Annotated in this window: 35 protein-coding genes and 1 tRNA gene (1 of these 36 only partly in view); 24 read left to right on the plus strand and 12 right to left on the minus strand. The window is 59.2% G+C overall.

The window, feature by feature from the left end; all coding sequences use genetic code 11:
- The 10 genes from EC836_RS11420 to EC836_RS11465 form a co-directional block, all read left to right on the plus strand.
- Positions 1-7254, plus strand: the 3' portion of a protein-coding gene (locus EC836_RS11420; RefSeq protein WP_123333077.1) for a non-ribosomal peptide synthetase. It extends 4251 nt beyond the left edge of the window; the window shows 7254 of its 11505 coding nt (coding positions 4252-11505); the start codon falls outside the window, past its left edge; its stop codon occupies positions 7252-7254.
- Positions 7251-12671, plus strand: coding sequence for a non-ribosomal peptide synthetase (locus tag EC836_RS11425; protein ID WP_123333079.1), 5421 nt, complete (start codon positions 7251-7253; stop codon positions 12669-12671). Before EC836_RS11420 ends, EC836_RS11425 begins: the two co-directional genes overlap by 4 nt.
- Positions 12668-13735 (plus strand): NAD-dependent epimerase/dehydratase family protein, encoded by a 1068-nt coding sequence (locus tag EC836_RS11430; RefSeq protein WP_158612782.1) that lies wholly within the window; start codon positions 12668-12670, stop codon positions 13733-13735. The genes EC836_RS11425 and EC836_RS11430 overlap by 4 nt, the downstream gene beginning before the upstream one ends.
- The gene (locus EC836_RS11435; protein WP_123333083.1) at positions 13732-14859 is read left to right on the plus strand and encodes a Gfo/Idh/MocA family oxidoreductase; all 1128 of its coding nucleotides are present in this window, start codon (positions 13732-13734) and stop codon (positions 14857-14859) included. Before EC836_RS11430 ends, EC836_RS11435 begins: the two co-directional genes overlap by 4 nt.
- Positions 14852-15613, plus strand: a complete 762-nt coding sequence (locus EC836_RS11440) for a thioesterase II family protein (protein WP_123333085.1) — start codon at positions 14852-14854, stop codon at positions 15611-15613. The genes EC836_RS11435 and EC836_RS11440 overlap by 8 nt, the downstream gene beginning before the upstream one ends.
- Positions 15603-16874 (plus strand): MFS transporter, encoded by a 1272-nt coding sequence (locus EC836_RS11445; RefSeq protein WP_123333087.1) that lies wholly within the window; start codon positions 15603-15605, stop codon positions 16872-16874. The genes EC836_RS11440 and EC836_RS11445 overlap by 11 nt, the downstream gene beginning before the upstream one ends.
- A 77-nt stretch (positions 16875-16951) precedes the next feature.
- Positions 16952-18649, plus strand: a complete 1698-nt coding sequence (locus EC836_RS11450) for an ABC transporter ATP-binding protein (RefSeq protein ID WP_123333194.1) — start codon at positions 16952-16954, stop codon at positions 18647-18649.
- Positions 18642-20399, plus strand: a complete 1758-nt coding sequence (locus tag EC836_RS11455) for an ABC transporter ATP-binding protein (protein ID WP_233599243.1) — start codon at positions 18642-18644, stop codon at positions 20397-20399. Before EC836_RS11450 ends, EC836_RS11455 begins: the two co-directional genes overlap by 8 nt.
- A gap of 1542 nt (positions 20400-21941) precedes the next feature.
- A complete protein-coding gene (katG, locus tag EC836_RS11460; protein ID WP_123333089.1) occupies positions 21942-24152 on the plus strand; it encodes a catalase/peroxidase HPI in 2211 nt (736 codons plus the stop codon).
- A gap of 288 nt (positions 24153-24440) precedes the next feature.
- Complete coding sequence (locus tag EC836_RS11465) at positions 24441-24836, plus strand: hypothetical protein (protein WP_123333091.1); 396 nt, start codon at positions 24441-24443, stop codon at positions 24834-24836.
- Positions 24837-24944: 108 nt separating this feature from the next.
- Here EC836_RS11465 and EC836_RS11470 read toward each other — a convergent pair whose 3' ends face one another.
- Together EC836_RS11470 and deoD are read right to left on the minus strand one after the other, a co-directional pair.
- Positions 24945-26471, minus strand: a complete 1527-nt coding sequence (locus tag EC836_RS11470; RefSeq protein WP_123333093.1) for a cytosine permease — start codon at positions 26469-26471, stop codon at positions 24945-24947.
- Positions 26472-26493: 22 nt separating this feature from the next.
- Positions 26494-27204 carry a purine-nucleoside phosphorylase gene (deoD, locus tag EC836_RS11475; RefSeq protein WP_123333198.1) on the minus strand — a complete coding sequence of 237 codons (711 nt, stop codon included), beginning with the start codon at positions 27202-27204 and terminating at the stop codon, positions 26494-26496.
- A 251-nt stretch (positions 27205-27455) separates the two neighbouring features.
- Here deoD and EC836_RS11480 point away from each other — a divergent pair, with 251 nt between their 5' ends.
- Entirely contained in the window at positions 27456-28115 is a 660-nt protein-coding gene (locus EC836_RS11480; RefSeq protein ID WP_123333095.1) for a Crp/Fnr family transcriptional regulator, read from the plus strand.
- A 47-nt stretch (positions 28116-28162) separates the two neighbouring features.
- On the opposite strand, the gene EC836_RS11485 is transcribed toward EC836_RS11480, so the two are convergent.
- Positions 28163-29068, minus strand: coding sequence for a LysR family transcriptional regulator (locus EC836_RS11485; protein ID WP_123333097.1), 906 nt, complete (start codon positions 29066-29068; stop codon positions 28163-28165).
- Between the two features lie 191 nt (positions 29069-29259).
- Between EC836_RS11485 and EC836_RS11490 the strand changes: the two genes are divergently transcribed.
- Positions 29260-30441, plus strand: coding sequence for an MFS transporter (locus EC836_RS11490; RefSeq protein WP_158612783.1), 1182 nt, complete (start codon positions 29260-29262; stop codon positions 30439-30441).
- Positions 30442-30503: 62 nt separating this feature from the next.
- On the opposite strand, the gene EC836_RS11495 is transcribed toward EC836_RS11490, so the two are convergent.
- Both EC836_RS11495 and EC836_RS11500 read right to left on the minus strand, forming a co-directional pair.
- Positions 30504-30749: a DUF2543 family protein gene (locus tag EC836_RS11495; RefSeq protein WP_123333101.1), complete on the minus strand. Its 246-nt coding sequence runs from the start codon at positions 30747-30749 to the stop codon at positions 30504-30506.
- A gap of 111 nt (positions 30750-30860) precedes the next feature.
- On the minus strand, positions 30861-31343 hold the full coding sequence (locus tag EC836_RS11500) for a cold-shock protein (RefSeq protein WP_123333103.1): 483 nt from the start codon (positions 31341-31343) through the stop codon (positions 30861-30863).
- Between the two features lie 159 nt (positions 31344-31502).
- Here EC836_RS11500 and EC836_RS11505 point away from each other — a divergent pair, with 159 nt between their 5' ends.
- Positions 31503-32201, plus strand: coding sequence for an RluA family pseudouridine synthase (locus tag EC836_RS11505; RefSeq protein WP_123333105.1), 699 nt, complete (start codon positions 31503-31505; stop codon positions 32199-32201).
- Positions 32202-32210: 9 nt separating this feature from the next.
- Here the strand turns inward: EC836_RS11505 and EC836_RS11510 are convergent, their stop codons facing one another.
- Complete coding sequence (locus EC836_RS11510) at positions 32211-32747, minus strand: DUF2058 domain-containing protein (RefSeq protein WP_123333107.1); 537 nt, start codon at positions 32745-32747, stop codon at positions 32211-32213.
- Between the two features lie 210 nt (positions 32748-32957).
- Here EC836_RS11510 and EC836_RS11515 point away from each other — a divergent pair, with 210 nt between their 5' ends.
- Positions 32958-33770 (plus strand): GGDEF domain-containing protein, encoded by an 813-nt coding sequence (locus EC836_RS11515; protein ID WP_233599250.1) that lies wholly within the window; start codon positions 32958-32960, stop codon positions 33768-33770.
- A gap of 58 nt (positions 33771-33828) precedes the next feature.
- Here EC836_RS11515 and EC836_RS11520 read toward each other — a convergent pair whose 3' ends face one another.
- On the minus strand, positions 33829-34395 hold the full coding sequence (locus tag EC836_RS11520; protein WP_123333111.1) for a TetR/AcrR family transcriptional regulator: 567 nt from the start codon (positions 34393-34395) through the stop codon (positions 33829-33831).
- Positions 34396-34494: 99 nt separating this feature from the next.
- Here EC836_RS11520 and EC836_RS11525 point away from each other — a divergent pair, with 99 nt between their 5' ends.
- From EC836_RS11525 to EC836_RS11535, 3 genes are all read left to right on the plus strand, one after another.
- Positions 34495-35031 carry a dihydrofolate reductase family protein gene (locus EC836_RS11525; RefSeq protein ID WP_123333113.1) on the plus strand — a complete coding sequence of 179 codons (537 nt, stop codon included), beginning with the start codon at positions 34495-34497 and terminating at the stop codon, positions 35029-35031.
- A gap of 237 nt (positions 35032-35268) precedes the next feature.
- Complete coding sequence (locus tag EC836_RS11530; RefSeq protein ID WP_123333115.1) at positions 35269-35619, plus strand: type II toxin-antitoxin system RelE/ParE family toxin; 351 nt, start codon at positions 35269-35271, stop codon at positions 35617-35619.
- A 4-nt stretch (positions 35620-35623) separates the two neighbouring features.
- A complete protein-coding gene (locus EC836_RS11535) occupies positions 35624-35926 on the plus strand; it encodes a helix-turn-helix domain-containing protein (RefSeq protein WP_023210258.1) in 303 nt (100 codons plus the stop codon).
- A gap of 42 nt (positions 35927-35968) precedes the next feature.
- Here the strand turns inward: EC836_RS11535 and EC836_RS11540 are convergent.
- The 3 genes from EC836_RS11540 to EC836_RS11550 form a co-directional block, all read right to left on the minus strand.
- Positions 35969-36044 (minus strand) — tRNA-Asn (locus tag EC836_RS11540).
- A gap of 164 nt (positions 36045-36208) precedes the next feature.
- Positions 36209-37528: an FAD-binding oxidoreductase gene (locus EC836_RS11545; protein ID WP_123333117.1), complete on the minus strand. Its 1320-nt coding sequence runs from the start codon at positions 37526-37528 to the stop codon at positions 36209-36211.
- A 53-nt stretch (positions 37529-37581) separates the two neighbouring features.
- The gene (locus EC836_RS11550; protein ID WP_123333119.1) at positions 37582-38484 is read right to left on the minus strand and encodes a dihydrodipicolinate synthase family protein; all 903 of its coding nucleotides are present in this window, start codon (positions 38482-38484) and stop codon (positions 37582-37584) included.
- Positions 38485-39192: 708 nt separating this feature from the next.
- On the opposite strand from EC836_RS11550, the gene EC836_RS11555 reads away from it, so the two are divergent.
- From EC836_RS11555 to EC836_RS11575, 5 genes are all read left to right on the plus strand, one after another.
- Positions 39193-40524 (plus strand): MFS transporter, encoded by a 1332-nt coding sequence (locus tag EC836_RS11555; protein ID WP_123333121.1) that lies wholly within the window; start codon positions 39193-39195, stop codon positions 40522-40524.
- 1394 nt (positions 40525-41918) lie between these two features.
- Complete coding sequence (locus EC836_RS11560; RefSeq protein WP_123333123.1) at positions 41919-42842, plus strand: sugar ABC transporter substrate-binding protein; 924 nt, start codon at positions 41919-41921, stop codon at positions 42840-42842.
- 33 nt (positions 42843-42875) lie between these two features.
- Positions 42876-44360 (plus strand): sugar ABC transporter ATP-binding protein, encoded by a 1485-nt coding sequence (locus tag EC836_RS11565; protein WP_123333125.1) that lies wholly within the window; start codon positions 42876-42878, stop codon positions 44358-44360.
- 20 nt (positions 44361-44380) lie between these two features.
- A complete protein-coding gene (locus EC836_RS11570; RefSeq protein WP_123333127.1) occupies positions 44381-45412 on the plus strand; it encodes an ABC transporter permease in 1032 nt (343 codons plus the stop codon).
- 259 nt (positions 45413-45671) lie between these two features.
- Entirely contained in the window at positions 45672-46112 is a 441-nt protein-coding gene (locus EC836_RS11575) for a 6,7-dimethyl-8-ribityllumazine synthase (RefSeq protein ID WP_123333129.1), read from the plus strand.
- A gap of 112 nt (positions 46113-46224) precedes the next feature.
- On the opposite strand, the gene EC836_RS11580 is transcribed toward EC836_RS11575, so the two are convergent.
- Together EC836_RS11580 and EC836_RS11585 are read right to left on the minus strand one after the other, a co-directional pair.
- On the minus strand, positions 46225-47103 hold the full coding sequence (locus EC836_RS11580; RefSeq protein ID WP_123333131.1) for a helix-turn-helix transcriptional regulator: 879 nt from the start codon (positions 47101-47103) through the stop codon (positions 46225-46227).
- Between the two features lie 5 nt (positions 47104-47108).
- Positions 47109-47738 (minus strand): YbhB/YbcL family Raf kinase inhibitor-like protein, encoded by a 630-nt coding sequence (locus EC836_RS11585; protein ID WP_123333133.1) that lies wholly within the window; start codon positions 47736-47738, stop codon positions 47109-47111.
- A gap of 603 nt (positions 47739-48341) precedes the next feature.
- On the opposite strand from EC836_RS11585, the gene EC836_RS11590 reads away from it, so the two are divergent.
- Positions 48342-48848 (plus strand): ATP-binding protein, encoded by a 507-nt coding sequence (locus tag EC836_RS11590; protein ID WP_123333135.1) that lies wholly within the window; start codon positions 48342-48344, stop codon positions 48846-48848.
- Positions 48849-49184: 336 nt separating this feature from the next.
- The coding region (locus EC836_RS11595) for a type VI secretion system Vgr family protein (protein WP_148050369.1) at positions 49185-51127 on the plus strand (1943 nt) is incomplete at its 3' end.

The following is a 51127-nucleotide window of genomic DNA, read 5'->3' on the forward strand; positions in this document are numbered from 1 at the left end:
CACCATCTGCTGCGAATGCGCATCAACGCCGACGAGCAGGGAGTTATCGAGGCTTACCGCCCGGTGACCGTGGAAAGCTTCGACTGGCAGGCGCTGAACGATGAGGAGGCCGAAAATCAACGCCGGGCGCTGCGTGAAAAACTGTCTCACCGGGTGGCCGATCTCAGCCGGGAAAGCGGCTTCCATCTGGCGGCCAGCCACCGTAGCGAAGGCAGCCGCCTGCATATCAACATCGATATGGTGATTGCCGACGGCATGAGCGTGCAGATCCTGCTGGCCGAGCTGAGCCGTGCCATTAACCAGCCGCAGGCAGCGTGGCCCGCGCTGGAATACAGCTTCCCGCAGTATCTGCTGGAACAGCAGCAGAACGATCTCAGCGCCAGCCGCGACTACTGGCAGCAGCGCCTGGTGCAGGGGCTGCCGCAGGCACCCCAGCTACCTCAGCATAACCACGTCGGGCAGGGCGCACCGCGATTCAGCCACCGCGACTGGCAGCTGGACGCCGAACGCTGGAGCCGCCTGAAAGCGCTGGCGCGCGGGCAGGGCGTTACGCCGTCGATGCTGCTGGCGGGCTGCTACGCGGCCACGCTGCGCGGCTGGTCGGCGTCACCGGATTTCAGCCTCAACCTCACCGTGTTTAACCGCCGTGGCGATCACCCGCAGCTGCCGGAGCTGGTGGCGGACTTTACCACGCTGCTGCTGCTGGCCTGCGAAAGCCAGCCCGGCGACACGCTGCTGGCCGGTATCCGGCGGCTCAATCAGCGCTTTATGGCCGACTTCGATCGTGCCGACTACAGCGCGGTGGAGGTGATGCGCGACGGTGCACAGCTGCACGGCCGCCAGATGGATATGCCGGTGGTGTTCACCAGCAATCTGGGCCGCGATCTGATTGGCAGCAATACGCTCGGCGAATTGCATTACTGGATCTCGCAGACGCCGCAGGTGTGGATTGACTGCCAGGTGATGGAGCATCAGGGCGCGCTGCTGCTGTGCTGGGACAGCGTCGATTCGCTGTTCCCGCCGCAGATGGTTGAGCAGATGTTCAGCTTTATGTGCCGACTGATCGACGGCATCGCCAGCGACGAACGGCTGCTGCATGCCCCGGTGGCGCACCATGTTGATAGCGCCGTGCTGGTGCAGCGATGCCTGCCACAATCGTCTGCGAACCTCGCCGCGTTGCAGAAGTCCTCAGTATTACCGCATTCGTCGCAGTCTGTCAGTCAGGTCGGCTCCGTTTTATCAAGTCAGCTTCAGCCGACAGGGCAGCAGGATGCTTCTGCAAATCCTCAGCCCAATTCCTCGGCGCATCACACCGTACCGCCGTTCAGCCCGCGGCTGCTGCCTGCGCCGTTCTGGCACAGCGTGCAGCAGCAGCCGCATCAGCGGGCGCTGGTGGATGCCGACGGCGAGCTCAGCTATCGGCAGCTCGGCAATCAGGCCCGGGAACTGGCCTGGCGACTGCGTGAAGACGGCGTGCAGCCGGGGGATCGCGTGGCGATCCTGCTGCCTAAAGGCCGCCAGCAGATCGTCGCGTTACTGGCCTGCCACGCTGTGGGCGGCATCTATGTGCCGTTGGACGTGGCGCAGCCGCCAACCCGCCTGCAGCAGATTATCCAGCAGGCGCAGGTGCGGCGGGTGGTGGGTGCGGGTGTATCCACCGTTCAGGGCGATGGCATCTGGCTGGATATCACCCAATCCGGCGACGCGCTGCTGCCATTGAGCGAAATCACCTGCGGCAATCCGGCGGATGCCGCCTACATCATCTTTACCTCCGGTTCCACCGGGGTGCCGAAAGGGGTGATGGTCAGCCATCAGGCGGCGGCAAACACCGTGGATGAGATCAACCGCCGCTACGTCGGCGAGGGTGCGATGCGGATCTTCGCGCTGTCGGCGCTGAACTTCGATCTTTCGGTTTACGATATTTTTGGCGCGTTCTCCTGCGGCGGCACGCTGGTGATCCCGGCGGAAGGCGAAGAGAAAGACGCTCCGCGCTGGCTGAACCACCTGCATCAGCAGGAAGTGACCCACTGGAACAGCGTTCCTGCGCTGTTCGACATGCTGCTGACCGCCGCCGAGCACGATCCGCGCGGACTGCCGCCGTCGCTCAGCCGGGTGCTGCTTTCCGGCGACTGGGTAGGGCTGGATCTGCTGCCGCGCCTGCGGGCGCTGGGATCGCAGGCCGGCTTTACCGCGCTCGGCGGTGCAACAGAGGCGGCCATCTGGTCAAATGCGCTGGACGTTGAGCAGATCGACCCGCAGTGGCAGGCGATCCCCTACGGCTATCCGCTGGCCCACCAGTCATATCGCGTGGTGGATCGGCAGGGCCGTGACTGCCCGGACTGGGTGGCCGGTGAGCTGTGGATCGGTGGCGTTGGCCTGGCGATGGCCTACTACGGCGACGAGGCGAAAACCGCCGCCAGCTTTGTTATGCAGGGCGGCGAACGCTTCTACCGTACCGGCGATCGCGGGCGCTTTGTTCCCGGCGGCTGTCTGGAGTTCCTTGGCCGACAGGATCGGCAAATCAAGCTGAACGGCTACCGCATCGAGCTGGGCGATATTGAAGCCCAGGCCGAACGTTTCAGCCGGGTGGGCCGCGCGGTCGCGGTCTATCTGGATAAACCGCAGAAGCATTTACGGCTGTTCGTTGAGGGTGAAGCGCAGCGCGAACCGCAGGTGCAGGCGCATCCGGTTCAATCCCTCCCGGATAGCGTGCCGGTAGAACAGACCGCACAGCAGGAAGCGCTGGCGGTGCGCCATCTGCTTTGCCAGTTGCTGACCGCGAAGCTGGGCCTGGCGATGAGCGAATGGCAGCAGCCGGATGCGCTGCTGGCTAAGGCGCAGATCGCCCCGCGCTATCAGCCGCTGGTGCGCCACTGGCTGAGCTGGCTGGTCGGGCAGGGCTGCCTGATCTCCGGCGAGCAGGGCGTGAAAGTCGGGCAGTGGCCGGGCGAATTTGCCGTGCCGCTGCACCCGTACCTGGCGGCGATCGTGCAGTCGCTACAGCAGCGTCTGGCGTGGATCGCCGGGGTGGTACGCGGCGAGCAGAATGCGCTGGCGCTGCTGGACGATCCGGTACTGTCGCCGGAAACGCTGGTGGCCGGATCGCCGGAAACCCAGGCGGCTGTTGATGCCGTGGTGGCGCAGATTGCCGCACTGGCAGAGCAACTACAGCGTCCGGTGCGGGTGGCTGAACTCAACGGCCGCAGCGGCCTGTTCGCCAGTGCGCTGCTGGCAGCGCTGCCGGAGTCGGCGATTGAATACTGCCTGGTGGAGTCGGCCTCGTCGCTGCGCCAGCAGGCCGAGTTCCGGTTAAGCGGCTACCCGCACCGCAGCCTGCTGCTGGCGGCTGCGGACCCTTGCCGCTTCAGCGCCGACGTGGTGCTCAGTAATAACGCGCTGCACCGCTTCGATCAGATTGCGACAGGCGTGCAGGCGCTGCGCGGACTGTGCGCCGCCGACAGCCGTGCGCTGATACTGGAAACGCTGACCCTCAGCCCGCTGGCGCAGCTGACGGTGCTGCTGCTGCCGCAGGAAGCCGCTTACGCCGATCGGCGCCGTGGCAGCCTGTCGCCGCTGCTTTCCGCCGACGGCTGGCACGAGGTGCTGGCCGAACAGGGGATGACGGTGGCATCGGCCTGTGCGGTGGGCGCAGGCGCGCTGCTGCTGCAAAGCCTTGCGGGCCGGTCGCGCGCGATCCCGGACGCCACCGCCCTGCGTAGCTGGCTGCAGCAACAACTGCCAGCGTACATGCTGCCGCAGCATATTCACCTGCTGGAGTCGATGCCGCTCAGCGCCAACGGTAAGGTGGACCGGCGTGAACTGGCGGTGCGCGCCGCCGCTGATGCGCAGGCGACGGGCGGTACGGTCAGCGCCGCGCTGCACGGCGAGCGCGAGCATCAGGTCGCGGCGGTGTGGCAGCAGGTGCTCGGCGTGATGCCGGACGCCGCCAGCAACTTCTTCCAGATGGGCGGCGACAGCCTGCACGCAACGCGCATTGTGGCGCAGCTCGGCGATGTTGGCCTCGGTGGCGCAACTCTCGGGCAGCTGTTTGCCGCGCCGGTACTGCGCGACTTTGTCCGCCAGATCCCCGAACAGCAGGCCAGCACGCAGAGTGCCGCACTGGTCCACGATGCCGAACAGCGCTACCAGCCGTTTGCCGCCACCGACGTGCAGCAGGCCTACCTCACCGGGCGGCAGTCTGGTTTCGATCTCGGCGGCGTGGCGACGCACTATTACTCGGAATATGAGGGCGACGCATTTGACGCCGCGCGGCTGGAGCGGGCACTCAGCCAACTGGTGGCTCGTCACGATGCCCTCCGTCTGATTTTCGACGAACAGGGAATGCAGCGCGTGCTGCCCGAGCAGCCCGGTGCCGCGCTGACCGTGCTGCGCTGCCCGGCGGCAGAGTGGTCGTCTTTTACCGAACACCAGCGTGAAAGCCTCTCCCACCGCGTACTGGCTCCTGGCGAATGGCCGCTGTTCCACGCCACGCTGATTGAAAGTGACGACGGACAAAACCGCTTCTGCCTGGGGCTGGATAATCTGGTGCTGGACGGGCTGAGCATGCAGATGTTTATTGCCGAACTTGCCGCGCTGTATGCCGATCCGCAGGCCGCGCTGCCGCCGGTGGATATCGGCTTCCGCGACTACGTCACCACCGTCCACGGCAAACAGCAGCCGGGATCGGAACAGTACTGGCTGGAGCGGCTGGAAAGCCTGCCGGACGCCCCGGCGCTGCCGCTGGCCTGCGATCCGCGCACCCTCGGCACGCCGCGCTTCCGCCGCCGCAAAGGCTGGCTCTCCGCCGAACGCTGGCAGCGGCTGACCGCCAAAGCGCGCAGTCATCAGATCACCCCGTCCTGCCTGCTGCTGACCTGCTATGCGCAGGTGCTGGCGCGCTGGTCGGCGTCGCCGTCGCTGAGCATTAACGTCACGCTGTTCGATCGTCAGCCGGTCCATCCTGCGATCAATCACGTGATGGGCGATTTCACCTCGCTGCTGCTGCTGGCCTGCCACCACGAACCGGGTGAAAGCTGGCAGCATCGCGCCCGCCAGCTCCAGCAGCAGCTGGGCGACGATCTGGCGCATATGGATGTCTCTGCGGTGTGGGTGATGCGCGAGCTGAGCCGCCTGCGCGGTAGCGCGCAAACCATGATGCCGGTGGTGTTTACCAGCGCGCTGGGTGCGCAGAACGCCGACTATCCGCAGGCCGATTTCCCGCCTTCAATCTGGGGCGTATCGCAGACCCCGCAGGTATGGATTGACCACCAGGTCTTTGAACGCGACGGCGAGCTGCACTTCAACTGGGACGTGGTGGAGGGACTGTTCCCGGCAGGCACCATCGACGAGATGTTTGCCGCCTATGGCGATCTGCTGCGCGAGCTGAGTGAACGGGAAAACTGGGACGCCGTTATTCAGCCCGCCCTGCCGGTGCATCAGCAGGCGGCGCGGCACGAGGTTAACGGCGTCACGCTGCCGGAAGACTGCCGTTCGCTGCACGGTCGTGTGGCGGATGCCATGCACCGCTATGCCGATCGCACCGCGCTGATCGACGGCGAACGGCAGCTGAGCTTCCGTCAGCTGGAGCTGAAGGTGCAGCGGCTGGCGCTGGCGCTGCTGGAGCAGGGCGCGCAGGCCGGGGAGCACATTGGCGTGGCGCTGCCGCGCGGCAGCGAACAGGTCATTGCGGTGCTGGCGGTGCAGTGGATCGGTGCGGTGTATGTGCCGCTGGCCGTTTCCTGGCCGCTGCACCGCCGCCAGCAGATCGTCACGCAGGCGGCGATCCGGCGGGTGATCGGCCGTGAAGATCTTGAATGGCCCGCTGAGGTTGCGCGCATCGTCGTCGACGCCCGACCGCTGGGTTCACGGCTGCCCGCCGCCGCAGAGGTGTCAACGGATGCGCTGGCCTACATCATCTTTACCTCCGGCAGTACCGGAACCCCGAAAGGCGTCGCCGTTACCCACGCGGCGGCGGTGAACACCCTGGTGGCGATCAATCAGCTTTATTGCGTAACGGAGCGGGATCGCGGGCTGGCGCTGTCGGCGCTGCATTTCGATCTGTCGGTGTGGGACATCTTCGGCCTGCTCTCCGCGGGCGGCAGCCTGGTCATGGTATCGGAGCAGGATGAAAAAGATGCCTGGCGCTGGCTGGCGCTGGGGCAGGAACACCGCATTACGCTGTGGAACAGCGTCCCGGCGCTGCTGGAAATGGCGCTGCCGCTGAGTGACATGCAGGACGCACCCACCGGGCTGGCGGATCTGCGGCTGGTGATGCTCTCCGGCGACTGGGTGTCGCCAACGCTGGCGCAGGGGCTACAGGCCGTAGCCCCGCAGGCGCAGGCCATCGCGCTGGGCGGCGCAACCGAGGCGTCGGTCTGGTCGAATCACTGGCCGATGGTGCACAGCGTCGACGGCTGTCACTCCGTTCCCTACGGCGTGCCGCTGCCGAATCAGGCATTCCGCGTGGTTAACGAGCTGGGCGACGACTGCCCGGACTGGGTGCCGGGCGAATTGTGGATCGGCGGGCGCGGCGTGGCGGCGGGCTACTTTGGTGATGAACAACGCACCGCCAGTCAGTTTGTCACCCTCAACGGCCAGCGCTGGTATCGCACCGGAGACATCGGTCGTTACCTGCCCGGCGCGGTACTGGAGTTCCTTGGCCGCCGCGATAACCAGGTCAAAGTTTCCGGCTACCGTCTGGAGCTGGACGAGATCCGCCTGGCCATCGACAGCGCACCGGGCATCGACGACGCGCAGGTGTGGGTGGCCGAACAGGGCGGGCGTCCGGTGCTGGCAGCGGTGGTGCAGTCCGCACAGCAGCCCGACTGGCGCGCGCTGGCGCAGCATCTTGCCGGCCTGCTGCCTGCCTACGCCATTCCGTCCCTGTGGGGCTACTGCGACAGCTGGCCGCTGACCGACAACGGCAAGCGCGACCGCCGTGCCATTGAAGCGCTGGCCCAGGGCATGGCGCGCCAGGCGGCGGATCGCCCGCTCAGCGACGCCGAACGGCAGCTGGTTGCGCTGCTGGCTCCGCTGCTGGAGCGCGACGACATCGATATTTACGACAACTTTTTCGCCATCGGCGGCGACTCTTTTATCGCCACGCGGCTGGCCGCCGCTCTGCGCCGCGAACACGGTGTAGAGCTGCCGCTGTGGCAAATCTTCCAGTTACAAACGTTGGATCGCATTGCGGAGGCCGTGGCTTCCGCCTGCGAGCAGGCGTCGGATACCCATTTTGAGGAAGGAACGTTATGACCAGCCATTCACCATCGGCGCAGCAGGCGCTTTCCCTGCTGCTTTCCCTTGAAAAACAGCAGGCGCAGTTCTGGTTAGACGCGGGCGCGCTGAAGTTTCGCGCCCCGCAGGGGGTGATTGGCCCTCAGCAGATTGAGCAGCTTAAGGCACTCAAACCGGAGATTATCGCGCTGCTGGAACAGTGGAGCCGTGAGGACGCCTTTGTCGCCGAGCCGCAGGACCAGCACCTGCCGTTTGCGCTCAGCGACGTGCAGTCCGCCTACTATATTGGCCGCCAGCAGGCGTTTAATTTCGGCGGTATTGGCTGCCACGGTTATTTTGAAATTGCGTCCTCACACTGGGATGCTCCACGGCTGGAGGCCGCATGGAACCGGCTGGTAGCCCGCCATGCGATGCTGCGCGCCGTCGTCAACCCGCAGGGCGAGCAGCAGATCCTGCCGTCGGTGCCGCACTTTGCCATCGCCTGCCGCAACGCGTCGCCGCAGGCGCTTCGCGAGGAGATGTCCCACCGGGTTTACGCCACCGACAGCTGGCCGCTGTTCGATTTGCAGTTCAGCCACACCGACGCCGGTGACTGCCTGCACTTCAGTATCGATCTGCTGATTGCCGACGCGCTGAGTATTCAGATCCTGCTGGCCGAGCTGTGGCGCGAGTATCGCGGCGAATCCGCCGGGGATGCACCTACCGTCAGCTTCCGCGATGTGATCCAGTACCAGCAGCGCCAGCAGCGTCACCGCCGCTATGCCGAAGCGCGTGATTTCTGGCTGGATCGGCTGGAAAGTCTGCCGGAATGCCCGCAGCTGCCGCTGCTGCCGGAGGCCGCCAACGAGGGATCGCCGTCGTTCTTCCGCCTCAGCCAGCAGTGGAATGCCGCCCAGTGGCAGCGCCTGCGTTCGCGCTGCCAGCAGCAGGGCGTGTCGCCCTCCGCACTGCTACTGACGATCTATGCCGAAACCATGGCGCGCTGGTCCGCCAACCGTCATTTTTGCCTGAATCTGACGGTGATGGATCGTCCGGACGTGCATCCTGACGTGGCCTCGCTGATCGGTGACTTTACCTCGGTCAGCCTGCTGGAGGCGGATCTGCGTCACACCTGCACCCTCGGCGAGCGGGTCAACCAGCTGCAAACCCGGCTGTGGCAGGACCTGGAGCATAACGCCTTTTCCGGCGTGTCGACCATCCGTGAACTGGCACGCCAGCGCGGTAGCCAGCGTGCCCGTATGCCGGTGGTGTTTACCAGTGCGCTGGTCAGCGATGAGCACGCGCCGGATACCGCCAGCGCGCTGCCGGGCGATGCGCACTTTACCTGGGGCATCAGCCAGACCCCACAGGTGTGGATCGACTGCCAGGTGATGCTGTTCCAGGGCGGGCTGCTGATTAACTGGGATGTGATCGACGGTGTGTTCCCCGAAGGCACCGTGACGGCGATGTTTGACGCCTTTAGCAGCCAGATCGCTCGGGTGCTGGAGGAAGATCGCTGCTGGCAGCAGCCGGTCCAGCTGCCGCTGCCCGAGGCGCAGCAGCAGACGCGCGTTCGTGCCAACGCCACCACCCGCGATATCCCCAGCGGATTACTGCACGACGATCTGCTGCAGCAGACGGCACAGCGGCCGCAGGCGGTGGCGCTGATTGATGACGACGGTGAAGTGAGCTACGGCGAACTGCTGCAACAGGCGCAGACCCTGGCCGACAGCCTGGACGGCGCGGGCCGCTATGCGCTGGTGCTGAACGTGCGTCGCCAGCAGATTATCGCCGCGCTGGCGGTCCTGCTGGCGGGCGGTACCTATATTCCTGTCGACGCCGGGCAGCCGGAACTGCGCATCGCCCAGATCGTTGCCGACGCCGGGGTGAAGGCGGTGTTGGTGGCCGGGCACATTGAGCAGCAGGCGTGGCAGCAGCAGGGCGTGGCGGCGGTGGACGTGCTGCACCCCGTGGCCCTCGCGCCGCAGAGCGTGGCGGCGCAGGCCGATCCGCAGGATGCCGCCTACATTATCTACACCTCCGGCAGTACCGGGCAGCCGAAAGGCGTGGTCATCAGCCACGACGCGGCGCGCAATACCCTGCGCGATCTGCAACAGCGGCTGACATTAACCGCCGACGACCGCCTGCTGGCGCTTTCCCGCATCAGTTTTGACCTGTCGGTGTTCGATATCTTTGGCGTGCTCGGTGCCGGTGGCGCGCTGGTGCTGCCCGCCGAGGCCGACCAGCGCAACCCGGCGCAGTGGGCGCGGCTGATCCGTCAGCATCGGGTAACGCTGTGGAACACCGTTCCTGCGCTGATGAATATGCTGACCGGCTACCTGGCGACCGAAAATGCCACGCTGGACTCGCTGCGTTCGGTGATGATGTCCGGCGACTGGATACCGGTGGGGCTGCCCGCAGCGATTGCCCGCAGTGTACCGCAGGCCCGTCAGCTGAGCCTGGGTGGCGCAACCGAGGCGGCCATCTGGTCCAACAGCTGGCCGATCGATCCGAAATATCACTATCAGCAAAGCATCCCCTACGGGCTGCCGCTGGCCAATCAGCGGTTCCGCGTGGTCAACGCGGTGGGCGAAGACTGCCCTGATTGGGTGGCGGGCGAACTGTGGATCGGCGGGCGCGGTGTGGCCCTGTCTTACTGGGGCGACGCGGAGAAAACCGCCGACCGCTTTATCACCGATGAGCGCGGCGTGCGCTGGTATCGCACCGGCGACCGCGGCTGCTACAGCGCCGACGGCGTGCTGATCTTCCTCGGCCGACTGGACCAGCAGGTTAAAATTCGCGGGCACCGCGTGGAGCCGGGCGAGATCGAAGCGGCGCTGTCGCGGCTGCCGCAGGTGGCGCAGGCGGCGGTCGTGGTGCGCGGCGGCCCGATCCAGAAAGAGCTGCATGCGTACGTTGAACCGGCGATCCTGACGGCGGCCGGTGCCCAGAAAAACACGCAGTGGCAGGCGGTGCTGCCGTCGCTCCGGCAGGCGGCGGATCGCGTGACCGCCTCGCTGGATCGCGGGCAGATTGCCGAACTGACCGACGCGCTGGACCGCGTGGCGCTGATGCATATGGTGAAAGCGCTGTGCGAGAGCCGGGCGCTGAACGTCGGACAGCCGGTGACGCTGGATGAGATGATGCAAAGCGGCGGCGTGGCGGAAGAAAACCGCCAGCTGGTGCGCCGCTGGCTGCGCGCGCTGGTGCAGCACGGCATGCTGGTGCAGGACGGCGACCGCTATCAGCTGCAACACTCGGTTGACGGGGCCGAGATTGCCCGCCTGTGGCAGCGCGGCGAGCAGCTGATTACCGGGCTGGACGACAACGGCGGCCTGCTGACCTACCTGGAACGCAGCAGCCGCTGCCTGCCCGAGCTGCTGCGCGGCGAAGAAGATCCCCTGAATCTGCTGTTCCCGGACGGCAAGCTCGATGTGGCGACCCACGCCTATCAGAACAACCTGATTAGCCGACTGATGAACCATCTGCTGCTGCATGCGGCGGAAGAAAAGGTGCGTACGATGGCCGAACGCCGTCGGGTACGGGTGCTGGAAATCGGCGCGGGCGTTGGCGGCACCAGCAACGTGCTGATCCCGCTGCTGGCCGGCTATGACGTCGAGTACACCTTTACCGACGTCTCGCCGTTCTTCCTCAACGAGGCGCGCCAGCGCTATCAGCAGCACGATTTTGTGCGCTACCAACTGTACGACTTTAACCGCCCGCCGCTGGAGCAGGGGCTGGACTGCGGTCAGTTCGATATGATCGTCTCTAACAACGTGCTGCATAACGCGGTGGTGGCCCGCGACGGGCTGGCCAATCTGCGCCAGCTGCTGGCGCCCGGCGGCTGGCTGCTGATTATCGAAGCCACCCGCGACAACTACCAGCTGATGACCTCGATGGAGTTCAAGCACGGCCTGACCGGCTTCGCCGACGAGCGTCTGGAAATTGACTCGCCGTTTATGCCGCAGGATCGCTGGCTGGCGGCGCTGGATGACGTCGGGGCGGAATCCCTGTGGGCGTGGCCGCCGGAGCAGGATGCGGTATCGCGCCTCGGCCAGAGCTTTATGCTGGCGCAGTTCAACTCCCGCCGCCAGCGCTGCGAGCCGCAGGCGCTGCTGACCGCGCTGAAAGCGCAGCTGCCCGCCGCGATGATCCCGGCGCGGCTGGCGGTGCTGGAATCGCTGCCGGTGACGGTGAACGGCAAGATCGATCGCCGCCAGCTTCCGGAACTGCCTGCCGCCGCCGAAAGCGCGGCGCAGACGGCCAGCGATGCCGGCAGCGACGCGCTGGAAAACACGCTGCTGACCCTGTGCCGCGAGCTGCTGAATAACGCCGCCATCGGGCCGCAGGATGATTTCTTTGCCAGCGGCGGCGATTCGCTGCTGATCACCCAGTGGGTCAGCCGCATCCGCGAAGCGCTCGGCGCCGACCGCGTGCCGTGGGAAGGCAGCCTGCGCCAGGTGTTGCAGCAGCCGACGGTGCGCGCGCTGGCGGATTACCTGCGCGAGCAGGGCGCGGCGGACGAAGAGAACAGCGACGGCTACGCCAAAGTGGCCTGCCTCAAGCCGGGCGACGGCGAAGCGGTGTTTATCCTGCACGAAGGTAGCGGCACTGTGCTGCCGTGCCTGTCGCTGGTGGAGGCGCTGAGCGGGCCGGTTTACGCCATTAGCGTCGCCAATACCGATGCCTTCCTCGATCTGCCCGCCGAGGGGCTGATCGCGCGGCTGGCCAGCGATTACCTGGCGGAGATCCGCGCGATAGCGCCGGACGCTCACCTGTTCGGCTACTGCAAAGGCGGCCTGCTGGCCTATGAGATCGCCCGCCAGGCGATGGAAAACCAGACTCCGCTGGCGTCGGTGACGGTGGCAAGCAGCTACCGCATTCCCTACGTCATCGACGATCCGCTGATGATCGATATGGCCATCGTCTGGGCGTTGGGCATTGACGCGCCGTGGCCGTTGGACAGGATTGAGCTGGAAACGGTTTATCAGCAGATCCTGCACCGGAATCCGGCGTCCATCACCCCGGAATGCGTGGCGCGTGTTGCTCGCGAGCAGGGCAAAACCGCCTTCGCCAGCGCCTATGAAGAGGTACAGCAGCGATCGGCGGAGCAGCGTCTGAACGAGCTGACCGCCGCTATCGTCGGCGATTCAGGCGGCCAGCCCGCACTGGCGGAAGCCGAGTGGCAGCGCATGTGCGCGGTGTTCCGCCACAGTATTCGCGGTATCTGCTGCTACAAGCCGGGCTTCTTTGCCGGTGAGATGACCTTTGCCTGCCAGCAGGGGGATACCTATCTGCTTCCTGCGCTCCAGCGCGATATGAAATCGTTCTGGGAAGGAGTATGCATCGACGAAGTGCGCTATGTCGATTTGCAGGGCGACCACTTCAGCTGCATGAGTGCGGAAAACGTTGCGCCGCTGGCGCAGCATCTGGAACAGCTGCGGAGAGCCGTATGAAGCAGATTATTGTTACCGGCGGCCGGGGGGAAGTCGGTCGCGCGGCGGTGGCGCTGCTGCGATCGCTCGATTACCGGGTGACGGTGGTCGGGCGCAGCCCCGGCGGGCTGGAAGCCGACTACCGGCAGTGCGACATCTTTGATGCGCAGGCGCTGGCGGACGTGTGTTCCGGGGCCGATCTGGTGCTGAATGCGGCCGGTCCGTCTTCGGTGATTGGCGCTCGCGTGGCGCGGGCTGCGCTGCTGGCGGGGGCGGGCTACGTGGACGTGGCGGGTGACCCGCCGCTGTGGCGCGAAATCGCCCAGGACGGCAGCCTGCAACACGCGCTGTCGCACCGCGCCTGCGTGCTGGGGGCCGGGTTAACCCCCGGCCTGGCGGCGATGCTGCCGCGCTATGCGCTGGCGCGGCTGGCGCACGTTTCCCACATTACCCTGTACGGCGGCGGCATCGAGCGCTTTACCGCCGTTTCCGCCGCGGATTTTATCGCCAGCCTCAATCCTTACCAGGAGCAGGGCCGGGCAGGCACGGTGATTGCCAACGGGGAAATGCAGCGGGCCACGGCGCAGCAGCGGGTGAAGGTGCCCACCGCCGCCCGGCCGTTCGACGCGCTGCCGTTCCTCAGCTTTGAGCTGGAGCAGCTGGCGGGTGAGTTCGGGCTGGGCAATCTGGCTGCTTACAGCCTGGTGGCCGATGCGCAGATGCTGCTGGCCTGCCAGCAGCAGGATGAGGCGCAGGCGGAACTGGTGCGGCTGAGCGGCGAACTGACCGCCGCCGAAGGTGAACAGCAGCACTTCTGGCTACAGGCGCGGGGCATCCAGGCCGGGCAGCCGGTTAACCTTGAGCTGCGACTGCGTTTTGGCAACAGCTACTGCCTGACCGGCAGCGTGGCGGCGCTGGCGGCGGATGCGCTGCTGCGCCAGTCGGCGAACGGGCTGAAGTGGCTGCCGCAGGTGCTGACGGCGGAACCGCTACTCAATGCGCTGCACGCGCGCGGCCTGCTGGCGCAGTTTACCGCCAGCGTGCTGCCCGCCGAACAGCCCCAGTTTACCGAGGGGGAGCTATGAGCCGTCCGTTACGCGTGGTGGTTTGCGGCACGCTGTTTGGCCAGGTGTATCTCTCGGCGTTTAACCAGCCGTTCGCCGGGTTCGAACTGGCGGGCATTGTGGCGCGCGGCAGCCCGCGATCCCGCGATCTGGCGGCGAAGTACGGCGTGCCGCTTTATCAGCAGGTGGACGATTTGCCTGAGGATATTGATATCGCCTGCGTGGTGATCCGTTCGGCCATCGTCGGCGGTGCGGGCAGCGACATCGCCCAGGCGCTGTTACAGCGGGGGATCTCGGTGTTGCAGGAGCATCCGGTCTACCAGAGCGACGTGGCGCAGTGCCTGAAGCTGGCCCGTAAACACGGTTGCACCTACCACGTGAATACCCACTATCCGCATAGTCCGGCGGTGCGGCGCTTTATTCGCGTGGTGCAGCGTGCGCTGGCCGAGCAGCGGGCGCTGTTTATTGAGGCCACCTGCGGAGTGCAGGTGATATGCAGCCTGCTGGATATTCTGGGCCGCGCCCTGGGCCGCTTCGCCCCCTGTGCCTTTGAAGCTCCGGGCGGCTGGAGCCCGGCGCTGCGGGCGCAGATGCAGGGCACGCCGCCGTACAGCCCGTTGCGCGGGGTGATTGCCGGGGTGCCGATTACGCTGAATCTGCAAAATCAGCTCGATCCCGCCGATCCCGATAATCATTTCCATATCATGCACCGTATCAGCGTGGGCCTGCCGGGCGGCAACCTGCTGCTGGCGAATACCCACGGCCCGCTGCTGTGGCATGCGCAGATGCATATCCCTCGCGAACGTACCGAAACGGGCTGCCGTGAGCCGCTGCCGCCGGAGAGCGCACCGCACTACTACCGCACTCCGCTGTACGCGCTGGCTGAAGATAACGGCAACGATTTGGACGGCGTGCTGGCGGAGCAGTGGCCGTCGGCGGTGCGCCATGCGCTGCGGGAGTTTGCCGCACGGATGGTCGATCCGCAGCCGCAGCATGCCCAGCAGCTGCTGGCGCTAACCGCCGCCTGGAAGGATCTGATGAGCCAGGTCGGTAATCCGCAGAGCATCACCTTTGACGCGCCGCCGCCGCTGCCTGCCGCCGCGTGGGCCGCGTTCAATCAGGGCGAGGAGCAAAACGATGACTGAACAACCTTTACGCCTGCTGCGTGCGGGCACCTCCCGGCAGATGGTTTGCTTCCACCATGCCGGGGGCATGGCCGAATATTTTCTGCCGTGGCGCGATGGCGTGGCGCAGGAAAGCGCGCTGTACGCCGCCCAGCTGGCGGGACACGGCGCACGCATGAACGAAACGCCGCTGACCTGCCTGCATCAGATGGCCGATCGTCTGGCTGCCGCCTGCCACTTTCTGCCGCGCCGCCCGACCTTTTTCTTCGGCCACAGCATGGGGGCGGCGCTGGCATTTGAGGTGGCGCTGCGCCTGCAAAAACAGGGCCGACCGATTGACGGCCTGGCGGTGTCCGGCCGCCTGCCGCCGCACCGCAACAGCGGCAGCGACTATCACCGACAGAGCGACAGCCACCTGATGGATAAAGTCACCCGGCTTTCCGGCGATGAGATGCCCTCAGGCCAGGCCAGAGAGCTGCTGACGCTGCTGATGCCGGTATTCCGCGCCGATTTCCAGGCGATTGAAACCTACCAGCGGCGCTGCGCGGAAAAACTCCGCTGCCCGGTGTTTGCAGCCGTCGGCGAGCGCGACAGCGAAGTCACGGTAGAAGAGATGTCGCAGTGGGAAAGGGTGACCGGGCATCGTTTCAACCTGAAAGTGTTTAGCGGCGGTCATTTCTATCTTCAGCACCAGCGCGATGCGCTACTGGCCTTTTTAAACCGCGAGTGCGCCAATGCCTCCGGTGCCTCAGTGAAGGAATATCATGAAATATAATGCGAATATCGTCAGCCTGTTCGGCCTTTACTGCGCGCAGGGCACGCCGCTGGGCTTTGCCCTGTTTGCCCTGCCGGGGATCCTGCGCGCGCAGGGAGCGGATCTGCGCTTTATCGGCCTGGTGGGTCTGAGCATGCTGCCGTGGGCGTTTAAGTTTATCTGGGCCTCGTGGCTGGAGAACCGCCGCCCGTGGGGCTTCCGTTCACTGCCCGCGGGACTGGCCTGGATACAGCTGTTAAAACTCTTGTCGCTGGCGGCGATCGCGGCGCTGTTCTGGTTCGATCCCGCCGGGCATATTATCGGTCTGGTGGTGATGGTCACGGCGGTGAACCTGTTTTACGCCACCCAGGATGTGGCGGTAGATGCGCTGGCGGTGCGCACCTTTGCCGGTAGCCGCCACGTTAACGTCAACGTCGGCCAGGTGGCGGGCTTCAGCCTCGGCATGCTGGTGGGCGGAGTGGTCAGCCTGTATGTCTTTTACCGCAGCGGCTGGCAGGGTACGGTGCTGCTGTGCCTGCTGATCCAGGTGGTCTGCCATCTGCCGTTCCAGCTTCATCTGCGCCACTTTGCCCGCCAGCCCGCCGAAGCGGCACCGCTGGGCGAGAAGGGCGCTGCACTGCGCTATATCTTCCGCCGCAAACACTGGAAGCCGGTGATCCTCACCGCGCTGCTGTTTAAATCCGCCAGCACCCTCGGCGCCAGCCTGGTGTCGCCGCTGCTGGTGGATATGGGCGTCAGCCTCGATCAGATTGCGCTGATCTCCGGCAGCGTGCTGATCGTCAGCTATATCGCCGGGGCGGTGGCGTCCGGCGTGCTGCACCGCTGGCTGAGCAGTGCACAGCTCACGCTGATCGGCCTGTCGGGCAGCCTGCTGTGCTGGCTGGGGATGGCGCTGTCTTTAAGTGCGGATCGCGCCTCCACCCAGTGGATCTTCACCTTCTTCGTGCTGGAAGGCTTCTTCTTTAACCTGTGCTGCGTGGCGCTGTTCGCCTGGTTTATGTGCTGGAGCGAAGGCGAAAAAGACGGTTCGGTGGTACAGCCGGGCACCGATTTCACCCTGCTACAGTGCTGCGAAGTGCTCGGCAGCAGCACGGCGATGGTGATCGGCGGCACGCTGGCCCATTACCTCGGGTTTGCCAACACCTTCTACGTGGCGGCCCTGTTCGGCGCGGTGATTGCGCTGGTAATTATGCGCTGCTTCCGCCGCGTACCGGACCGCACGCGCGAGGAACCGCAGCCGCTGAATGAGGTGGCGCAATGAGCGAGCCGCAAAACGGCAGCGCTTTTCGCTGGCTGATGGCGCTGGTCAGCACGCAGCGGGCGCGGCTGGCGCTGTCGATGAGCCTGGCGGTGTGCTACTCGCTGCTGGCGCTGGTGCCCTACGTGCTGGTGTGGCGGCTGGTTGACGGCATGTTGAGCGACCGGGCGCTGACCGCCGGGCAGGTGTGGCAGTGGGTCGGGCTGGCGGCGCTGGCGCTGGCGCTGAAAATTTCGCTGCAGCTGACCTCCGGCCTGCTGTCGCATCAGGCGGCCTTCCGGCTGCTGTTCGATCTGCGTCGCCGGGTGATCGAGCGGGTGGGCAGGCTGCCGCTCAGCGTTTGCCATCAGCATACTTCCGCCCGTCTGAAGAAGATTATCTCCGACGATATTGGCCGCATCGAAACCTTTGTCGCCCACCATCTGCCGGATATGGCGGCGGCGATTATTACCCCGCCCGCCGCCGCGCTGCTGCTGTTTTTCTTTGACTGGCGGCTGGCGCTGGTGGCACTGATCCCGCTGCCGGTGGCGATTGTTATGCAGTGCTGGATCTTTCGCGGCTTCAGCGGGCGCATCGGCGACTACCACCGGGTGGTGGCGGATCTGCATACCAGCATCACCGATTTTGTGAAAAGCATGCCGCTGGTGAAAACCTTCAACATGACGGTGGACTCGCACCGCCGCTACGCCCGGGCGGTGGATGAGCACTATCAGCTGGTCAGCGGCTGGCTGCGCGATACGCGTACGCCGATGGCGCTGTTTAAAATCAGCATCGACATCGGGCTGCTGTGCCTGATGCCGGTGGGGATCTGGCTGTTTGCCCAGGGGGAAGTGACCCTGGCGACGCTGTTTATGTTCCTGCTGCTTGGCGTGGGGCTGATGGAGCCGCTGTTTAACCTGCTGCAGTTTGCCGGCATGTTCAGCGAGCTGCTGAAGGGGGTGGAAAACATTCGCGACTTCGCCACGATGCCCGTGCAGCAGGATGCCGGGCAGTGGGCGACGCTGAACCACTACGATATCCGCTTCGAGCAGGTCGGTTTTACCCACGGCAACAGCCAGAAAGCGACGCTGGAAAACCTGAGCTTTACCGCCAGACAGCATCAGATCACCGCTGTCGTTGGCCCCAGCGGCGCGGGGAAAACCACCGCGGCGCAGCTGATCCCCCGGCTGTACGAGTACCAGCGCGGCGAGGTGATGATTGGCGACGTGCCGATTACCGCCATGCCGCTGGAGCAGCTGATGTCGCTGGTCAGCGTGGTATTCCAGGACGTGTTTATCTTTGAAGAGACGGTGGAGAACAACATCCGCATGGGCAATACGGCGTTGAGCGAGCAGCAGATCCATGCGGCGGCTCGCGCGGCCTGCGCCGATGACTTTATCCGCGCCCTGCCGCAGGGCTATCACACCCCAATACGGCCCGGCATGCTGAGCGGCGGGCAGGCGCAGCGGCTGGCGATTGCCCGCGCTATAGCCAGAAACGCCCCGATCCTGATCCTCGATGAAGCGACGGCGTTTTCCGACGCACGCAACGAAGCATTGATTCAGCAAGCGCTGTCTGCGCTGATGCAGGGCAAAACGGTGTTGGTGATTGCTCACCGGCTGAACACGCTGACCGAGGTGGATAAGATCGTGGTGATGGCAGAGGGAACGAAAGTTGCTGAAGGGCCGCATGCTGAACTGCTGGCGGCCTGTCCGCTGTATCTGCATATGTGGCAGGCGCACCAGCAGGCGCGCGAGTGGCATCTGCCGGTACGGCAGCCGGAGGTGGTGCATGAATGATATTTTCAAGCTGATGAAACAGGTCGGCACCGCGCTTAGCGGCCTGCGCAAAATGGTGCTGCTGACGGTGCTGGATGCGTTTCTCGCTTCGGTGCCTTACGCGCTGCTGTTTTACATCCTGCTCGACATGCTTTCCATCGCGCCGGATCTGCGCTGGCAGTTTACCCTGGCGGCGGGCTGCCTGCTGTTGATGCTGGTGCGCGTGGCGCTGGCAAGGGTGCTGAACTTCAACCTGTCGCTGATGGGCTTTCGCGCCGGATATCAGCTGCGCAAATCCCTTGGCGAGCATCTGCGGCGGTTGCCGATGGGCTTCTTTTACCGTACCGATATGAGCAGCGTGAACAATACGCTGCTGAAGGATATCGATATGAGCGAGAAAATCTTCACCCATCTGTACGCGCCGTTTATCGCCAGTGTTTCCGTGGTGTGCTTCTTCGCGCTGGGCCTGCTGTTTAAGGACTGGCGGATGGGGCTGGCGATGCTGTCGACCCTGCCGCTGGCGGTGGCGGCCTTCCTGCTGACTCGCCGCTACGCGCGCCGCTGGACGATGCAGATGCAGGCGCTGATGTTCCGCCTGAACGACGCGCTGATGGAGTATATCGACGGCATTAAAGAGCTGAAGGCCAGCCGGATGACCGGGCAGGCGTTTGGGCGGCTGGATAAGGTGCTGGAGACGACCTGGCGGCAGTCGCTGACCGCCGAGAAGGCCAGCGCCTGGCCGGTTTACAGCTTTAACCTGCTGGTGGAGTGCGGATTTATCGTGCTGCTGGCGGCGGTCAGCTGGGCCTGGCTGGGGCAGACGCTGCCAATGGCCGAGGTGCTGATGTTCCTGATCGCCGCCGTGCGCTTCTTCCGTCCGCTGCTAAATATTTCGATGTTCCTCGCCGAGCTGAACTACTTTGGCCTCGCCGCCGGGCGCATTGCCAAAGTGTTCGATCTGCCAGTGCTGCCGCAGGGCAGTGAGATGCGCGACCCTGACCGGCTGCGCATCCGGCTGGATAACGTCAGCTTTGCCTATCCCGATAAACCGCGCCTGTTCGAACGGCTGAATCTGACCATTGAGGCACAGCAGGTGACCGCGCTGGTCGGGCCGTCCGGTTCAGGTAAATCAACCCTCGCGTCGCTGATTGCCCGCTTCTGGGCGCTGGAAGGGGGCACCATCTGGGTCGGCAGCGATCCGCAGCGCATTGATACGGCGAAGATGGACGCGAGCCACTGGCAGTCGTATATCAGCGTGGTGTTTCAACAGAGCTACGTGCTGAACGACACCATCGCTAATAATCTGCGGGTGGCGCAGCCAGATGTGGATATGCAGGCGCTGCGCCGGGTGTGCGAAGCCGCGCGGCTGCTGACGCTGATCGACAGTTTGCCCGACGGCATGGATACGCTGGTGGGGGCGGGCGGGGTGCATCTTTCCGGCGGCGAGTTACAGCGGCTGTCGATTGCCCGCGCGCTGCTGAAGGACGCGCCGCTGATTATTCTGGATGAGGCCAGCGCGTCGCTGGATCCGGAAAATGAGCGCGATATTCAACTGGCGATGCAGTCGCTGACCGCCGGGAAGACGGTGCTGGTAATCGCCCATAAACTCTCTTCGGTGCGGTATGCCGACCGGATTGTGGTAATGGATGAGGGGCAGATTGTGGAGCAGGGGGATCATCAGCAGTTGATGGCGGCGGAGGGGCTGTATGCGGAGATGTGGAGGTTGCAGCAGCAGGCGATGAGCTGGCGGCCTGGGGCTGCTGTTGCATAGCTGGCTGGTCGGCTGGTCGGATCGTTGGCAGGTTGGCTGGGCGATCGGGGTATGGGCCGGGGGGAGACTGCGCACGCCGGACCGGCAAAACCCGCCTCCCTGCGGGCCTCGGAACGCGCCGTCCGTGGCGCGTTACGTCCGGCTTAGCGCATTCTCCCCCCGTCCCTTTGATATCGGGGATCGCTATGCGAAGTTCGCCTGTGAGATCGGGGTCCGGGCCGGGGGGAGACTGCGCACGCCGGACCGGCAAAACCCGCATCCATGCAGGCCTCGGAACGCGCCGTCCGTGGCGCGTTACGTCCGGCTTAGCGCAGTCTTCCCCCGTCCCTTTGATAGCGAGGATGGCTGCTGCAAAGTCGGTTCTGCGATCGGGCATTCGGTTTGTGAATTTTTGGCTAGTCGTCTATGCGATCGGGGTTCGGGTCAGGGGGTGATGGCGCACACCGGACCGGCAAAACCCGCATCCTTGCAGGCCTCGGAACGCGCCGTCCTTGGCGCGTTACGCCCGGCTTAGCGCCATCACCCCCTTACCTTTTGATAGCTGTGATCGCTGTGCGAAATTCGGTTCTGATACTGTTGCTGAATTTCTGGATTATTAGCTTGTCGCCTGTCCATTCTGCGAACGAGGGGGCCGGATCAGGTTTTTTCATTAAACTTTGATGCAATTACAAATCCCTGTTGGGTCGTTTTAAAACAGCCACGAAGAAGCGAATGAGGGAAGGCGTTGGGGCGGCTGGATGCAGACTCACGGCCAGGGATGGCCGTGAGTCAGGCTATAGGGACATACTCGCGCCGGTGCAGTAAGCCGCCCCGACGGCTTCAACCGAACACGAATCTCAACGCGACTTAATACAGCCCCAGTGGCTTCATCGATCAACAAATCCATGTGCGTTCGGGAGCACTGGCCGGGGGGAGACTGCACACGCCGGACCGGCAAAACCCGCATCCATGCAGGCCTCGGAACGCGCCGTCCGTGGCGCGTTACGTCCGGCTTAGCGCAGTTTCCCCCCGTCCCCTTGATTGCGGAGATGGCTGTGCGAAATCTGGCTCTACAAACTGAGTCCGTACGTGGTTTTGTGAAGTGCACTGAGTTTCCAGATTGATGCAGAAGTTGTTGTCCGCTCGTCTGAGATATTGGGGCCAGGCCAGGTTATTGACTTAACACTGAAGTTAATACGGTTTGCGGTTGGAGTTTTGATAACAGCAACGAAGAAGCCAGTAAGGGAAGGCGTTGGGGCGGGTGGATGCAGACTCACGGCCAGGGATGGCCGTGCGTCAGGCTATAGGGACATACTCGTGCCGGTGCAGTAAGCCGCCCCAACGCCTTCAACAGAGCACCGATCTGCAAGCCATTCCACACCACTCCCCTGAAACGCGCAACCAGCGAAAGAAATCATCGTTCCAACCCACTGACTTCACTGAATAATCACAATATCCGCTCAATATTTAAGGAAAAGGCTATTAAATATATAGGGTGATCCAAATGTGCCCCGCTCAAACCCACGTATAGAGTAGCCAGAGAATAACAACAGGAGTAGAGCCATGAGCAATTCGACCGATCAAGAAGCAAATGATGCAAAGCCGATTGTAGAAGCAGACAGAGAAGCCCCGGCGGGGAAATGCCCTTTCCATGAGGGAAAACCGAACAAAACCTCCGGCGGCGGCACGGGCAATCGCGACTGGTGGCCCAACCAGCTGCGCGTTGACCTGCTGAATCAGCACTCCTCCCGATCTAACCCGCTGGGTGAAGCCTTCGATTACCGCAAAGAATTCGCCAAACTGGACTATTCCTCGCTGAAAGCCGACCTGAAAGCGCTGCTGACCGATTCTCAGTCCTGGTGGCCCGCCGACTGGGGCAGCTATATCGGGCTGTTTATCCGTATGGCGTGGCACAGCGCGGGCACCTACCGCTCGGTTGACGGGCGCGGCGGATCCGGACGCGGCCAGCAGCGTTTTGCACCGCTCAACTCCTGGCCCGATAACGTCAGCCTCGATAAGGCGCGTCGTCTGCTGTGGCCGATAAAACAAAAATACGGCCAAAAAATTTCCTGGGCCGACCTCTATATTCTTGCCGGTAACGTGGCGCTGGAAAACTCCGGCTTCCGCACCTTCGGCTTTGGTGCCGGGCGTGAAGACGTCTGGGAACCGGATCTGGATGTAAACTGGGGCGACGAAAAAAACTGGCTTGAGCACCGCCACCCGGAAGCGCTGGCGCAGTCGCCGCTCGGTGCTACGGAAATGGGGCTGATCTACGTTAACCCGGAAGGCCCGGAACACAGCGGTGATCCGGCTTCGGCGGCACCCGCCATTCGCGCGACCTTCGGCAATATGGGAATGAACGATGAAGAGATCGTCGCGCTGATTGCCGGGGGCCACACGCTGGGTAAAACCCACGGGGCGGCAGCGGCGAGCCATGTTGGCGTCGATCCCGAAACCGCGCCGATTGAAGCGCAGGGCCTGGGCTGGGCCAGCAGCTACGGCTCCGGATCCGGTGCGCATGCCATCACCTCCGGCCTGGAAGTCACCTGGTCGCAGACGCCCACCCAGTGGAGCAACTACTTCTTTGAGAACCTGTTCAAATACGACTGGGTGCAGACCCGCAGCCCGGCCGGCGCAATCCAGTTTGAAGCCACTAACGCGGGAGACGTTATCCCGGATGCCTTCGATAGCGCGAAGAAACATAAGCCGACCATGCTGGTCACCGATCTGACCCTGCGCTTCGACCCGGAATTCGAAAAGATATCGCGCCGCTTCCTCAACGATCCGCAGGCGTTTAATGAAGCCTTCGCCCGTGCCTGGTACAAGCTGACCCACCGCGATATGGGACCGAAAGCGCGCTACATCGGTCCGGAAGTGCCGAAAGAAGATTTGATCTGGCAGGATCCGCTGCCGCAGCCGGTTTATCACCCAACGGTGGCGGATATCGCGCTGTTGAAAGAGAAAATTAAGGCATCCGGCCTGACGGTCAGCGAGCTGGTGTCGGTGGCGTGGGCTTCAGCCTCTACCTTCCGCGGCGGCGACAAGCGCGGCGGGGCCAACGGGGCGCGGCTGGCATTGCTGCCGCAGCGCGAGTGGGAGGTGAATGCCGTTGCCGCCCGCGTGTTGCCGAAGCTTGAAGCGATCCAGCAGTCAGAACAAAAAGCGTCGCTGGCGGACGTTATTGTGCTGGCTGGTGCGGTGGGCGTTGAGTTGGCGGCGAAGACGGCCGGCGTGGACATCGAAGTGCCGTTCACCCCGGGCCGCGTGGATGCGCGCCAGGATCAAACCGATGTCGACTCGTTCGGATGGCTGAAGCCGCTGGCCGACGGTTTCCGCAACTATCGCGGGCACAGTGGCGCAGGTTCCACCGAAAATCTGCTGATCGATAAGGCCCAGCAGCTGACGCTGACCGTGCCGGAACTGACCGTGCTGGTGGGCGGGCTGCGTGCGCTGGGCGCTAACTACGACGGCAGCCAGCACGGCGTGTTCACCGATCGGTTGGGCGAACTGAACGCCGACTTCTTCGTTAATCTGCTGGATATGCGTACCGAGTGGAAAGCGACAGACGCCAGTGCCGAAGCGTTTGAAGGGCGCGATCGTCAGAGCGGGGAAGTGAAGTTTACCGCGACCCGTGCCGATCTGGTGTTTGGATCCAACGCCGTCCTGCGCGCCTCGGCGGAGGTGTACGCCAGTGATGATGCCAAAGAGAAGTTTGTGAAGGACTTTGTCGCCGCCTGGACCCGGGTGATGAATCTGGACCGATTCGAACTCTGACAGGTATTTCCCCGGTGACATCCGCCGGGGAGAACAGACGCCCGCCCGGTTTTTGCGGCGAAGGCCGAACGTTAAACGCTTAACGTTCGGCTTCGCGATTTGAATCGCGGCGGGCGGTGTTATTTAAATAGGTATGATTTTTCTGTGCCATTATACCTTTAACCGTGTTTTACACCGAAGCGTTTAATATACCGCCAGTTCTGACTCGACTATTGACGTTACAGATTACAATCAGCCGAAATAGGATATAGTGACCCACTAATGAAACGAAATTAGCGGGATGTTGTCATGGGCTGGGAAATGTATATTACAAAAGCTGAAACCTGGAGTGAAAGTGCTGATAATCCAATAAGTAGCGTAGAGTGGCTTAAGCTGGTTGAAGAGGATGAAGAACTCTCCTTAAATCCTCGCAACGGCGAATTCAATGCTATCTGGCGTGGTGAGAGCGAGCACATTGACCCATGGCTGGACTGGAACAGGGGATGTGTTTATAGCAAACAACCTGATGTCGCACTTTATTGTAAAATGCTGCAGATTGCTGAAAGGTTAAATGCCAAAGTCCTTGATGAAGACGATCGTGAATATGTCTTGCCGAGCGATCTCCTCAATCCTTCCTGGGCGAAATCCGCCATGCTTAAAAGGATGTCGCTGTGGGAAAGGTTTGTTGCCATGCTTAAAAAATAGATTTGTATTTCTTAAAGCCTGTAAATCACACAGCCACCAAAATCCCTTCAAGTAATACCACCGCGCCAGCCTGATATGCTTTCGCAGGCGCAGTGGCTATCGTTTCGCTTATACCGCTTTCTGCGGCTTGTGCGAATTCACGCTGCCCGCCTGATGTGCAGACACGGAATGATTTTCAATCCTCAGCACAAACGTCAGCAGCGCATAGATCCCGCCGCCGGTCATCATTGAGACAATCACGCCGATATTCGCCGTGGCAAACAGACTTTTGCGGGCTTCATCGGTCAGTAAAAATCCGACGATATGTGCGATGTAAGGATCGCTGGAGGTAATGGTTCCAAGGCCAACCAGCGTGGCGACACACAGTGCCAGCAGCGCCGTCCAGCGTCCGCCTCTGCCGCCCGATTCAGGTTTGTTGGCCAGGGTCACATCCCAGCCCAGGCGCTTCTGCCGCACGAAATCAATCAGTTGGATCGCCCCGGCGGAGCCGATGACCACCGAGATCGACGCCAGGAATGACTGGAACGTCGACAGGAACGAGTCGGAGATAAACATCAGATAGAACGCACCGAAGCCGATGATCAGCGCATTGATCGCGGTGGTCGCCGCGCGGCTGACCGGGAGGCCGAGCGCCAGCAGCGCCAGGCCGGAGCTGTAGATACCGGTAATCGCCGCCGACAGCAGAGAGATAATAATCACCACGGAGAAGGGCACGTAGAACCACATCGGCAGCAGATCGGTCAGGGACGAAATCGGTGCCTGCGCCGCCGCCGCGCTGAGTTCTGGATTGCTGTCGGCCAGCAGGGTTCCCAGGATCAGCAGAATACTGACCGGGAAGGAGATGCCTGCCGTGGTCCAGAAAATCACTTTCGAAGCCGGGGTTTTCTTCGGCAGATAGCGGGCAAAATCGCCGCCGTAGTTGAGGAAGCCCAGCCCGACCATGGTCATCGCCATCACCGCGCCGCCGATCCAGGTCAGCAGGCTGCCCTGATGGGCGCTGACGCCCACGCGATCCCAGTGGATATGCGGCAGGATCAGGAAAATAAAGATAATGCTCATAAAGCCGGTCAGCCAGGCGATGTACTTTTCCACCTTCATAATCAGCTGATGGCCGTAGACCGCCACCGACATGGTCAGCGCCAGGCTGAGAATAAACCAGCTGAGTATGCAGCTGAGCGTCGGCTTACCGTCGGCCAGCGCGAAAGCGGCGGGCCAGAGCTTGGCAAACAGCGCCGCGCCGGAGGTGGAGGCGAGGGTGATCAGGGTGATCTTCCAGCCCATATTGGAGATGTAGGCGAACAGGGTAGGGAACTTATTGCCGTGATAGCCGAAGCAGGAGCGGGTCTGGGTCAGCGTCGGCAGGCCGGTACGCGGGCCACCGACGGCCAGAATACCCACCAGGAAGCAGGAGATCAGATAGCCGACAATACCAGCGCTGATCGACTGCCAGACGTTCAGCCCGAGAGAGTAAACGTAAATCCCGTAGGCAATGCCGAGGATCGAGACGTTCCAGGAAAACCATACCGGGAACAGCCCGGACGGTGAGCCGTAGCGTTCAGATTCCGGTACGGCATTCACGCCGTTAGCTTCAACTTTTAGCCCGCCGGAAGCGGGCTGCTGTGTAGAGTTTGTCATCGGATAAGCCTTATCAAGAGGTTCAGTCGCTAAAAATGGCGGTTTCTAATGCCAGCCGGAACATATTGTCTAACGCGGTTTGTTGTTGTTCTGCGGCGGGTTCTTCGCCGGTATTGCTGTTAATGCAGGCGGTCAGCAGGCTCAGTGCCCTGGCACGATGCTGCGCAGCGAGGGTGTACAGCGCCGAGGTTTCCATTTCGACGGCCAGAATGTTCATTTTGCGCAGCGCGGGCAGCATCCCGGCGGGCTTGTCGTACAGCAGGTCGTTGGTGAAGGTGTTACCAAACTGCGTCGGGATTTGCTGTTTTTGCGCCACGGTCCAGCAGTGGCGCAGCAGATCGAAATCCGCCACGGCGGCGTAGTCGTAGCCGCCAAAGCGGTCGCGGTTGACCGACGACGAGGTGCCCGCGCCGGTGGCGACGATCACGTTGCGCATGTCCACGCCGTCATCCACCGCGCCGCAGGTGCCCACGCGGATCAGCGTTTTCACCTCAAAGCCGGTAATCAGTTCGTGGACATAGATCGAAACGGACGGGATGCCCATGCCGTGTGCCATGACGGAGAGGCGCTTTCCTTTGTAGAAGCCGGTGTAGCCGAACATGTTGCGGGCGTCGCAGACGCGTCGGGCGTCGGTCAGATACGTTTCCGCAATACGCTGCGCGCGCAGCGGATCGCCCGGCATGATTACGGTGTCGGCGAAGTCGCCGGGTTGGGCATTAATGTGTGGCGTCATCAGAGTGCTCCTGCTGTGGTTCAGGCCCCGATGGTAGAAATCCCGGCGCGGCGTGAAAAAGGCAAATGTCCGGGCCTGGCCGACGGCGATCACAGAATTCATTAATTTGCCGTTTTGGGCGGGAGTGAATCCACAGAAAACGCGGTGCGGGGAGAAAAGAAGTGCGAGAATCAACGCCGGGTAGCGTATTGACAAGGCTCCGGCCGGGGGGCTAGTCTCAGCCACTTTTTTGCCGTTGAGAGCGCGATATTATGACAATTATTCAGCAGTTTGCGCAGCGCGGGCACCAAATCCTACGCGATGCGGTTAATGCGGCACCGCTGAAAAGCAAGCTGATGGCTGCCGGTGAGGTTATTTTGCGCCAGGGCGAGGAGATTAAAGCCCTGTACTGGATTGCGCTGGGCGAATACACCATGCATTACAACGCGGGCAACGGCAAAACCTTCAGCCTCGGCCAGCGCTTCGTCAGCGATACGATCATTGGTGAAATTGAATATCTGACCCAGACCCCCAGCCAGTTTTCGGTGGTGGCCCATGACTCGATGACAGTGAAGGTGATCCCCCGGGCGATGATGGATGCGCTGCTGACCCGCCACGCGGAGGTCGGCGTCTGGCTCAGCCAGCTGCTGTCGACCAGCTACCAGCGCGGCATGGCGAAAACCATGGAGCGTTTCCTCCAGCCGCTGATGTTTAACATCGTAGCGGATCTGTATGAACGGTATCAGCAGAACAAACCGCTGGTCGACTTTTCACAGGTTTACCGGGAGGCCGAACGCTTTGGCTGCTCCGAGCGCACCTACCGCCGCGCGCTGCATCAGCTGGTGGACGAAAAGTATCTGGTGAAGATCGCCAGCGACTATGTCATTTGCGATATCGATAAATTCCGCCAGCTGCTGATGCAGTCTGCCTGATATCAGGCAAAGACGCGTTTTGCCACGTGCTGATGTTATCCCGTCATCTAGCGCGTATTTGCCACCGTTTCCAAATCCTCAATGCCGAAGGCCTGCAGCAGCGCGGTGATTTTCGGCGAACGGTGGCGGGAAGGGGAGTAGATCAGATGCAGCGGACGCGTAAAACCGGAAAATTCGGGCAGGACCTCAACCAGTTTGCCGTCGGCAATCAGCGGCTCCACGGCGAAGTCCATCACCTGCACCAGCCCGATGCCGTTCAACGCGGCGTCCAGCAGCACATCGGCGTTATCCACGGTCATGTTGCCTTCGACGCTGATACGTAGATCTTCACCCTGATGGCGGAACATCCAGTCGGTGCTGCGCCCGTCCTTTTGACCTTTCACCGTCAGGCAGTTGTAGCGGCTGAGCTCGGCGAGTGTAGCGGGGCTACCGTAGCGTGCCACGAAGGACGGTGCGGCAACGGTAACCAGCCGCAGATCTTTTATCCGGCGGGCAATCACCTGCTGATCCTCCACCTCGCCGATGCGAATGGCCGCATCAAAGCCGTCCTCAATGATATCCACCACGCGGTCGCTCATTACCGTATCAAGGGTCAGCAGCGGGTGGCGTTGCAGGATCCCCGCCAGCAGCGGCATGGCCACGAGGCGGCCAAAGGCGGAAGGGGTGGTGATTTTCAGCGTGCCTTCAACCACGCTGCTGCGCTGATCCAGGCGGTGTTCAATCTCTTCCATCTGCCTGATCAGCCCCCGGGAGGCCGCGTACAGAAAGTGGCCATCCGCCGTCAGGCTGATGCTGTGGGTATTACGGTTGATCAGCGAGATTTTTAGATCTTCTTCCAGCCGCGCCACCGATCGGGAGATGCCGGACTGGGTGAATCCCAGCGCGCGCGCCGCACGGGTAAAGCTTTGCAACTCGCCAACCTTAACAAATATTTTTAACGCGTTCAGATCCATATCGCTGCCGTTCTCTGTTTGCCGCCGTGAAATATCGCCCGGCTATATTAGCGGCTTTGTTAGTGCAGGAATAACGCTGTGCTTATGATTTTTAGCATAACCAATATGAATATCGACGCGTTTACGGCGCCGCGCTTTTTAAATTAAGGTCGGAATTATCTAAAACGCTGTTTGACGACCGGATGATTATTATGCCTTTGCCAATCTATATACTGGGATTTACGCTATTCGCCATGACCACCTCAGAATTTATGGTGGCCGGGTTGATGACCTCGATGGCGCAGGATCTGCAGGTTTCCATTCCCGATATCGGGTATCTGATCACTGTTTATTCACTGGGGATGGTCGTCGGGGGGCCGCTGCTGGCGGCCGTGTTAATTAAGCTTGGGAATAAGGTCGCGCTGCTCGCCATCAGTCTGCTGTTCCTTACTGCGCAGAGCGTTGCCACGTTTTCACACGTCTGGGAACTGCTGGCGGTCGCGCGGTTTTTTACCGGCTTATCCTCTGCTGCCTTCTTTGGTTTTGCGCTGCTGGCGGCGTCGAAGATGGTCGATCCTGCCCGCTTTGGCGTGGCGGCATCGATTGTTTTAGGCGGGATGATGGTGGCGATGGTGTTTGGCCTGCCGCTGTCAACGCTGCTCGATCGCTACCTCGGCTGGCGTGCGGCGTTTTCCCTGGTGATTGTGCTCACCGCGCTGGCCGCGCTGGGAATTATGCTGTTCGTTCCCGAGGTGAAAACGGAGAAGCAGGGCAGCATTCGGGCTGAGATAAATTCTGTCTTTCATCCCGGACTGTGGCTGGCCTACAGCACCAGCTTCTTTATTATTGCCGCCACCTTTGCCGCATTCAGCTATTTCGTGCCTTATTTTTCCGTCGCGGTGGGATTCTCAACGAAATCGATCCCCGGAATCCTGTTTGCCTACGGCTTATGCAGCGTGATCGGCAATATTATCGTGGGGCGCGTGGCGGATAAAATCCCGCTGCGGGTGATATTTTACGGTGGTCTGCTGCTGATGGCGGCGCTGGCCGGGCTGTACGCTCTGGTAGAAAGTCAAACCGCCGTGCTGCTGTCGGTGATGATGATGGGGCTGACCGGGATCACCCTGACGCCCGCGATGTCCGCGCGGGTGTTTAAGGTCACCGAAAATACGTCGCTGATTAATACCCTGCATACTTCGGTGATCTGTCTCGGGGTGGTGGTGGGGTCCTGGGGCGGTGGCTATGCGATTGATACCGGTTTGGGCTTCCGCTCGCCGTTTCTGCTGGGGCTGGTTCTGGCCTTTTTGGGGATACTGACGCTGCTGCCCGGCCTGTTTAACACCGCTGGCAGAGCCGAAACTGTGGAAAAATTACGCTGTGAAAGGGCAGGGTAGGGAACGGAGAAGGCGAACTCGCTCTTCAATACGAAAGACTGAAGAGCGAGTCATGGGGGAAACTATTCGTTGCCCCACTGATTCAGGAAGTTAGCGACGTCATCAATGCGCTGCGTTTTGATACCCGCTTCGGCGGCCATCTCTTCCTGTGCTGCTTCGCTGATTTCTTCGTTGTTCGTCAGGCGGGTAAGCAGCAGCTGGAAGTAATGCGCCAGCGGATCGCGTTCGGCGTCGTCCACCGGCTGTGCGGTTTCTGCCGCGTATTCATCAACGATGTCATAGTATTTAAGAGATATTTCGTTACTCATGGGTCGCTCCCGCTGTGTGTTCCGATAGCCGCGGATTCGTCATTGCCCGGCCCGGTAAACTTGATTCTCGTTACGTATTCCGTTTTTGCCCGTGCGTCAGGCCGACCGATTTCAGATCTTCAGCATTTTCACCGTGGCATCCACATCGATCTCGTCCGCCGAGAAGATCAGCGTGGTGCCCTGGAAGGTGGTGATCGCCAGCTTCTTCAGCGTGCGCACTTCATCAGGGTTCGCGGCGGTTTTCGGCTTGATGCTGCTCATTAGCGCACCCACGGACAGCACCACGTGCTCTTTATCAATGCGGGTATCGGCAGGCACTTCTTCGCTGTAAACCACCCAGGACTTAATCGAGGTCAGCTTCAGGCGTTCACCGGCGATAAAGATGTATTTGCTTTCCGGTGCCACTTTCACGCTGTACGCGGACAGTCCCTTGTTATTCGTTGTCGGTTCGAAGGTGACCGCCGCGTCTTTTTTTATCAGATCCGGGTTGGCGACCTTGATCACATGAAAATAACGGTTGTCGCCGTTTTCATCTTTGATAAATCCAAAGCCTTTGTCTTCAAACCAGGTTGTGATCGTTCCGTTCATCGCCATTTTCGCCTACTTAATCGTTTATCTACTCGGTTTTTGCAGCGCGCAGTGTAAAACACAATCCCCGCGCAGACCACGCCTTTGGCTTAAGTCTGGATGATAAATTACAGCTGTGCTGAAAATGGGTTATTATCCGCAGCCACTTTCGCTCCGGATCGCCCGATGTCTGAGATTATCGACACCTTTATTGCTCCACCGTGCCATGACAGCATCAAAACGCTCTATCAGGACGAGCATCTGCTGCTGATCGATAAACCCGCCGGACTGCTGAGCCTGTCGGGAAAAAATCCACAAAATCTTGATTCGGTTCACTACCGGCTGGTGCAGATTTTCCCCGGCTGTACGCTGGTGCATCGCCTGGATTTCGGCACTTCCGGGCTGATGGTGATTGCCCGCAACAAAGCGATCAATGCCGCGCTGTGCCAGCAGTTCAGTCAGCGAGCGGTGACGAAACGCTACGTCGCGCTGCTCTGCGGGCACGTTGCCGACAATGAAGGGGTGATTGAGGCGGCGATTGCCAAAGATCCGGCGCTGTTTCCGCTGATGTCGCTATGCGCTATTAACGGTAAGCCCGCTCGTTCCCGTTACCGGGTGGTTGAGCGCTTCGCGCGCCAGTTGGCCGACGGCACGCGCCTGGCGCTGACCCGGGTTGAGCTGACGCCCGAAACAGGACGAACGCACCAGCTGCGCATCCACTGCCAGCTGATGGGCCATCCCATTCTGGGCTGTGACCTGTACGGCGGGTTGCTGCTGCCGGGCACTGAACGAACTTCGCGGCTGATGCTGCACGCCAGCGAGCTGCATTTTACCCATCCGGTTAGCGGTGAGCGTATTGAAGCCCGCTGCGAAGCCCCGTTCTGATAACGTGAATTACCACATCAGATCGTCAGGCACTTTGAAATCGGCGTACGGATCGTCCTCATCCTGCTCTTCCTGACTTAGCGCGCTGTTTAACACAATGCTGCTGGCATCGCGCTGGGCGATTTTATCGGCGACGACGGCCGGGATAATCGCATAAGTGTTCTCACCCACGTTATCCACGCCCAGACGCGCAATCGCCAGGCGGCCGTTTATCAGCTGGGCCTGTGTGGTCTTGTCGACTAAAATTTTCTTAATCAGCGTGCCATCGGTGAAGTTAAAGCCGATGTCGCCTTTAGAGATGATGCGGTTCATCTCAATCAGCTGCTTGACCTGCGCCTTATACTCTTTAGATAGCGTGGCCTGCTTTTGCTGCTCGCTTAGCTGCTTATCACGCTCAATCTGAGCTTTCTTGTTCTCTTCCACGGCTTCCCTTGCTTCACGCGCCTGCACCCGTGACTTCTTCGCCGTTCTCTGCACTTTTTCCATTTTCTTGCTGGAAACTAAGCCAGCTTTGAGCATCTGCTCTTGTAAGGTGAGTTTTGACATTTTCGCTTCTGAATCCGTTGAATGTTGCGGAGGATTATACCTGGTTTTTTCGCCTACGTTCAGGGTCTATCTGCGGTAGAATCGTTTTAATTTAAGTCTGTATCAGAGGTGAGTATGCCCTTCGTGAAATATGAGAACGGACTTTTTAACCGAAACGAATCGCGAAAAATCCGCTATATCCCGGTGATGCTGTCGGCATTACTGTGTCTGATGGTGATGCTGCTGCATCTGATGTGCTTCCCGATGAAACAGAGAGGAGAGGGTTGGATAGATCATGCCGGCTGGGTATTTGACGGCCTCCAGCTACTGGCTCTTAACGTTATTCTGTGGAGCTTTAACCGTTTACTGATGAAGCCGCGCCTGCGCCTGTTGATCAATACCGGGTTGATTATCTGGATTGTCTCTGCTGCGTTTGATGTGATGGACGAAATCGTCCGGCAGCCGCTGTGGGTTGCCTACTACATTGAAGATGTAACCCAGCTTGTCGGTATGCTCAGCGTATCACTGGGTGTTTTTTATATTGTGCGCTATCTCAATGATAAATATGCCAATGCCAGCATCGATTCCTTCCGCGATGAACTCACCTCATTACCTAACCGACGCTACTTTATGACGACTCTGCGGGAGTTAACTGATGAAGCGCTTTTTGTCTTCCTGATAGACATCGACTTCTTTAAAAAGATCAACGACAGCTTCGGCCACGATCGCGGAGATGACGTTCTCAGGGGCTTTGGAAAAATGTTAAGCACTCTGTACGACGACAATATACTTGCCTGCCGGATCGGTGGAGAGGAGTTTGCGGTGATCGTCAACACGACCGATATTATCGCCGCCCAACAGATCGCCGGGCAGCTTTTATCCCGTACCCGGACACTGGTGATTGCCGATGATATTCGCTTTACCGTGAGTATTGGCGCGTGCCTTAAAAAGGAGCAGGAATCCGTTAAAGATGTACTTAAGCGGGTTGATGTTGCCCTCTATCAGGCTAAGTCCGACGGCAGAAACAGGGTGCAGTGGGCATAGCGCGCCCGCCGCGCTCTGTCGCTGTTCTCGCAGGCACCCCTATGCACCCGCCTCGGGGTCAGGCTCTGCAGGATCGCAGTGAGTGACAAATCAGTGTCAGTGGACCATTCATCATTTCATTCCGGACCAGACTGCTGTCAGGGCAACAACTGAAGGATAACGCGAAACCGTGTAAATAATCGGCCAGCAAATCGAGGCCATCCTTTTCGGCTTTTTGGGGGAGAGCTAAAGGAGAAACAATGATTTTATAGCGCTCGGTAAATATCTGGGCCGGGCCCTGTGATGTCATGCTCAGTATCGTTTGAAGCAGTCCGCTGTACTCACGTAATATTTCGATGTAACTGACACACAGACGTGTTAACTCATCTTCCCAGTCAGAACGTTCCTGCGGAACATAGATCCCGGCGACAAGTGATGTGGTCAGTGCCTCTAATAGCGAATTTTTGTTATTGAAATAGTGATAGATCGCCATGGGATCGACGTTCAGCTGCGTCGCCAATGCGCGGATGCTGGGGACCTTCCCCTCCTCTTTCATCAAATGCTTAGCGGTTTCCAGAATACCATCCGCACTTAATGGTGATAATTTCCCTGCTGGCCGCCCGCGTTTTTTTTCATTGACATCCATCTAATAACTCCAATAATCTTAACTTAATTCTACAATGTAGAATTTATTGTAAGCGATACCGTCGCTTTACTCAATGGCAGGTTTTTTGATGAGGTACCCATGGCAAACATCGTATTCATTGCCACCAGTCTGGATGGTTATATTGCAGATAAACAGGGAAAGCTCGACTGGCTGTATTCGATACCGAATCCGGATAATGTGGATACGGGGTTTAATGCCTTAATGGAGGACATTGACGCTGTTGTGATGGGCCGTAATACCCTGGATGCCGTATTGAGTTTTAACTGCGACTGGCCTTATACCCGGCCAGTGTTCGTATTGAGTAATACCCTGACCCATGTGCCGCGGGGCTATGAGGAAAAAGTCTGCCTGGTTAAAGGGGATTTAAAAGAAATTCTCGCTGAACTGAATGCCAAGGGATTTAACGACCTCTACATTGACGGCGGCTTAACCATTCAAAACTTTCTCAACGAAGATTTAATCGATCGGATGGTTATCACTCGCTTGCCCATGCTGCTGGGAGGAAGGCGACCTTTGTTTGGGGAACTAAAAAACCCTTTAAATTTTAGGGTAACCATAAGTGAAATACTGCTGGAAACTCTGGTGCAAACCACCTACCAGCGAGATAAATCTTAGCGGTTTATGTGACCTCTCACCTTTAAAGCATGCCGGCGTAATTCACGCTGTTTCTGAACTGGTTTTCCGATATGGGTCGTAAAACGGTGGAAGCTTTGCATGTGACTCACTGAAATACCCGAATGGGTCTTCAGCTTTGCACTTATCACGCATGAATCCCCCATCCCATCGCTTCACAATCCCCTTTTATAGCTTTACACCTATATAGCCTATAACCTATATTATTAAGGGGGTCCCGTGAGGACGATTAAAACAACGGATACGTTTGATCGCTGGTTTACCTCGCTCAATGATACCGATCGAGCCAGTGTGCTTGCCGCGCTCCTGGTCCTGCGGGAAAAGGGGCCGGGTTTGTCCAGACCTTATGCCGATACGCTCAGGGGCTCCCGCTACAGCAATATGAAAGAGCTGCGCATTCAGAGCCGGGGTGATCCGATACGGGCATTTTTCGCTTTTGACCCGGCACGTAACGGTATTGTGCTTTGTGCCGGAAATAAGGCCGGCCATGAAAAACGTTTTTATGATGAGATGCTCCCTGTTGCTGACCGGGAATTCACGAACTGGCTGAACACATTAAAGAAGGAGTAACGCGATGGGCAGAACGCTGGAACAGCTTATTGCGGATGAAAAACCTGAAGTCGTGGCCGAAGCTCAGGCGATGGCGACGGACATCCTGCTCAACATTCACCTTGCTGAACTGCGTGAGAAAGTTCAGAAAACTCAGGTGGAAATGGCGCAGGCGCTGGGCATCAGACAACCTACCGTTGCAGGAATGGAGAAACCAGGGCGCGACCTGAAGCTCTCCACCCTAAAACGCTACGTTGAAGCGACCGGTGGTAAGCTGCGCCTGGATGTTGAACTGCCTGATGGTTCTCACTACGGATTTGCACTGTAAACAAAAAGCCCGCTTAGTTTCCTAAGCGGGCTTCTCTAAATATGGCTCCTCTGACTGGACTCGAACCAGTGACATACGGATTAACAGTCCGCCGTTCTACCGACTGAACTACAGAGGAATCGTGTGAACGGGGCGAATACTAAAGGCCCTCAGGGTGGATGTCAAAACCCTTTTACTCAAAATGGTATCGTTTGCTGAAGGATGCAGCAATCTGCGGTCATTACCGCCATTAAGGCGATAAAATGGCTGCAAATTGCGCTCCGCAATATCGCTTTCCTCGGGCTATACTTCCAGCCCGGCCCGGAACTGCCCCCACTTAAACACCGAATTGACCCCAATCGACAGGAACGGCTCCGGCGGCGTCTTGTTAGGTCCTGGCGATGCCTGCAGGAAATCAATCAGCTCATTGCGCTGACCGGCGATCATATCCGCCAGCAGCTTACCGGTTGCTGTACCACGCGTGATCCCGAGACCGTTACAGCACAGCGCGCCGTAGACGTTTGGTGCCAGCTGGCCGAAGAACCCTTCATGGTTTTCCGACAGGCAGATCGCGCCGCTCCACGAATACTCCAGATTCACGCCGGACAGCATCGGGAAACGACGCTCAAATGACCGGCGGTGATTCTCGATGTAGCGTTTCAGCAGATGCTCGCGCGGACGGCCGTTCGGGTTAAAGCTGAAGCTGTTACGCACCAGAATCCGGTGATCGACCGTGCGGCGAATGGTGCTGCCAAACGGGTGAGCCGGGATCACGCCCCAGACCGGCTTACCGCCCAGCCGCGCCTGCTCTTCTTCATTCAGCGGGCGCGTCAGGCTGCCGTAGAGGAACGTTGGCAGCAGCGTGCGCTTCAGGAAGCCGAAATCTGCGGCAAAAGCATTGTTGGCCAGAATCAGCTTATCAGCCGTGATGCTGCCGTTATCGTGTATCAGCGTCACTTTATCGCCGTAGTCGATAGAGGTAATCGGCGTGTTCTCATACAGCGTGACGTTAGACGGCAGGCTGTCGGCCAGCCCTTTCACCAGCGACGAAGGCTGCACCAGCACGGTGCCGGGGATAAACAGTGCCTTCTTGTAGTATGAAATACCGATGTGATCCGGCAGATCGCGCTCGTCGATCATCTGCGTTTCGCGGCCAATCTTCTCCAGCCCACTGCGATATGCTTCCAGCACCGCAATACCCGCACTGCTCACCGCCGCCTGATACTTGCCGGAATCGGTCATCTGGCACTCAATACCGTGGGTTTTCACGATATCGCGCAGATAGTCCTGGCCCAGCGTGTTCAGCTTCAGCACGCGTTTCGCGGTGGTGATATCGCCAATATAGTCCTTCGCACCGATATCATGCGGCACGTCGATGGCGAAGCCCGCGTTACGCCCGGCGGGGCCAAAGCCCACCTCCTGCGCTTCGATTAATACAATCTCGTCGTCGGGGAAGTTCAGCGCCATCTGGCGAGCGGCGGCAAGCCCGGTCAGGCCCGCGCCCACAATCGCCCAGCGGGTTTGCTTTTGACCGACGTGGGCCGGGCGCGGCGTGCGCGGTTTACTGGTGTGATACCACCCCGGAAGCGCATCGTCGGCGGGCAGAGAGGTTATTTTTTGCACTTGGGTATACTCCCGTTTATATGCGGTACAGAGGGTGTTTTCGGGTCGGACTATCAGCCCGTAATCGCCGCAGCGACATTTTTCTTCACGTCGGCAATCACCGCTTTCAGCTGCGCCTGCTCTTCTTCCGTCAGGCCCAGCAGCGGTGCGCGCGCCGGCCCGGTGCTCAGACCGGCCATATCCACACCGTGCTTAATGGCCTGGACGAATTTACCGCCGTCGAGGTAGTTCATCAGCGGCATCATCGCCGCCATGATTTTACGGCCCTTGTTGAAGTCTTTTTCCACCACGCAGGCCTGATACAGAGCCACGTGTTCCTGTGGAATAAAGTTAGAACCGGCGCAGACCCAGCTGCGTGCGCCCCAGGCGAAGAACTCCAGTGCCAGATCGTCCCAGCCACAGGAGAGGGCGATGTTCGGGAACTTAATGGCCAGCAGATGCAGGTTATTCAAATCGCCGGAGCTTTCTTTAATCGCCACCACGTTTTTAGATTTGCTGACCTCGGTGAAATACGTTTCACCCATGCTGATACCCATACGGCCAGGGTAGTTGTACAGCATGATCGGCAGCTGTGCGGCTTGATCAACGGTCAGGGCGTGATGGGCGTTTTCCAGTTCGGTCGGCAGCGCGTAAGGCGGCGAGGTGACCAGAATGGCATCGGCTTTGATTTCACGGGCGTGTTTAGCGAAGGCCACGGCGTCTTCGGTACGGATCGCGCCGGTACCAATTACCAGCGGCAGGCGGTTAGCCGTCACCTGGCGTGCACGTTCGGCCAGCGCCAGGCGTTCTTCCACCGTCTGCGCATAATATTCACCGGTAGACCCGCCAATAATAATGCCGTGAACACCACCGGCAATTAATGACTCCAGCACTTCATCGAAGCGGGAAAAATCAATCGAGCCGTCAGCAGCGTATGGGGTTACGGCAGGGGTAAAAATACCATCGAAATTAATCATATCATCTCCAGGTCAGGTATCCGGGCAGGCGTTGATTTAACGCTGAGCGGTTATCAGGTGAGATCCCGCAGCCCGCCGAAGCAGGAAAAGCGCGGTTCGGCTGGGCCAGGTTCACTCCATTTGCTAACAATCTGCCAACAAGTTCTCAGACAGGCAATATGGGAATTTTTTTTGCATACACAAAAAAGACAAAGAAAATACGCATTAGTAGTATGAAAATACCGTTACATTTTCAAAAATACTTATATATCAATAGATAAAAATATTATTTTTGTGTGTTTATGTTCTGTTTTGTTTTCAGATAGCGATCACATTCCTGAATAATCGCCTCTGGGAACGTATTTACAGTGCTGAGGGAGCGGTATAGTTTCAACATGGATTTAACCTGAAATTAACAGTGAATTGCCCGGTAGCTCAGCGGGCCCTGCAGCAGTCATCCAGCGCAGAGGCTGAGCAATAACGGGGAGGATCGTTAAATAAAACGGATGTATTTTTCAGGTGGATTTAATTTCGCGTTACCGCGAGATAAAAAGAAAGGGAGCCAATAAACAACGAACGGGTAAGGTTTTACGAATAAAAAAGATAACCGATATCAAGACTTACATGACGTTATAAAAATTAAATTAACGAAATTTCTGAATTATCAATCTGATTCAGATCGAATTTCTGTACCTGCAAAATATGAATCCTTACAGGAGATTCACTGTCATGAATAAGAATAATATATCTATTGAGGATGTACCCTTAAATGGTTTTCACCAGTTGATGACCGTCCGCGCCGGGGGAGGATGGATCCTTGATGGCTATGTGCTGAGTATTATCGGCGTAGCGATTGTGCAGTTTTCGGGATACCTGCACCTGGACTCCTTCTGGCAGGGGCTGGTGGCGGCATCGGCGATGTTCGGCACCTTCTTTAGCGGATTCCTCGGCGGCTGGCTGACCGATAAAGTGGGCAGACAGCGCCTGTTCTTCGTCGGACCGATTCTGTTTATCCTCGGCTCGATAGGCACGTTCTGGACGGAATCCGGCGTGATGCTGTTCTTCCTGCGCTTCCTGATAGGCGTGGGGGTGGGGCTGGAATACCCGGTGGCGGGTTCGCTGCTGACCGAATTTCTGCCGCAGAAAAACCGTGGTCCGCGCCTTGCCGGGCTGACGATCCTGTGGTTCGCCGGTGCGGCGCTGGCCTACATTGTGGGTAATGCGATTCTGGCCCACGGCGGCGATGACGCCTGGCGCTACGTGCTGGCCAGCCCGGCGGTACTGGGTGTTGCACTGTTCCTGATCCGTTTGGGTACGCCGGAATCCCCGCGCTGGCTGGTCAGCAAGGGCCGCCTGGCGGAAGCAGAGCAGATCATCAAAAAAGTGTACGGTTCAACCTTCTCACTGGCTAACCTGCCGAAAGAGTCCGAGGAGCAGAAAGTCTCCATCCGTACGCTGTTAAACGCGGGCTACGGTAAACGCATGCTGTTCGTGGCGGTGTTCTGGAGTGCGGCGGTGGTACCGATGTTTGCCGTTTACTCGTTCGCCCCTGTTGTATTGCAGGCACTGAACCTGAAGGGCGAGTGGGCCTCGATGGGCTCGGTGATTATCACGCTGCTGTTTGTGGTGGGCTGCATTATCGCCACCCGACTGATTGACACCATGGGCCGTCGTAAACTGATTATTCACAGTTTCCTGTGGTCAAGCCTGGCCCTGCTGGGTCTGGGTGCCGCTTCCCACGGTTCTGAGATGCTGGTGCTGGCGCTGTTCGGAGCTTACGCGGTGTTTATCGGCGGGGCGCAGGTGCTGGAACTGGTGTATCCGAATGAGCTGTTCCCGACCGAGGTTCGCGCCTTCGCCGTTGGCATGGGTTCTTCGATGTCACGTATCGGTTCTGCCGCCGGGACCTGGCTGGTGCCGTATTCTCTGGCGACGTTGGGCATCGGGCACACTATGTATGTTGCTGCTGCGGTTTCCATCGTGGGCCTGCTGGTTTCCATCTGGCTGGCGCCGGAAACGAAGGGGATGACCCTGGAGAAGGCGGCTTCACTGAGTCGTTGATTGCCAAATTAGTAATCGTTAGATCTGTAGGCCGCTGCGGGGATTTCCGTGGCGGCTTTTTTATCTATCTGTCGTTGTTTCTGGGAACGGGTACCAGCGCAGCCGGGTGGATCCCTCTCCGGAGCGGGTCCTCGCGCCGCGTTGCGGTGCCCTCACTGCGCTCGTCAGCCAGCCGGACCGGCACAGACGCGCGTCCTGCGCGGCTGCGCCTTTCGCCTGCGTCCATGCAGGCGAATCCTGGCTTCCTCGCTCCGTTCAGCGCTGCGGATGCTCCTGCGTGGGATCCACCCGTCTGGGCTTCATCATCTGAGTTGCCTGATAAAGGTAAGATCGAGGTTATCTCGACTGCGGAGTTTGCATTTGTTTGGCGTTGTTTGCTGGAAACAGGTGACAGACCAGCCGGGTGGTCCCCTCTCCGAAGCGGGTCCTCGCGCCGCATTGCGGTGCCCTCACTGCGCTCGTCAGCCAGCCGGACCGGCACAGATGCGCGTCCTGCGCGGCTGTGCCTTTCGCCTGCGTCCATGCAGGCGAATCCTGGCTTCCTCGCTCCGTTCAGCGCTGCGGATGTTCCTGCGTGGGATCCACCCATCTGTGCCTTATCATTAGAGTTGCCTGATGAAGATAAGATCAAGGTTATTCCGTCTCGCGTATGTCATCTAAATTCTTTTCAAGAAGCGAGTAAGAAAGAAGAAAGTGGCCCGGTATTGAGCGGCTAAAGGGCAATCCGCAGCGCTGAGGTGCAGGCATCTGGCCAGGAGACGGCGACAGGACGTCGTCGTCAGGTGGAATCGCAACAGGGACGTTGCGTTTCCGCCGGTCCGCCCGGCCGGATGCCGGAACCGAGGGGACCGCAAAGCGGCGCGAGGACCGCCCGGTAGCCGCTCAATCCCGGGGCACGTTCTCCAATCCCATAGCGAAAACCATCACCATCCCCCCGGCATTTCATTTCCAGCACTTCCATCCCGGTTGTGACCCTGCACGGGTAACGAACAAGCAATAGCCATCAGTCTTAAATCTCTTGCGCCAGATCTCACTTTCCAGCGATTCCATGAGCGATGTTAGAGGTGTGTCAAATTTTTGTTATTTGATGATTTTAAAACACGCGTTTCGGTGCTTTATTAGTGAAAGTTTCAATTAACTTTAATATGAAACAAAAAAACTGCTCTGCGGCAACGCAGGCAGGGGATGGAAAAAGTAAAACAGTGGTTTGAATTTAAGATATTGTTTTGTATGAAATTATTCCGATGAAATGCTAATAAGAAAATAGTCATACACGAAATAGTAACCCCCTACATTTTACTAAAGTCGTCGGTCACGTTGAAGGAATGTAAAAGAAATTTTTCATTCGACGTCTCAGCCAGCCTTCGCATGCTAACGATAATAAGGGCTCCGCCATGAACGTGAAAAAAACAATTTTAGCGTCACTGTTAGTATGTATGTTACCTGTCACAAGTTTCGCCAAAGAAGTCCAGGTTGGTGTTTCTATGGCACTGTTTGATGACAACTTCCTGACCATTGTGCGCAATTCCATCAGCAAGGAAATGAAGAAAGAAAACGTTGACGGGCAGATCGAAGATGCCAAAGGCGACGTAGCCCAGCAGCTGCAGCAGGTGCAAAACTTTATCGGCCAGGGCGTTGACGCGATCATCGTTAACCCGGTTGATACCAACGCAGTAAAACCGATTGTTGACCTCACCACCAAAGCCGGCGTTCCGCTGGTGTTCGTTAACCGTAAACCTGCCACCGCCCTGACCGAAAAAATGGCCTATGTCGGATCGGACTCCGAGCTGGCGGGCCGTCTGCAGATGGAAGCGCTGGCAAAACAGATGAACTACAAGGGTAACGTGGCGATTCTGATGGGTGACCTCGCGAACGAAGCAACACGTGACCGTACCAAAGGCGTGAAAACCATTGTGGCTAAATATCCTGGCCTGAAAGTGGTGCAGGAGCAGACGGCGAAATTCACACGTAACGATGCGGTGGATGTTGTCAGCAACTGGATGACGGCGGGTGATGACATTCAGGCCATTGCCTCCAACAACGACGAAATGGCTATCGGTGCCCTGCAGGCACTGGGTAAAAACCCGAACAAAATCGTGATCGCGGGCGTGGATGGTACACCGGACGCGCTGCAAATGATCAAGAACGGCAAGATGGTTGCCACCGTGTTCCAGGATGCAAAAGGACAGGGTGAAGGTTCCGTACAGGCCGCCGTTAAGCTGGCAAAAGGTGAAAAAGTTGAGCAGAACGTGATGATTCCTTATCAGCTGATCACCAAAGAAAACTACGCAGAATTTACCAGCAAAAACCTGAAATAACCGTTGCCGATAACAGTTGTACGGAGGTGTTAAATGTCCGCATATGCGCTTGAAGCCGAAGGCATCAGCAAGTTTTTCCCGGGAGTTAAGGCGTTAAGCAACGTATCGCTGCGCGTCAAACCCGGAACGGTGCATGCTCTGATGGGTGAGAATGGCGCGGGCAAATCCACTTTAATGAAGTGCCTCATCGGGATTTATCGTCCCGATGAGGGACAGATTCGCATTAAAGGTGAGCCTGTGCAGTTTACCGATACGCTGGATGCACTGCGTTCGGGAATTTCCATGATCCACCAGGAGCTTAATTTGGTACCGCATATGACGGTCGCCGAAAATATCTGGTTGGGTCGCGAGCCGATGAAACTCGGCTTCGTCGACCACGGAAAACTCAATCGTTTGACCAAAGATCTGCTGGTTAAACTGAATATCCGTCTGCGGCCTGACCAGATGGTTGGCGATCTGAGCATTGCCTCCCAGCAGATGGTTGAAATCGCTAAAGCGGTGTCCTGGAACTCGGACATCGTGATCATGGACGAACCGACGTCGGCACTGACGGAAACCGAAGTGTCGCATCTGTTCGCCATCATCCGCGACCTGCGCGAGCAGGGTAAAGCCATCATCTACATTAGCCACAAAATGGATGAGATCTTCGCCATTACCGATGAAGTCAGCGTGTTCCGTGACGGTACCTGGGTGGCCAGTGATTTGACGTCGAGCTATTCACGTCAGTCGCTGATTACGCAGATGGTAGGGCGTGAACTGACCCAGCTGTTCCCGAAATTTGATGCCAACATCGGCGAAGATGTGCTGACCGTGCGTAATCTGACGCGCAAAGGCGTATTCCACGATGTCAGCTTTAACGTGCGCCGCGGGGAAATCCTCGGCGTGGCGGGACTGGTGGGTGCCGGACGTAGCGAAGTGATGGAGAGCCTGTTCGGCATGACCTCCATCGACAGCGGCGAAATTCTGATTGATGGCGTACCCACCACTATCGAATCCCCGGCATCGGCGATCGATAAGGGGCTGGCATTCCTGACCGAGGACCGTAAAAAGTCCGGCCTTTTCCTGGTGCTGTCGGTGATGGAGAACATGAGCATCGTCAAGATGACGAACTACAGCGCCAAAGCGGGCTTTGTTAATCACGGCGACATGGCGAAGGACTGTCTTGAGCAGATCCGTAAGCTGAATATCAAAACGCCGACAATGGACCAGATCATCAATAACTTGAGTGGCGGTAACCAGCAGAAGGTACTTATTGCACGCTGGCTGCTGGCCCAGCCCAAAATTCTTATCCTTGACGAACCTACCCGTGGTATCGACGTCGGTGCGAAGGCGGAAATATACCGTCTGATCAGCGAGCTGGCGAGCCGTGGCGTTGCCATCATCATGGTTTCTTCCGAACTGCCGGAAATTCTCGGCATGAGCGACCGGGTCATGGTCATGCACGGCGGGCGTATTACCGGCATCCTCAATAAAGAAGATGCTGACCAGGAAACCATTTTGTCGTTGGCGTCCGAGTAAGGGCGTAAGGTAAATAAAACATGAGTGATATGAAAATGACAACGCAACAGTCAACTGAAGCACCCTCATTCTTCAGTAATCTGAAAAGCAAGATGCCAAAAGATACCGGTATTTTCGTGGTAATGGTCGGTATCGCGCTGATTTTCGAAGCCTTTGGTTGGTATGTTCGCGACCAGTCATTCCTGATGAACCCTAACCGCCTGGTGCTGATTGTTCTACAGGTGGCTATTATCGGTATTATTGCCGTCGGGGTGACCCAGGTCATTATTACTACCGGTATTGACCTCTCGTCCGGCTCGGTAATTGCCCTCACGGCAGTGGTTGCTGCCAGCCTGGCGCAAACTTCTGAAAGCCTGTCGCCAATGTTCCCGTCGCTGGTGGATATGCCTGCGGCAATCCCCATCGGTGCGGGGATCGGGGTCGGCCTGATTTGCGGTATCGTCAACGGCGTGCTGATTACCAAAACCGGTATTCCTCCGTTTATCGCCACGCTGGGTATGATGGTTTCTGCCCGTGGCCTGGCACAGTACTACACGCAGGGTAACCCAATCAGCTTCCTGTCCGACGGCTTCACCGCTATCGGTCAGGGCGCGATGCCGGTGATTATCTTCCTGGTGGTGGCGGTCATCTTCCATATCGCTCTGAAGCACACTCGCTACGGCAAATATGTTTACGCTATCGGCGGCAACATGGTGTCGGCGAAGGTGTCCGGTATCAACGTTAACAAGTACCTGATCATCGTTTACACCATCGCCGGTGGCCTGTCCGGTCTGGCGGGTGTGGTACTGGCGGCGCGCGTCAGCAGCGGCCAGTCAAGCATGGGTCTGTCCTACGAGCTGGATGCGATTGCCGCAGCCGTTATCGGCGGCAGCAGCCTGATGGGCGGCGTAGGCCGCATCACCGGGACGCTGATTGGTGCGGTGATCCTCGGTCTGATTAAGAGTGGTTTCACCTTCGTGGGTGTTGATGCCTACGTGCAGGACATCATCAAAGGGATGATTATCGTGGCGGCGGTTTCTATTGATATGTACCGCAACCGTAAGAAGCGCTAATCGCAGCAGCACATTTTTGTTAGCTTGCAGGCCGGGGGATCGTTAAAGATCCCCCGGTTTTTTTGTTTTTATAGCGTGCCATAACACGGTTGTTACGCATTCCGGGAGTTATAAAATGCTGCACGACGGCGAAGGCGCGCTTTTTTTCTCACGTCTGGATTTCGTATTTTCAACATGTTATACCAAGTGAAAATAATCTTACTTTCCAGTAAAATTCCCCGTTAAAGATTGATACATTTCATCGCGTTCTGGAGTTACAGTGAAAAAAATTAATATCGGCTTTGTGAAAGCCAACTGGCATACAGAGATTGTGAGCAAGGCATTAGAGGGTTTCCGTCAGCGTATCGCTCAGGAAGACAACGTTGACGCCGTGATTAATGTGTTCGACGTTCCCGGCGCGTTTGAAATGCCGTTAGTTGCGCAAAAGCTGGCGAAAACCGGCAAGTATGACGCGATCGTCTGTGCGGCGCTGGTGGTTGACGGCGGTATTTATCGCCACGATTTCGTTGCGCAGGCGGTGGTTGATGGCCTGATGAACGTGCAGCTGGCTACCGAAGTGCCGGTGTTCTCCGTTTCGCTGACCCCGCATAATTTCCAGCCGGTTGACGAAATCGTGCAGTTCTACGATAAGCACTTTGTGAAAAAAGGCGCGGAAGCTGCGCAGGCCGTTTTAGCCATTACCAGCCTGGTGATTGAATAATTTTCATCTGCGGATGTCTTTAAATCGTTAAAGGCATCCGGCTACTGTCGTTAAAGCCCCGATTTATTCCTCAGTTTCCGACACTCATTCCATTTCTTTTCCATTTTAACGATCACCTCAGCCGGGCGGGCGAAACGCCGAAGCGCGTTCTGAAGCGTGCCGAAAAGCGCGCGGCGGAAAGATAGCCGCTGGCGTCGGCAATCTGCGTCAGCGGCCAGCGGGTGGTTTGCAGCAGGGTCATCCCGTGCTGTAGCCGCACCTCGCGCAGCAGCGCGTCAAACTTCAGATTCTCACCATTCAGCCTGCGCCGCAGCGTGGCTTCGCTCATGGCCAGCGCCTGACCGGCGATTTTCGTCGTCCAGCGCCGTTCCGGCTGCTGTTCCAGCAGTCGCCGCAGCCGTTCACCGGTGCTGTTACGCACCGGCGGGGAAAAGGCCAGTCCCTGTTCCGCCAGGCACTGCAGCAGATCGAACAGGCGAATTTCAAGCCGTGCATCGCTCAGGTTGTTTTCTTTAAGGCTTTCCAGCAGCGGGATCAGCGCTGGAACAACGGTACCGAAGGCCTGGGTGGTTCGCAGCGGGCTCGCTGAATTTTCAGCGGCGGCAGCTGCCGGATAAAGCTGGCGGAAGCGCTCGATCGTCGCTTCACTGACGGTAATAAACAGCGAGCGGAAGGGTGAACCGTCGGCGGCGGGCCGTTTATCGAGGTCAACAAACTGGCCGGGATTGACCAGCGCAAAGCCGTCACTGGGTATCAGCGTTACCGGACCGTGGGGAAACAGGAAGGTCAGGGTGCCGGAGAGGATCAGCAGCAGGGTCGGGCTGTGAAAATGGAACTCGGAAATGCGCTGCTGGCTGCGCATCTGCGAATGCGCGACGCCACACAGGCCGTCGCGCAGCCATGCCTGCCTGCCGGGCAGCGGCAGCACCGCCCCCGGCACCAGGGCAGCTGGCTGCTCATGATGATGTTGGGAAGGGCGGTGCGTCGTCATTGCGGTCAGCCTACGGCAGGGTTCAGGCTGTAAAGCCCGGTGATCTGCGCGCTGCCCAGCACGTCGGCTGCCGCGATTGCCGCCAGGACGTTAGCGCCGTTCAGCTCACCCGTCACGTTCAGCGTGCTGCTCGCCAGCGCGTAGACGGTGAAGACGTAGTGGTGCATCAGCTCATCATTCCACGGCGGGCAGGGGCCGTCGTAGCCGAAATACTGACCGCGCATGTTCTCATCGCCCGCGAACCAGGCGGTGTAATCATTCACGCCGTGGCGCAGCTCGTGCGGAGCGCTCGGGCCGGGCTTGCCGCGCGGGGTAATTGCATCGGACTGGGATCCGGCCGCAATGTCTCTGACGGTTGCCGGGATGTCCAGCAGCAGCCAGTGGTAGAAATTCACGCGCGGCAACGAGGCCGCCACCACTTTGCCTTCCTGATTGACGTTATCGCCAACGGAAGGCACATCCGGGTCATGGCAGACGATCGCGAAGGATTGAGTGCCTTCAGGGATATCCTGCCACGCGAGGTGCGGGTTACGGTTCGCGGAGAGGCGAATGTGGGTTTCGCTGTCGGCTACGGCAAAGGCGAATTCGCCGGGGATGCGCTGGCCGTCGGTAAAGCTGTCGCTGTAAATTTTCATGATCGGTCCCTGTTGATAAGCGGTTGTTAAAGTGTCGTTCGGATGGCGATCATCATATCGACAGCGAGGAAGGGATAACTTCCCGATCCGCTCAATGTTATTTCTTATAGCGTCATTTTGGTGGTAATGGGAGTTATTTTTGGGCGCTACAGGTCTTACAGCATTACAGCATTGCTGAGTTGCTGCATGATTTGAGTCTGCTCTATCGGTGCAGGCCGGGTTCTCGGACTCGGCGTGAACACCTCCCTGTGGCCTCGATTCGCGCATTCCTGCGCTCAACGGTCCGTGAACCCGGCCTGCACCGATTGCCCACTGGCTATGGTGTCGCTATTGGGCTGATACCACTGAAGGTTATGCACCCGGCTTTATCGGTGTCGCTGTCGGGCCAGGACTGGGGAATGGCCGGGGAGAGCGATTAATTTTTCTATAAATCCGCTGCTTTCTCATTCACGCTCTGCTACCTTAAAAAAATGATAAATATCCCCTCGGCGCCATCCCATTCAGCAATGATTATTATCACCTGCATGACTCAGGTGGGATAACACGCGTCATTTTCCCGCCGGTAAGGCGGGCCTTACCGGTAATCATCCAGTGAGGTCAGTTATGAACAGCAACACGCCAGAAAAGACAGAAAAAGCCACGCTCCATCTGCTATGTGGAAAAATCGCCTCGGGTAAATCCACGTTAGCTGACAAACTCTCCGCCTCTCCCGGCACTGTGACCGTCGGTGAAGATCGCTGGCTGGCTGCGCTTTATGCCGGTGAAATGCAGTCTGTAGCCGATTACGTACGATGTGCCGCAAAGCTCAAACAGGCGATGAAACCGCACGTGGTTTCATTACTGCAAAGCGGCGTTTCGGTGGTGCTGGATTTCCCGGCAAATACCCGGGCAAATCGTGAGTGGATGATGGCGATTGTCCAGGAGTCAGGTGCTGATAATCAATTGCACTATCTGAAAGTCTCTGACGAGGTATGCAAAGCGCGTTTACGCGCTCGCAACGCGGAAGGCTCACACGATTTTGCGGCGACGGATGCTCAGTTTGAGTTAATCACCCGCTATTTCACCGATCCCGCGACGGATGAAGGCTTTACGGTGATTGAGTACCGTTAATTATTGGCCTGGCTCCCCTTTACTGGCACTTCCAGGCAGGTAAGTGCGTGTTTGAAAATTCCGGGCGATGTGCTCTACCGTTAAGTAAGGAGTACGCAGGAAATATCACGGAAAAATAAAAACTCAGGGCTGGATTATCAGTTGAAGACGGTTTTGGATTTTCAGCGCATTTCTTAAAAGCTAACGTTGTGTCAGCATTAAAGGTCCGTTCTTTTTGACTTCGTGAATTTTTATTAACGGTGTTTTCAGGTTTTAAACACGCTAAGCGAAAGAGTAAAGGCTTTCTGGAATAAGGACCCGTTCCTGAGCTACAGACCGAATACAAGGAGAGTAATCATGAGCACCAATCCCGCGATAACTTTCAGCCACAGCCACCATCTGCTGGCGGTGAGAGGGTGTCAGCCTGAGCTTGATGTGCTGGCCTTCGAAGGCGATGAAGCCCTGAGCCAGCCGTTCAGCTACCGTATCGAGTTCACCAGCAGCGATCATGCCATCAGCAAAGAAATGATGCTGATGAAACCGGCCTCGCTGACCCTGCAGGCGCCGGTGGATCAGGGCTGGGGCATTAAAATTCAGCAGCCGGTGCGGGTGATTCAGGGCGTGGTGACGGGCTTTGAACGCCTCAGCACCTCCAGGGATGAAACCCTCTATGCCCTGACGCTACAGCCCCGGCTGGCGCTGCTCGACCGTTCCCATCAGAACGCCATCTATCAGGACATGTCGGTCCCGCAAATCGTCGAAAAAATCCTGCGCGAGCGCCACCGCATGCGCGGCCAGGACTTCCTGTTTTCACTGAGCAAAGAATATCCGCGCCGCGAGCAGGTGATGCAGTACGGCGAGGACGACCTGCACTTCATCCGCCGCCTGCTGGGGGAGGTGGGGATCTGGTTCCGCTTTACCGCCGACACGCGGCTGAACATCGACGTGGTGGAGTTTTACGATGGCCGTAAAGGCTATGAACCGGGCCTGACCCTGCCGTCGGTACCGCCGTCGGGCCAGCAGTCGGCGGGCGTGGATGCGGTGTGGGAAATGGCAAGCCATCACCGCGTGGTGGAAAAGCAGGTCAGCACCCGGGATTACAACTACCGCCAGGCCACGGAAGACATGAACATCCTGGTTGATGTCACGCGCGGCGACCCCACCACCTCGGGCGATGCCTACCATTATGCCGATAATTACCTGACGCCGGGCAGCACGTACGACCGCAATCCGGCGCCGGAGTCCGGGGCGTTTTATGCCCGCATCCGGCATGAACGCTACCTGAACGGCCAGACGCAGACCCGCGCCGTCACCAGCTGTCCGACGCTCTCACCGGGCCAGGTGCTGAAGGTCACCGGCGGTTATGAAGTGGCGGAGGTGTTTGCTCATGGCGTGCTCATCACGGCGATGCACAGCCACGCGCGCCGTGATGCGGACTTAACCGTCCATTTTGACGGTATCCCGGACAGCACCGGTTTCAGCTTCCGCCCGCAGCCCGGAATCCGTCCGGTGATGGCCGGAACGCTGCCTGCCCGCGTGACCAGCACCACGCCGAACGACCTTTACGGCCATATCGATAAGGACGGTCGCTACCGGGTCAACATGCTGTTTGACCGGGATAACTGGGAGACGGGATTCGAGAGCCTGTGGGTGCGCCAGTCCCGCCCGTATGCGGGGGACACATACGGGCTGCACCTGCCGCTGCTGGCGGGAACGGAAGTGGCGATAGGCTTTGAGGACGGTAACCCGGACCGTCCCTTTATCAACGGGGTGCTGCACGACTCGGCGCACGGCGACCACGTCACCATCCGTAACTACCGGCGCAACGTACTGCGCACGCCGGCGAACAACAAAATCCGCCTCGATGATAACCGCGGGCAGGAGCACATCAAGGTCTCGACGGAGTACGGCGGCAAAAGCCAGCTGAACCTCGGCCACCTGGTGGACAGCGAACGGAAGCCGCGGGGCGAAGGCTTTGAGCTGCGGACGGACAGCTGGGGGGCGATACGGGCGCATAAGGGGATATTTATCTCGGCGGACGGCCAGCCGAAGGCACAGGGTGAGGTGCTGGAGATGGGGGCGGCGCTGAGCCAGCTGCAACAGGCACTGAGCCGGGCAGAAGCCCTGAGCAGCGCCGTTGAAGCAGCTAAAGCCGAACTGGCCGATATCCAGACTCAGAAGGCGCTCCTGCAGCAGACGCTGAGCGGGTTGAAACAGTCCGCACTGTTACTCTCCGCCCCGGACGGCATAGCCCAGAGTACGCCGAAAAGCGTACAGCTGTCAGCGGGTGAAAATGTTAT

This window comes from Erwinia sp. JUb26 (assembly GCF_003751505.1).
In the GTDB taxonomy this organism is placed as follows: Bacteria; Pseudomonadota; Gammaproteobacteria; order Enterobacterales; family Enterobacteriaceae; genus Erwinia.

Coding starts and splice junctions, on each gene's coding strand:
- EC836_RS11435 (WP_123333083.1), top strand. CDS start 13,732: ATGAGCCGTCCGTTACGCGTGGTGGTTTGCGGCACGCTGTTTGGCCAG.
- EC836_RS11430 (WP_158612782.1), top strand. CDS start 12,668: ATGAAGCAGATTATTGTTACCGGCGGCCGGGGGGAAGTCGGTCGCGCG.
- EC836_RS11440 (WP_123333085.1), top strand. CDS start 14,852: ATGACTGAACAACCTTTACGCCTGCTGCGTGCGGGCACCTCCCGGCAG.
- EC836_RS11555 (WP_123333121.1), top strand. CDS start 39,193: ATGAATAAGAATAATATATCTATTGAGGATGTACCCTTAAATGGTTTT.
- EC836_RS11450 (WP_123333194.1), top strand. CDS start 16,952: ATGAGCCTGGCGGTGTGCTACTCGCTGCTGGCGCTGGTGCCCTACGTG.
- deoD (WP_123333198.1), bottom strand. CDS start 27,204: ATGACGCCACACATTAATGCCCAACCCGGCGACTTCGCCGACACCGTA.
- katG (WP_123333089.1), top strand. CDS start 21,942: ATGAGCAATTCGACCGATCAAGAAGCAAATGATGCAAAGCCGATTGTA.
- EC836_RS11485 (WP_123333097.1), bottom strand. CDS start 29,068: ATGGATCTGAACGCGTTAAAAATATTTGTTAAGGTTGGCGAGTTGCAA.
- EC836_RS11505 (WP_123333105.1), top strand. CDS start 31,503: ATGTCTGAGATTATCGACACCTTTATTGCTCCACCGTGCCATGACAGC.
- EC836_RS11445 (WP_123333087.1), top strand. CDS start 15,603: ATGAAATATAATGCGAATATCGTCAGCCTGTTCGGCCTTTACTGCGCG.
- EC836_RS11580 (WP_123333131.1), bottom strand. CDS start 47,103: ATGACGACGCACCGCCCTTCCCAACATCATCATGAGCAGCCAGCTGCC.
- EC836_RS11590 (WP_123333135.1), top strand. CDS start 48,342: ATGAACAGCAACACGCCAGAAAAGACAGAAAAAGCCACGCTCCATCTG.
- EC836_RS11585 (WP_123333133.1), bottom strand. CDS start 47,738: ATGAAAATTTACAGCGACAGCTTTACCGACGGCCAGCGCATCCCCGGC.
- EC836_RS11570 (WP_123333127.1), top strand. CDS start 44,381: ATGAGTGATATGAAAATGACAACGCAACAGTCAACTGAAGCACCCTCA.
- EC836_RS11500 (WP_123333103.1), bottom strand. CDS start 31,343: ATGGCGATGAACGGAACGATCACAACCTGGTTTGAAGACAAAGGCTTT.
- EC836_RS11425 (WP_123333079.1), top strand. CDS start 7,251: ATGACCAGCCATTCACCATCGGCGCAGCAGGCGCTTTCCCTGCTGCTT.
- EC836_RS11455 (WP_233599243.1), top strand. CDS start 18,642: ATGAATGATATTTTCAAGCTGATGAAACAGGTCGGCACCGCGCTTAGC.
- EC836_RS11520 (WP_123333111.1), bottom strand. CDS start 34,395: ATGGATGTCAATGAAAAAAAACGCGGGCGGCCAGCAGGGAAATTATCA.
- EC836_RS11525 (WP_123333113.1), top strand. CDS start 34,495: ATGGCAAACATCGTATTCATTGCCACCAGTCTGGATGGTTATATTGCA.
- EC836_RS11535 (WP_023210258.1), top strand. CDS start 35,624: ATGGGCAGAACGCTGGAACAGCTTATTGCGGATGAAAAACCTGAAGTC.
- EC836_RS11480 (WP_123333095.1), top strand. CDS start 27,456: ATGACAATTATTCAGCAGTTTGCGCAGCGCGGGCACCAAATCCTACGC.
- EC836_RS11560 (WP_123333123.1), top strand. CDS start 41,919: ATGAACGTGAAAAAAACAATTTTAGCGTCACTGTTAGTATGTATGTTA.
- EC836_RS11565 (WP_123333125.1), top strand. CDS start 42,876: ATGTCCGCATATGCGCTTGAAGCCGAAGGCATCAGCAAGTTTTTCCCG.
- EC836_RS11550 (WP_123333119.1), bottom strand. CDS start 38,484: ATGATTAATTTCGATGGTATTTTTACCCCTGCCGTAACCCCATACGCT.
- EC836_RS11510 (WP_123333107.1), bottom strand. CDS start 32,747: ATGTCAAAACTCACCTTACAAGAGCAGATGCTCAAAGCTGGCTTAGTT.
- EC836_RS11490 (WP_158612783.1), top strand. CDS start 29,260: ATGCCTTTGCCAATCTATATACTGGGATTTACGCTATTCGCCATGACC.
- EC836_RS11465 (WP_123333091.1), top strand. CDS start 24,441: ATGGGCTGGGAAATGTATATTACAAAAGCTGAAACCTGGAGTGAAAGT.
- EC836_RS11495 (WP_123333101.1), bottom strand. CDS start 30,749: ATGAGTAACGAAATATCTCTTAAATACTATGACATCGTTGATGAATAC.
- EC836_RS11515 (WP_233599250.1), top strand. CDS start 32,958: ATGGTGATGCTGCTGCATCTGATGTGCTTCCCGATGAAACAGAGAGGA.
- EC836_RS11470 (WP_123333093.1), bottom strand. CDS start 26,471: ATGACAAACTCTACACAGCAGCCCGCTTCCGGCGGGCTAAAAGTTGAA.